46 protein-coding genes (1 of these 46 running past the window's edge) are annotated in these 57671 nt (G+C 66.6%); 26 read left to right on the top strand and 20 right to left on the bottom strand.

The window, feature by feature from the left end; genetic code table 11:
* A protein-coding gene (locus tag ABGX75_RS09310) for a glutamine synthetase family protein (protein ID WP_052046584.1) crosses the window boundary here: on the bottom strand, positions 1–352 show its 5' end (the start). It extends 1004 nt beyond the left edge of the window; the window shows 352 of its 1356 coding nt (coding positions 1–352); it begins with the start codon at positions 350–352; its stop codon lies off the left edge, out of view.
* A gap of 237 nt (positions 353–589) precedes the next feature.
* Here ABGX75_RS09310 and ABGX75_RS09305 point away from each other — a divergent pair, with 237 nt between their 5' ends.
* A complete protein-coding gene (locus ABGX75_RS09305) occupies positions 590–1393 on the top strand; it encodes a helix-turn-helix transcriptional regulator (protein WP_011506482.1) in 804 nt (267 codons plus the stop codon).
* Between the two features lie 99 nt (positions 1394–1492).
* On the opposite strand, the gene ABGX75_RS09300 is transcribed toward ABGX75_RS09305, so the two are convergent.
* The gene (locus ABGX75_RS09300; protein WP_218781711.1) at positions 1493–2245 is read right to left on the bottom strand and encodes a CDP-alcohol phosphatidyltransferase family protein; all 753 of its coding nucleotides are present in this window, start codon (positions 2243–2245) and stop codon (positions 1493–1495) included.
* 186 nt (positions 2246–2431) lie between these two features.
* Here ABGX75_RS09300 and ABGX75_RS09295 point away from each other — a divergent pair, with 186 nt between their 5' ends.
* From ABGX75_RS09295 to ABGX75_RS09275, 5 genes are all read left to right on the top strand, one after another.
* Positions 2432–3409, top strand: coding sequence for a zinc-binding alcohol dehydrogenase (locus tag ABGX75_RS09295; protein WP_347410584.1), 978 nt, complete (start codon positions 2432–2434; stop codon positions 3407–3409).
* A 94-nt stretch (positions 3410–3503) separates the two neighbouring features.
* Positions 3504–3902 carry a 6-carboxytetrahydropterin synthase gene (locus ABGX75_RS09290; RefSeq protein ID WP_035410660.1) on the top strand — a complete coding sequence of 133 codons (399 nt, stop codon included), beginning with the start codon at positions 3504–3506 and terminating at the stop codon, positions 3900–3902.
* Positions 3899–4948, top strand: a complete 1050-nt coding sequence (locus ABGX75_RS09285; RefSeq protein WP_347410583.1) for a glycosyltransferase family 4 protein — start codon at positions 3899–3901, stop codon at positions 4946–4948. The genes ABGX75_RS09290 and ABGX75_RS09285 overlap by 4 nt, the downstream gene beginning before the upstream one ends.
* A complete protein-coding gene (locus ABGX75_RS09280; RefSeq protein ID WP_347410582.1) occupies positions 4945–5811 on the top strand; it encodes a class I SAM-dependent methyltransferase in 867 nt (288 codons plus the stop codon). Before ABGX75_RS09285 ends, ABGX75_RS09280 begins: the two co-directional genes overlap by 4 nt.
* Positions 5798–6763: a lysylphosphatidylglycerol synthase transmembrane domain-containing protein gene (locus ABGX75_RS09275; protein WP_347410581.1), complete on the top strand. Its 966-nt coding sequence runs from the start codon at positions 5798–5800 to the stop codon at positions 6761–6763. The genes ABGX75_RS09280 and ABGX75_RS09275 overlap by 14 nt, the downstream gene beginning before the upstream one ends.
* A gap of 25 nt (positions 6764–6788) precedes the next feature.
* Here the strand turns inward: ABGX75_RS09275 and ABGX75_RS09270 are convergent, their stop codons facing one another.
* Positions 6789–7640 carry a RibD family protein gene (locus ABGX75_RS09270; protein WP_347410580.1) on the bottom strand — a complete coding sequence of 284 codons (852 nt, stop codon included), beginning with the start codon at positions 7638–7640 and terminating at the stop codon, positions 6789–6791.
* A gap of 131 nt (positions 7641–7771) precedes the next feature.
* On the opposite strand from ABGX75_RS09270, the gene ABGX75_RS09265 reads away from it, so the two are divergent.
* Positions 7772–8908: a GTP cyclohydrolase II gene (locus tag ABGX75_RS09265; protein WP_011506474.1), complete on the top strand. Its 1137-nt coding sequence runs from the start codon at positions 7772–7774 to the stop codon at positions 8906–8908.
* 15 nt (positions 8909–8923) lie between these two features.
* On the opposite strand, the gene ABGX75_RS09260 is transcribed toward ABGX75_RS09265, so the two are convergent.
* Genes ABGX75_RS09260 through recC form a run of 4 tightly spaced genes read right to left on the bottom strand, consistent with a single transcriptional unit; the run spans position 8924 to position 19198 of the window.
* Positions 8924–9757, bottom strand: coding sequence for a creatininase family protein (locus tag ABGX75_RS09260; RefSeq protein ID WP_179152257.1), 834 nt, complete (start codon positions 9755–9757; stop codon positions 8924–8926).
* Positions 9700–11763: an exodeoxyribonuclease V subunit alpha gene (gene recD / locus ABGX75_RS09255; RefSeq protein WP_347410579.1), complete on the bottom strand. Its 2064-nt coding sequence runs from the start codon at positions 11761–11763 to the stop codon at positions 9700–9702. The genes ABGX75_RS09260 and recD overlap by 58 nt, the downstream gene beginning before the upstream one ends.
* On the bottom strand, positions 11760–15569 hold the full coding sequence (gene recB, locus ABGX75_RS09250; protein ID WP_347410578.1) for an exodeoxyribonuclease V subunit beta: 3810 nt from the start codon (positions 15567–15569) through the stop codon (positions 11760–11762). Before recB ends, recD begins: the two co-directional genes overlap by 4 nt.
* Positions 15566–19198, bottom strand: a complete 3633-nt coding sequence (recC, locus tag ABGX75_RS09245) for an exodeoxyribonuclease V subunit gamma (protein WP_179152259.1) — start codon at positions 19196–19198, stop codon at positions 15566–15568. Before recC ends, recB begins: the two co-directional genes overlap by 4 nt.
* A gap of 294 nt (positions 19199–19492) precedes the next feature.
* Between recC and bioB the strand changes: the two genes are divergently transcribed.
* From bioB to ABGX75_RS09205, 8 genes are all read left to right on the top strand, one after another.
* Complete coding sequence (gene bioB / locus ABGX75_RS09240) at positions 19493–20545, top strand: biotin synthase BioB (RefSeq protein WP_179152343.1); 1053 nt, start codon at positions 19493–19495, stop codon at positions 20543–20545.
* Positions 20546–20548: 3 nt separating this feature from the next.
* Complete coding sequence (bioF, locus tag ABGX75_RS09235; RefSeq protein ID WP_179152260.1) at positions 20549–21709, top strand: 8-amino-7-oxononanoate synthase; 1161 nt, start codon at positions 20549–20551, stop codon at positions 21707–21709.
* Positions 21706–22461, top strand: coding sequence for an alpha/beta fold hydrolase (locus ABGX75_RS09230; RefSeq protein ID WP_347410577.1), 756 nt, complete (start codon positions 21706–21708; stop codon positions 22459–22461). The genes bioF and ABGX75_RS09230 overlap by 4 nt, the downstream gene beginning before the upstream one ends.
* Entirely contained in the window at positions 22458–23261 is an 804-nt protein-coding gene (locus tag ABGX75_RS09225; protein WP_035410677.1) for a methyltransferase domain-containing protein, read from the top strand. Before ABGX75_RS09230 ends, ABGX75_RS09225 begins: the two co-directional genes overlap by 4 nt.
* A 1-nt stretch (position 23262) precedes the next feature.
* Entirely contained in the window at positions 23263–23976 is a 714-nt protein-coding gene (bioD, locus tag ABGX75_RS09220; RefSeq protein WP_287124141.1) for a dethiobiotin synthase, read from the top strand.
* Between the two features lie 48 nt (positions 23977–24024).
* Entirely contained in the window at positions 24025–25305 is a 1281-nt protein-coding gene (gene bioA / locus ABGX75_RS09215; RefSeq protein ID WP_347410576.1) for an adenosylmethionine--8-amino-7-oxononanoate transaminase, read from the top strand.
* A gap of 178 nt (positions 25306–25483) precedes the next feature.
* Positions 25484–26488 (top strand): amidoligase family protein, encoded by a 1005-nt coding sequence (locus ABGX75_RS09210; protein ID WP_043558042.1) that lies wholly within the window; start codon positions 25484–25486, stop codon positions 26486–26488.
* Positions 26485–27153: a gamma-glutamyl-gamma-aminobutyrate hydrolase gene (locus ABGX75_RS09205; protein ID WP_011506462.1), complete on the top strand. Its 669-nt coding sequence runs from the start codon at positions 26485–26487 to the stop codon at positions 27151–27153. Before ABGX75_RS09210 ends, ABGX75_RS09205 begins: the two co-directional genes overlap by 4 nt.
* Before the next feature lie 70 nt (positions 27154–27223).
* Here ABGX75_RS09205 and ABGX75_RS09200 read toward each other — a convergent pair whose 3' ends face one another.
* The 3 genes from ABGX75_RS09200 to ABGX75_RS09190 form a co-directional block, all read right to left on the bottom strand.
* Positions 27224–28531, bottom strand: a complete 1308-nt coding sequence (locus ABGX75_RS09200; protein ID WP_110062180.1) for an MFS transporter — start codon at positions 28529–28531, stop codon at positions 27224–27226.
* A gap of 228 nt (positions 28532–28759) precedes the next feature.
* A complete protein-coding gene (locus tag ABGX75_RS09195; protein ID WP_110062181.1) occupies positions 28760–29191 on the bottom strand; it encodes an OsmC family protein in 432 nt (143 codons plus the stop codon).
* 76 nt (positions 29192–29267) lie between these two features.
* Positions 29268–29837 (bottom strand): DUF1415 domain-containing protein, encoded by a 570-nt coding sequence (locus ABGX75_RS09190; protein ID WP_035410697.1) that lies wholly within the window; start codon positions 29835–29837, stop codon positions 29268–29270.
* A gap of 122 nt (positions 29838–29959) precedes the next feature.
* Here ABGX75_RS09190 and ABGX75_RS09185 point away from each other — a divergent pair, with 122 nt between their 5' ends.
* Positions 29960–30850, top strand: coding sequence for an aldo/keto reductase (locus ABGX75_RS09185; protein WP_256985149.1), 891 nt, complete (start codon positions 29960–29962; stop codon positions 30848–30850).
* Between the two features lie 27 nt (positions 30851–30877).
* Here ABGX75_RS09185 and ABGX75_RS09180 read toward each other — a convergent pair whose 3' ends face one another.
* The 3 genes from ABGX75_RS09180 to ABGX75_RS09170 are packed head-to-tail and all read right to left on the bottom strand — an operon-like array spanning position 30878 to position 32758.
* Positions 30878–31534, bottom strand: a complete 657-nt coding sequence (locus ABGX75_RS09180) for an FMN-binding negative transcriptional regulator (protein ID WP_179152264.1) — start codon at positions 31532–31534, stop codon at positions 30878–30880.
* Between the two features lie 10 nt (positions 31535–31544).
* The gene (locus tag ABGX75_RS09175) at positions 31545–32300 is read right to left on the bottom strand and encodes a GNAT family protein (protein ID WP_347410575.1); all 756 of its coding nucleotides are present in this window, start codon (positions 32298–32300) and stop codon (positions 31545–31547) included.
* Positions 32301–32311: 11 nt separating this feature from the next.
* Entirely contained in the window at positions 32312–32758 is a 447-nt protein-coding gene (locus ABGX75_RS09170) for a GNAT family N-acetyltransferase (protein ID WP_179152266.1), read from the bottom strand.
* A 92-nt stretch (positions 32759–32850) separates the two neighbouring features.
* On the opposite strand from ABGX75_RS09170, the gene ABGX75_RS09165 reads away from it, so the two are divergent.
* A complete protein-coding gene (locus ABGX75_RS09165; RefSeq protein ID WP_179152267.1) occupies positions 32851–34329 on the top strand; it encodes a PLP-dependent aminotransferase family protein in 1479 nt (492 codons plus the stop codon).
* On the opposite strand, the gene nfi is transcribed toward ABGX75_RS09165, so the two are convergent.
* A complete protein-coding gene (gene nfi / locus ABGX75_RS09160; RefSeq protein ID WP_035410714.1) occupies positions 34326–35039 on the bottom strand; it encodes a deoxyribonuclease V in 714 nt (237 codons plus the stop codon). The genes ABGX75_RS09165 and nfi overlap by 4 nt on opposite strands.
* 106 nt (positions 35040–35145) lie before the next feature.
* Between nfi and ABGX75_RS09155 the strand changes: the two genes are divergently transcribed.
* Both ABGX75_RS09155 and ABGX75_RS09150 read left to right on the top strand, forming a co-directional pair.
* The gene (locus tag ABGX75_RS09155; RefSeq protein ID WP_347410574.1) at positions 35146–36402 is read left to right on the top strand and encodes an exonuclease SbcCD subunit D C-terminal domain-containing protein; all 1257 of its coding nucleotides are present in this window, start codon (positions 35146–35148) and stop codon (positions 36400–36402) included.
* Positions 36399–39704 (top strand): AAA family ATPase, encoded by a 3306-nt coding sequence (locus tag ABGX75_RS09150; RefSeq protein ID WP_347410573.1) that lies wholly within the window; start codon positions 36399–36401, stop codon positions 39702–39704. Before ABGX75_RS09155 ends, ABGX75_RS09150 begins: the two co-directional genes overlap by 4 nt.
* Positions 39705–39760: 56 nt before the next feature.
* Here ABGX75_RS09150 and ABGX75_RS09145 read toward each other — a convergent pair whose 3' ends face one another.
* Together ABGX75_RS09145 and wrbA are read right to left on the bottom strand one after the other, a co-directional pair.
* Positions 39761–40249, bottom strand: coding sequence for a hypothetical protein (locus ABGX75_RS09145; RefSeq protein WP_347410572.1), 489 nt, complete (start codon positions 40247–40249; stop codon positions 39761–39763).
* 143 nt (positions 40250–40392) lie between these two features.
* Complete coding sequence (gene wrbA, locus ABGX75_RS09140) at positions 40393–40998, bottom strand: NAD(P)H:quinone oxidoreductase (RefSeq protein WP_035410723.1); 606 nt, start codon at positions 40996–40998, stop codon at positions 40393–40395.
* Positions 40999–41111: 113 nt separating this feature from the next.
* On the opposite strand from wrbA, the gene argE reads away from it, so the two are divergent.
* Together argE and ABGX75_RS09130 are read left to right on the top strand one after the other, a co-directional pair.
* Positions 41112–42272, top strand: a complete 1161-nt coding sequence (gene argE / locus ABGX75_RS09135; RefSeq protein WP_347410571.1) for an acetylornithine deacetylase — start codon at positions 41112–41114, stop codon at positions 42270–42272.
* A gap of 98 nt (positions 42273–42370) precedes the next feature.
* A complete protein-coding gene (locus ABGX75_RS09130; protein ID WP_035410729.1) occupies positions 42371–43138 on the top strand; it encodes an FCD domain-containing protein in 768 nt (255 codons plus the stop codon).
* A gap of 86 nt (positions 43139–43224) precedes the next feature.
* On the opposite strand, the gene ABGX75_RS09125 is transcribed toward ABGX75_RS09130, so the two are convergent.
* Complete coding sequence (locus ABGX75_RS09125; protein WP_011506447.1) at positions 43225–45027, bottom strand: IlvD/Edd family dehydratase; 1803 nt, start codon at positions 45025–45027, stop codon at positions 43225–43227.
* Positions 45028–45548: 521 nt separating this feature from the next.
* Here ABGX75_RS09125 and ABGX75_RS09120 point away from each other — a divergent pair.
* Positions 45549–46955, top strand: coding sequence for an MFS transporter (locus tag ABGX75_RS09120; protein WP_347410570.1), 1407 nt, complete (start codon positions 45549–45551; stop codon positions 46953–46955).
* A gap of 34 nt (positions 46956–46989) precedes the next feature.
* Complete coding sequence (locus ABGX75_RS09115; protein WP_347410569.1) at positions 46990–48561, top strand: glycoside hydrolase family 43 protein; 1572 nt, start codon at positions 46990–46992, stop codon at positions 48559–48561.
* Positions 48562–48673: 112 nt separating this feature from the next.
* Here the strand turns inward: ABGX75_RS09115 and ABGX75_RS09110 are convergent, their stop codons facing one another.
* A complete protein-coding gene (locus ABGX75_RS09110) occupies positions 48674–50419 on the bottom strand; it encodes an IlvD/Edd family dehydratase (protein WP_128690299.1) in 1746 nt (581 codons plus the stop codon).
* A gap of 366 nt (positions 50420–50785) precedes the next feature.
* Between ABGX75_RS09110 and ABGX75_RS09105 the strand changes: the two genes are divergently transcribed.
* Positions 50786–51952: a fumarylacetoacetate hydrolase family protein gene (locus ABGX75_RS09105; RefSeq protein ID WP_035410736.1), complete on the top strand. Its 1167-nt coding sequence runs from the start codon at positions 50786–50788 to the stop codon at positions 51950–51952.
* Between the two features lie 195 nt (positions 51953–52147).
* Complete coding sequence (locus ABGX75_RS09100; protein WP_035410740.1) at positions 52148–53725, top strand: aldehyde dehydrogenase (NADP(+)); 1578 nt, start codon at positions 52148–52150, stop codon at positions 53723–53725.
* A gap of 131 nt (positions 53726–53856) precedes the next feature.
* Here the strand turns inward: ABGX75_RS09100 and ABGX75_RS09095 are convergent, their stop codons facing one another.
* Positions 53857–55563, bottom strand: a complete 1707-nt coding sequence (locus ABGX75_RS09095) for a DEAD/DEAH box helicase (protein ID WP_011506441.1) — start codon at positions 55561–55563, stop codon at positions 53857–53859.
* Positions 55564–55958: 395 nt separating this feature from the next.
* Between ABGX75_RS09095 and ABGX75_RS09090 the strand changes: the two genes are divergently transcribed.
* On the top strand, positions 55959–56420 hold the full coding sequence (locus ABGX75_RS09090) for a YaiI/YqxD family protein (protein ID WP_011506440.1): 462 nt from the start codon (positions 55959–55961) through the stop codon (positions 56418–56420).
* Positions 56421–56447: 27 nt separating this feature from the next.
* On the opposite strand, the gene ABGX75_RS09085 is transcribed toward ABGX75_RS09090, so the two are convergent.
* A complete protein-coding gene (locus tag ABGX75_RS09085; protein WP_347410568.1) occupies positions 56448–57449 on the bottom strand; it encodes a glutathione S-transferase family protein in 1002 nt (333 codons plus the stop codon).
* Positions 57450–57671: the final 222 nt, after the last annotated feature.

Below are 57671 nucleotides of genomic sequence, written 5' to 3'. Positions count from 1 at the left end.
GGTTGAGCACCTGACGAGGATCGGCCCCGAAGGGCGTACCGTCGGGATTGAACATCATCGCCAGCATCTGGTCACGCGGCGCTTCCGACCAGGGCACCGGAATCGGCTCTTGGCTGACAGGCATGCAGACGCCGTCACTGTCACCGGTCTCGAATACCAGGCCATTGTCCAGAACATCCGCCCCCCAGAAATCGAAGCCCACTACCGAGAGCGGTAGTTTGAGCCCTTCCTTGCGGAGTTTCTTCAAGCCGCTGGCGGGCAGACGCTTGCCGCGCAAGTTGCCGTTCAAATCCGTGATAAAGAGATCCAGCTCGCGGGACTTGCCCTGTTTTTTATCCGTCGTCATACGCATGACTCTTGAGAGCTTTTTTCGAAAACCAGAGCCTTAAGGTATCCCATCCAGATAATGCTGTATCTATCACCCTGGGGGTATTCGGCCGCCGGAAGACGACCTGCCTCGGGACTGGCGAACTGCCTGCGGCATGCTCGCCACGCGAGCCGGGCTGGTACCGGCTGATCATCTGGCTTAGCCTTGGAGGCTATCCCTGATAGCGCCCTTTCGGCCGCATACAAGAAGCAAGGACAAGCGATGAGAGATCGCGTCAATCAGATACAGACCAATGAGAGCTGGCAGAAAAACCTGGGTGTCCTCATCGAGCATCAGCGATTGCGCAGCTTTCCGGTGATGCTGGAAGCCTTCCTGTCGACCCTGTGCTGCTTCGACACGATTCTGTTGCTGACCTACAAGAAATCGCTGCGGCCGATTCTCGTCCATCCTTCCGATCCGGCGGAGCAGAGCGATACCCTGCGGCAGTACATCAACCACGCCTATGTCCTCGACCCGCTTTTTCATGCCATCAAGAACACCGCCTCACCCGGCATCGTGCGCCTTGCCGATATCATGCCGGATTCCTTCAAGAGTACCGAGTACTACCAGACCTGCTACCAGAATTTCGGACTGGTGGATGAGATCAATCTCTTGATCCATCTCGATGACGAGGTGACCTGCGCCATCACGCTCGGGCGGAAGGCCTCGCTGGAAAGCATTTCGCGCATCGAGCTGAACGCCTTGCAGGACTTTCACCCGATCATCAGCGCGCTCATGCGTCAGTTCTGGCAGACGCAGTCCGACGAGTTCCTGCAGTATGGCCGCTCCGACGGCCCCATGAAGCGCGCCTTGCGCACTTTCGCCAGCGGCGTGCTAACGCAGCGAGAGCGCGAGATCACCGACCTCATACTCCGCGGCTTTTCCTCCCAGGCGATTGCCGACCACCTGAAAATCAGCGTCGGTACGGTCAAGGTGCACCGCAAGAACATCCATGCACGACTGAACACCTCCACCCAGGCGGAGATCTTCACACAATTCATCAACCACCTGAGTCACCTGGAATAGCGTCACCGGAAGCGTCCCACGACGGAACGGGCCGCCCCGACGCACAGCCCGGATCGTGTCGCTCAGCGGCCACTCAAGGATACCGCGAGCCCCCAGGCCTCACCCCCCCATGCGGCGATGGCGATACAACCAGACGACATCGCGCGCGAAGGAATAGATCAGCAGCGCCAGCGCCACGCCGACACAGAGCGCCGCCCAGAAAGATGACACCCAGGGCAGCAGCGCCACCAGCAGACTGGCGACCTGCCATACGCAGACCGCCTTGCGGCGCAGACTCGGGAATAACGGTCGCCGCAGCCATGTCCATGCATGCCCCGCCGCCACGAAGGTGTAACGCATGGCGCCCACCACCAGCACCCACCCGCCGAGCTTGTCGAGCACGATGAGCGCGCAGCACAGCACCATGATGAAAAATGCGTCCAGTTCCATGTCGAAACGCGCGCCGAAATCGCTGGCGGAGTGCGTATGACGCGCCACCCAGCCATCGATGCCGTCCAGGCACAGTGCAAGCAGCGCCACCCATGTCATCTCGAGGACGTGTCGTTCCATGAACGCCGGAAACGCCATGCTGCCGGCGAGCAAGGCGATCAACACGGCGCGCAGCAACGTGACCCGGTTGGCCCATCCCAGCCAGCGCCGCGCCGCGGGCCATGCCCAGAGGATGATCAGCGCCATGCCCAGGTAGACGCCCCCTACCGACCAGCCGAGCCCGCGCGGAGCCGCCAGCCGCCATTGCACGGCCTCCACCAGCAGCCCCACCAGGCCCAGCCCGGCCAGCAATTCCATGCCGGCGGGCAGGCCGTGAGCCCACGCCGGTCGACGAGCCTGGGGAGGACGCGAAGAATCACGCATGCGATACCCCTTGGTGCAGCATGTTTTTCATTCACTATGGCAGATAAACCCGCCAGCGAGCGTCACTTTCACTACGCTGACGTTATATGACACAAATAAAAAATGGTACATAAAAAACGATATGTACAATAGCTGTACATGCAAGGGTCTCATGGACGATACTCGAGATAACGAAGGAGGTTGCCTATGCACGCAGCGAACGCCGACGCCTTTTGGACGCTGTCACCGGGGCACGGTGAAATAAGATCCCAGCCCCTCCCGCCACGGGACGAAGATGCCCTGCTCATCCGCAGCCATTTCAGTGCCGTCAGCCGTGGCACGGAAAGTCTGGTGTTCCAGGGCAAGGTCCCGGAGAGCGAATACACTCGCATGCGCGCTCCCTTCCAGGAAGGCGACTTTCCCGGCCCGGTCAAGTACGGCTATGCCAATGTCGGTGTCGTCGAGGCGGGGCCTGCGGCCTGGCGGGGACGCGACGTGTTCTGTCTCTATCCTCATCAGACACGTTATGTGGTGCCCATCGAGGCCGTGGTGCCGCTGCCGGACGACCTGCCGGCAGCCAGGGCGATCCTCGGCGCCAACATGGAAACCGCCATCAACGCGCTGTGGGATGCCGCGCCGCGCATCGGCGACCGTATCACCGTGATCGGCGCCGGCGTGGTGGGTGGCCTGGTTGCCTGGCTGTGCCGACAGATCGCCGGCGTGCGCGTCCAACTGCTGGATATCGATGCCGACAAGGCAGAACTGGCCGCCGCGCTGGGGGTGGCGTTCCGCTACCCCCAGGACGCCGAGGGCGCCCAGGACGTGATCATCCACGCCAGTGGCAGCCCGGCAGGCCTGCGCAGCGCGCTCCCGCTGGCGGGGTACGAGGCGGAGATCATCGAGCTGAGCTGGTTCGGGCAAGACGACGTCACGCTACCCCTCGGCGAGGCCTTCCACTCGCAGCGCTTGACGCTGCGTGCCAGCCAGGTCGGCGGCGTATCGCCAGCGCGGCGTGCCCGGCGCAGCCACTCGCAGCGCCTGCAACTGGCCTTGTCGTTGCTGCGTGACGCACGCCTCGATGCCCTCATCGACGGGGAAAGCGACTTCGCGGACCTGCCGACGACACTGGCACGACTCAGCACCGCGCACCGTCCGGGGCTCTGTCATCGTATACGTTATCCCTGAAGCGCTTGCGCGGCTTCGGCCGGCCTGACGAGCGCCCCGACACGTTGCCGACGCACCCCACTTCACGAACGCAAAGGCACAAGGAGATACACGGATGTTCAGCTTGACCGTCAGAGATCACTTCATGATCGCGCACAGTTTCAACGGCGATATCTTCGGCCCGGCACAGCGCCTCCATGGCGCCACCTATGTGGTGGATGTCGCCTTCAAGCGTCCGGAGCTCGACCGTGACGACTTGATCGTCGACATCGGCCTGGCCAGCCAGACGCTGTCGCGTGTCCTCGGCGAACTCAACTTCAACAACCTCGACGAGATCCCCGAATTTCAAGGCCGCAACACGACCACCGAATTCATGGCCAAGGTGATCTTCGAGCGTCTCGCCCATGCGATTCGCGACGGCGAACTGGGCGAGACGGGCCATGGTCTGACGGGGCTTGGCGTCACGCTGCATGAATCGCACATCGCCTGGGCCAGTTACGAGGGCGCCCTATGAGCGAAGTGCTGACACTGATCGTGGCCGGCGATCCCGATCAGTTGACCGGAGGCTACGTCTACGATGCCCGCATCGTCGAGGCGCTGCGCCAGCGTGATTGGCAGGTGCGGGTCATCGGCCTCGAGGGTCGCTTCCCCGAGCCCGACGGCACCGCACGCCAGGCCCTGGACGACGCGCTGGCGGCCCTGCCCGATGGCGCCCGAGTCGTCATCGACGGCCTGGCAATGGGCGGCTTGCCGGAGGTCGTCGACTCGCACGCCGGCCGCCTGGCGATCACCGCTCTGGTGCATCACCCGCTCGCCGACGAGACGGGGCTTGGCGACGCCGAACGCGAGCGCTTCACGATCAGCGAAACCCGGGCGCTGTCGGCCGTGCGCGATGTCATCGTCACCAGTGCGTTCACCGCTCGCCGCCTCGCCGATTTCGGCGTCACCGCCGAACGCCTGCATGTGGTCGAACCCGGCGTGGAACGCGCCCCGGCAGCGCGCGGCAACGGCGATGTGCCCCGCCTGTTGTGCGTGGCCACGGTCACTCCCCGCAAGGGGCATGATGTGCTCGTCGAGGCCCTGGCCACCCTCACCGACCTGCCCTGGACATGCGACTGCATCGGCGGCCTGGACCGGGCGCCGGCGCATGTCGAGCATGTCCGGGCGCGCATCGCCGAGCATGGCCTTGAGACACGCTTCCATCTTCTCGGCGAACGTCCCGCCGAGGCGCTCGGCGCGGCCTACCAGGGCAGCGACATCTTCGTGCTGCCCTCGCATTACGAAGGGTACGGCATGGTCGTCAGCGAGGCGCTGGCGCATGCACTGCCCGTGATCACCACCACCGGCGGGGCATTGGCGCATACCCTCCCCGACGATGCCGGCATCAAGGTACCGCCCGGCGACAGCGAGGCCCTGGCTCGCGCCCTGCGCGACATGCTCGCCGACCCGGCACATCGCCGATACTGGCGGGAAGGTGCCGAGCGCCAGCGCGCCGCGCTGCGCGACTGGTCGCAGGTGGGTGATGCCTTTGCCGCCGCCCTCGAACGAGGCACGACATGAACACGGCCGCCATCTTCAGCGAAAGCTGGCTCACGCGTCGCGAGCACGCCGACCACAGCGCGCGTGCCGCTCTGCCGACGCAAGCCGCCGGCGCCTGGCTCGCCGCACGCTGCCAGGCACGCGAGGCACGACTCGTCGACCTGGGCAGCGGCAGCGGGGCCAACGTGCGCTATCTCGCACCGCGTCTTCCCGGGCCCCAGACATGGCGGCTCGTCGATCATGACGCCGACCTGCTGGGGCATGCCGTGGGACGCTGCCAGCCGCTTCGCGACATGGACGGCACGCCGATTCGCCTGACCACCCAGCAACACGATCTGAACGCCTTGGCGGCAAATTGGCTGACAGGCGTCGATCTGGTCACCGCCTCGGCGCTGTGCGATCTGGTCAGCGACACCTGGGTCGCATCCCTGGCGACGGCTTGCGCACGACACCGCTGCGCCGCCCTGATCGCCCTGAGCGTGGATGGTGATACCCGTTTTTGCGTCGACGACACCGATGTCACCGACCGCGACGATGCCTGGTTGTTCACCACCCTGGCCGCGCATCAGCGCCGCGACAAGGGCTTCGGCCCTGCCTTGGGCATGGCCGCCCCCCAGGCGCTCGCCACCGCCTTCGCCGACCGGGGCTTCCGGCTCGTCGACGCCCCGAGTCCTTGGCGACTGGGTCCCGCCCAACGCCCTCTGGCCCTGAGCCTGCTCGACGGCTGGGCCGGCGCCGCCCGCGAACAGGCGCCGGAAGAACGTGCACGTATCGATCGCTGGTGGCGGCGTCGCCGCGAAGCGCTGGATCAGGGCCGGGTCGATCTCTACGTCGGTCATCGCGACGTGTTCGCCGCACCGGAGCCGGACCATGGCCCGCGCTAACGCCATGCTGCTGCGCCTGGGTGTCAGCGGCGCCTTGATCGGCCTGCTCGCCTGGCGACTGGACGCCCAGGCGCTACGCGACGCCTTCGCCGCTCCCGCCCCGGGCTGGCTGTGGCTGGCGCTGCTGATCAGCGTTCCCCAGGTCATGCTGTCCGCCTGGCGCTGGCGCCTGACGGCCAGACGCATGGGGCTGACGCTCTCGCTGCGTCGCGCGGTCGCCGAATACTATGCGGCCACCTTCCTCAATCAGGTCCTGCCCGGCGGCGTCGTGGGCGATGCCACGCGTGCCTGGCGACATGCCCAGTCGAGCCTCGACCGCGCACGTGCCTGGCGTGCCGTCGTCATCGAACGCCTGTCCGGACAAGTCATGCTGCTGCTCATCGCACTGGTGGGCCTGGCCGCCGCGCCGGCGCTGCGCGACAGCCTGGCCGCACTCTTCTTCCGACTGGGCAATGCCTCGTGGACCGGGCTCGTGGCAGGGATCGCCGGGCTCGCCGCGCTGGCACTCTGGGCCTGCCGGCGCCCGCCCGCCTGGCTGCGTCATACGCTGCACGATCTCGAGGTCGCCCTGGTGGCATCGAGCGTGTGGTTGTGGCAGTCCCTGGGGTCACTCGGCGTGGTGGCCAGCTATATCGCGATCTACGCCATCGCCGCCCGGGCCATCGGCGCGGATATCGCCCTGAGCACCCTGCTGCCCTTGATCCCGCCGGTTCTCATGGTCATGGCGATTCCGCTTTCCGTCGCCGGATGGGGGCTCCGCGAGGGGGCCGCGGCGCTGGTATGGATGGGTGCGGGCCTGGACCCCGCGCAAGGCGTGGCGATCTCGCTGGTGTATGGCGTGATCGTGCTGGTCTCGAGCCTGCCGGGGGCATGGCTGCTGTGCCGTCGGCGTCCGCCACGCCAGGGCCGCGACACCCCGCCGCCGGGCGCCCCGCTGACGAGCGAACGCTGAGGAGACCGCCATGCACGATGACGTATCACGCCGCGTCGACGGCACGCAGCGCCAGATCGAACAAGGTATCGTCTCCCATCGCGAACGTGCGGCACGGTGGTCGCAGGGCGGTATCGAGCGTCTCGATCTCGGCGAGACTCACCGCCGGACGCCCCGAGCCGATCAACAGCGGCGCCACCACGACATGCAGGCGATCGAGCTCGCCGTCGGCCAAGAAGCGCGACACGGTCTGCCCGCCGCCTTCGACCAGCACGCGCCGCAAGCCGCGTGCTGCCAGGGTCCTGCACAAGGCAGCCGGCGTCAGGTCGGCGGCATCTTCGACCACACAGGTATCGACATGCGCCCCCAGCGCTCCCCGAGGCAACGGATGCCGCGTGATGTGCAAGGTCGGCGCCTCGTCGTTCTGGAACACGCCCTGGGTGGCGGGCACGCGCCCATTGGGATCGAGAATCACGCGAACCGGGTTATGTCCCGACACGTGCCGCACGCTGAGCCGTGGGTCGTCGGCGCATGCCGTCCCCGCGCCGATCAGGACGGCATCGACCAGCGCGCGCAGCCGGTGCAGATGCACGCGACTCGCCTCGCCGGTGACGTAATACGACGCACCGCTGACCGTGGCGATGCGCCCATCGAGGCTCTGCCCGAGCTGGCCGATGACGAAACGCCCCGGCGTGGCACAGCAGGGCAGCAAGGTATCGAGCAGCGCCGCGGCGTCCGCCGTCACCTCGCCCTCGGCCTGCCAATCACCGCCGCGTTGAACCCGCAAGGTACACGCTGGCGAGCGCAGCGTCAGCGTGGCCTGGGCATGCCAGTCCTGTTCGCGAATCTGGCCGATCCATTGCCAGGCCAACGCTGCATCGAGTATCGAAGCGCTCATACGGTCTCCCATGCCGTGTGCCGGCGAAAACGCCATACCGCCTGCCGTCTGGCCACGTCGCGAGACGAGGCGCCGCAGGCGGACCAGACGTCATCGAAGCATTACGACGCGAAAAAACCAAGGAGAGGCTCATGAGACAGGTAGAACGTGCGATCTTCGACGTGCGCCGCGGCTTGCCGATCGTGCTGCGCACCCCGCAAGACGACGTCGTGATTCAGCCACTGGAAGGCATCGACGACGAGACCCTGACGTCACTCGCCGCCCTGACCGGCCATGCGCCGGGCCTGGTGATCACCGAGCATCGACTCGCCTGCCTGGGCGCGCCGATGCACGAAGTCTCTCACGCCGTACACCTGCCGCTCAGCGCGGACCAGCGTGCCGGCGATGTCGTGGCCTGGGCCATGGCAGCCGAGGCCGAAACGCCCGAGGCATCGCAGCCCGCCACACCGGCGGAGACGGCGGCACTGGGCCTGATGCGACGCGGACTGCTGGTGCCCGCCGCCTTGAGCGCCACGGTGGCCCCATCACGCCGCGAGGCGGTGAACGCCCTCATCGCCGACGGCACCTTGCTGGTCGTGTCCCTCGAGGATGTGCAGCGTTACGACGAAGGCGACATGACCTCCCTCAAGCGCATCAGCGAGGCGGAGATACCGCTGGCCGAGGCTGATCGCACGCGATTCGTGCTGTTCCGCGAAAGCGACGGCCTGCGCGAGCACCTGGCGGTACTGGTGGGCGATCCTGCCCAATGGGCCGACGCCGTTCCGACGCGCCTGCACTCGGCGTGTCTCACCGGCGACCTGTTCGGCAGCCTGCGCTGCGATTGCGGCGAGCAATTGCGCGGCAGCGTGGCCGCCATCGCCGAACGCGGTGGCGGCATTCTGCTGTACCTCGCCCAGGAAGGGCGCGGTATCGGTCTGGCCAACAAGCTGCGGGCCTACCACCTGCAGGACGACGGCCTGGATACCGTCGACGCCGACCAGGTGCTGGGCTTCGGCGACGACGAACGCCGCTATCATGTCGCGCTGCAGATGCTCGAGGCCCTTGCCGTCACGCGCATCGAGCTGCTGACCAACAATCCCGGCAAGATCGACGCCATGAGCCGAGGCGGTGTCGAGGTGGTCGGCCGCCAGGCCTGCTATGGCAAGCTCAACGAACACAACCGGCGCTACCTGAGCGCCAAGGCCGAACGCGCCGGGCACTGGCTGAACGACGTGCTGGAACGTGACGGTACGCACGCCACGCGACGCGATATCAGCTCGCTCAAGTGACCCGGAGCGCGTCCCTCACTCGCGGGACCGCGCGCCGAGCTGGGTCAGGTCGAAACATGCCGCCGCCTCGACGACGGCGGCCAGACGCGCGGCGAAATGGGCCACCAGACGCTCTCCGAGCGCCGGGGTTGCCAGTCGCGCATCCCCCACCACGCCGTCGGGATGCAGGTCCTGGGCCAGCCATGCGAAACCGGCATCGCCCTCGGGCAACAGCCCGTGGCCGGCCTGCTCCTGCCGCGCGCCCAGCGATACCGCCTCGCCGAGATGGGCGTGGCGCACCTTGTGCGGCGCCAGATGCATCATCATGGCGGTTTCCAGTGCCCCGCCATGCAACCCGTGGCGCAATTCCTCGGCAGGCAGCGCGTCATCGGGCGGAGCGAAGCGAAAGTAATTCGCCTTGACCACCAGCAAGCCATGGCGCTCGCGCAACGTGAGCGCCGCGAGGTCGACCACCGCCTTGTTGCCGCCATGACTGTTGAACAGCACCAGGCGACGAATCCCGGCGCGCGCCACGCTGGCGCCGACCTCCACCAGATGCGCGATGGCGGTCTCCGGCGCCAGGCTCAGGGTGCCCGCGAAATCGCCATGCTCCATGCTCGCTCCCACCGCCACCGTCGGCAGCACCAGCAACTCGATGTCGCGTGCCACGCAGGCGCGAGCCGCCGCCACCAGGCCGTCGGCGATATCCACATCGGTCGACAGCGGCAGATGCGCACCGTGCTGCTCGACGGCCCCCAGCGGCAACAGCGCGACGCTTTCCGGCGTCACCCGTGCGGCCAGTTCGGGGCTGCTCAGTGACGCCCAGTCGGTGCCGCCGGGCGCGCTGTCTCCAGGCGTTGATGCCTCCATGTCCTTGTCCTCTCGGTCGAAACGGTCGAACCGCGGCCCTCAATCCCTCGGCAGTCCAGGGCCGCCACCCACTCGGCGAACCCGCTGTCGCGCACCACGCGTCGCGTCAGAGCACTCTCGACGACGCTCGCACCGCCCCCGGCCAGCGTCAAGCGCTGCCTGGCCCGAGTGATGCCGGTATACACCAGCTCGCGGGTCAGGATCGGATTGGCGCGTTCGGGCAGCACGAACATCACGTGCGTGAACTCGGAGCCTTGCGACTTGTGCACCGTCATCGCAAATACCGTCTCGCAGGCGTCGAGCCGCGATGGCAGCACGGCCCGGACGCCACCGGCAGTCGCGAAGAACACACGCAGGCGCCGCCCCGCCTCGGCATCCGGCAGGGCGATGCCGATATCGCCATTGTAGAGCCCCAGCTGCGGGTCGTTGCGCGTCACCATCACCGGGCGCCCGGCATACCAGCCTTGCGGGTCCTCGATCCAGCCTTCACGCCACAGGCCGGCGGCGATACGGGCATTGAGCCCCTCGACACCCCAGGGCCCGCGCTTGAGGGCGCACAGCACCTGAAAGTCGTTCAACCGCGCCAGCACGTCGGCCGGGGACGCCCCGTCGCGCACGCGGCGATAAAAATCGCGATACCCCGCCAAGGCGGCACGCTCGACCTCGCGCTGGGCGTTCGAGGATGCCAGCCACTGGATGTCCGTGTACTGCGCTTGCCAGGCCTGGCGGAAGGCCGCGACATCGCCGTCGTTGGTGGCCGCCGCCAGGGCACCTATACCGCTGTGCGCGTCGAAGCGGAAACTCTTGCGCAGCATGACGACGTGGTCTGCCAGCGGCGAACATGCCGGGTCGGGCGTCATGTCGGTATCCGCCAGTTGCGACAGCACTTCGCAGGCGGCCGGCGAATAGCCCTGGTCCAGCGCATTGGCGCAGAGATCGCCCAGCACCGAGCCGGCCTCCACCGAGGCAAGCTGGTCCTTGTCGCCGAGCAGGATCAGGCGCGCCTCGTCGGGCAGGGCCTCGAGCAGCGCCGCCATCAGTTCCAGGTCGACCATCGAGGCCTCGTCCACCACCAGCAGGTCGAGGCTCAGCGGATGCCCCGCGTGATGGCGAAACTGTCGCGTATCGGGACGAGCGCCCAGCAGCCGATGCAGCGTCAGCGCCTCGCGCGGTAGCGTCGCCGCCACGTCGGCTTCGACATCCAGACCGCTCATGGCGCCGGCGATGGACTCGGACAAGCGCGCCGCCGCCTTGCCGGTGGGCGCCGCCAGCTGAATGCGCAGCGCACGCTCGCCTCGGGAGGCCGCCAGCGCCTGCGTCTGGAGCAATGCCAGCAAGCGCGTCACCGTCGTCGTCTTGCCGGTTCCGGGACCACCGGAGATGATCGTCAACCGGTTGCGCAACGCCAGCGTACAGGCCACCTTCTGCCAGTCCGGCGCGTCCTCCGAGGCGCCATTGGCCGAGAACAGCCGCGCCAATGGTGCGGCCAGCGAGGCCTCCACCGGCAACGGGCGCCCCAGACGCGCGCCGAGGTGCGTGGCCACGGCCTGCTCGGCGCGCCAGTAGCGCCGCAGGTACAGACGTTCGCCGACCAGCACCAGGGGCGTGGTGCCCGGCCCGGGCGACGCCACCAGCGGCGACTCGGCCAGCCGCGCGGCCCAGGTCGCGCTCTCCAGACCGCGCAGGAAGTCGTCCGGCAACGGGACCGACTCGTGCGGAGCGTCCTCTTCCAGAGGCGGCAACGACAGCACGTCGCGCGGAGCAGCGAGTGCCCGCGGCAGGGTCAGGCAGACATGTCCGCGCCCCAGTTGGTGGCTGGCCAGGGCCGCCGCCAGCAATACCTCGACCGGCGCCCGGGCATCGTGTTCCGCCAGAAAGCGCGCGAAATGCGCATCCAGGGGACGCAGCCAGCCCAGCGCTTCCCACCAGGCCAGACTCTCGAAGAGCGACTCCCGGCTCATGCCCGGCGAGGCATCCAGTGCCAGCGTGTATTGGTCTGGGCTCATGGGCTGCTCCGGGTTGCTGACGATGCCTGTGTCATGGCTGCCTCGATGTCATGCCGCTGCGCACGTGGCGCCGCACTCTCTTCCAGTGTCGCACGCAACGCCTCGACGGGGCCCGTGTCGCCCTCCAGCCAGGCATCCAGCGCTTCGATCAGGCGGCGCTCGGGGCGGCGCTGAAACACCCCCTGCCCCGGCGTGCCGTCCACGCCGCGTAGGAACAGGTAACAGGCGCCCCCCATGTGGGTGTCGTAATCGTAATCGTCGAGGCGTGCCGTCAGCAGACGGTGCAATGCCAGCACGTACAGCACGTACTGCAGGTCGTAACGATGCTCGACCATCGTCTCGGCCAAGGCCTCGGGACGATAATCCGCCGGCGCATCGCCCAGATGATTGGATTTCCAGTCGAGGACGTACCAGCGGCCGTCCTCGGCTTCGAACACCAGGTCGATGAACCCCTTGAGCATGCCGTTGAGCTTGCGGGGCGCCAGCCGGGGACGCGGCTCGGGCAAGGGCTCGAAGGCCGAGACCAGGGCGTCGAGCGGCGCGCTCCACGCCTGGTGGGCGGGCAGCCAGAACTCCAGCTCGGGCCGCCAGGCCGCCAGGCCGTCGAGACGAATCTCGGTCCCCGCGTGCCCCGGGAAAGGCGTCGGCAATGCCGTGCACAGCCAGTCGAGCAGCAGCGGCGCCCATTCGGGCTCGAAGCCCCCCAGGTGCAAGCGCGTGCTGACCAGGCGTTGCAACTCGTCGCGATAGGCCGGCTCGCGCAGGCGATCGAGGTCCACCGCCTCCAGCAAGCCGTGCAAGAAGGTACCGGGACGCGGACCGCGAGGAAAGTCGCGCAGGGTACGCACCGCGGGACGCGGCACCGGGTCCTGCTCGCGACTGACCTCGACATCCAGGGTCGCCGGGGCATCCCACGTCATCGAGGCCTCCTCGCCCGCCGGTGCAAGGCGGGCGTCGACGATCAACGCCGAGTACGAGGCGATCCACCAGTCGTCGTCGATGCCGCCGTTGAAACGTCGCGCCGACGCCACGGCGGGCAGGGCGTGACGAACGCGCAAGCGATGCGCGGGCGGCGCGGGGCAGGCCTCGACACTCAGCGCCGCCGCGAGACGTTCGCGCACGTCATGCGCCTGGTCGTCGGCCTCGCAGCCGAGCAACCGACCCAGTGCCGTCTCGTGCAGGCAACCACTGGTGCCACGACCTCGCCCCAGATGCGCCACGCCCAGGCGACAGGCGTGCGCGGCCCGCGTCAACGCCACATAGAGAAGCCGCACGTCTTCATCCAGCCGGGCACGTTCGGCGGCGGCCAGTTGCTCGTCATCGGCGCCATGTACCAGCGCGCGGCCATGCCGGGGGTCGCGCCATTCGAGCAGTCCGGTCCCGCGCTCCGGCTCCGCCGGGCGGTAATCGCACACGAACGGCAACAGCACGATGGGGTACTCGAGTCCCTTGGCCTTGTGGATGGTGACCACCTTGACCAGGTCCTCGTCGCTTTCCAGGCGCTGACTGACGGCCTCGGCATCGAGTTGTCGGGTGCCCTCGACGAGCGCGCGATGCCACCAGCGCAGCAACGCATGCTCGCCGTCGAGACGCGCCGACACCGTCTGCGCCAGTTCCCCGAGATGCAGCAGGTCGGTAAGCGCCCGCTCGCCGTCGTCGCGCGCGCCCATGCGCTCGGCCACGCGGAAATCGCGCATCACCGCGCGCAGCATGGGCAGCACGCCACGCCGCTGCCACTGGCGGTGATAGTCGGCAAAGCGCTCGACCTCGCGCTCCCAGGCCAGCTCGTCGGCGAGCAAGGTCTCCAGTGCCGCCGGGCTGTCGTTGAGCAACCGCGTCGCCAGGGCGGCCTTGAGGCGTGCGTCCTGGCGCGGCTGCGCCACCGCCTCGAAGAGCTGCAGCAGTTCGAAGGCCAGTGCGGTATCGAAGACACTGGCGCGTTCGCTGAGATACACGCTGCGAATACCGCCCTCGGCCAGCGCGCGGCGTACCGCCAGCGCCTCGCTCCCCTTGCGTACCAGGATCGCGATATCCGCCGGGCGTACATCGCGTTGCCCGCCCTTCTCGTCGACGAAATGCCAGCCGCCCTCGAGCGCCCGCTGCACCTCGGCCCGCGCGGCGCTGGCCATGCTCGCCTGATAGTCGGCCTTCGCATGGCGTTCGTCACCCGGCCACCAGGCACCCAACGCCGCCACCTCCTGCCCATCGGCGTTGCAAAGACGCGCCTTCTGCCCCTTGGCCGCGACTTCGACGAAGGGAATCTCGTCGCTGCCGAACGGCGTGGGATGTCGTGCGAACAGGCGGTTGACCGCCTCGACCATGGACACGCTGGAGCGAAAGTTGCGCGTCAGGGTGAAACGGCTGGGGGTCTCGCGACGCGCCGCCAGATAGGTCTCGATGTCGGCGCCGCGAAAGGCGTAGATCGCCTGCTTGGGATCGCCGATCATCAACAACGTGGTGGTGTCGGCATCGGCCTCAGGAGCACGATAAATACGCGAGAAGATGCGGTACTGCAGCGGGTCGGTGTCCTGAAACTCGTCGATCAGCGCCACCGGCAGGGCCTGGCGAATGCGTCCCGCCAGCCGCCAGGCCGCCTCCGGCGCGGCTTCGGGGTCGAGTGCGGCGTCCAGGTCCTGCAGCAGATCGCCGAATTCCCACAACCCCTGGCGGCGCTTCTCGGCGGCGAACATCGCCGCCACGGTGTCACGCGCGTGGGCCAGCAATCGCGGGGCCAGGACATCGAAGGGCGTGGCGGTCTCCGCCAGCTCGTCCAGCCGGGCGAAGAACGGATGCGTGGGCACGTCGTGGCCTTTCTTGGTGGCCTTCTCGAGCTTGGCCTGACTCAGCCAGAAACGGCCCTGGCTGTCGGTCGTGCCGTCATCGGCCTCGAAGGTCGCCAACCATTGCTCGAACGCCGCCAGCCGCGTATCGAGTTCGTCCGGCTTGTAGCTGTTCCTGTTGAGCGCGCCGCGCGAGAAGGCCTCGTTCAGGCAACCGGCGATGGCCTCGCGATCCCAGGCCTGGCGCAGCGAATCCTCCAGCGCCTGGCGTGCCGCCAGCGCGCGCTCGGCGTCGCCCAGCAATGTCGTCAGCGATGCGGGGGCCTCGACACGTTCGCCGTCCCACCACAGGGGTTGCGGCCGTGCGTCCTTGAGCAGTGGCTGCAATGCCTGGCTGAGCGCTTCCGGGCCTTCCCAGCGGCGGCGAATCTCGCGCTGCCAATGCGCGGCGAGCGGATAGAAATGACAACGCCAGTAATCCTCCACCACCCGGGTCAGCAAGGTCGAGCCATCTTGCAGCAGCTCGGCACCGAAGCGCGCGCCGGCATCGAAGGCATGACGGGTCAGCATGCGCTGGCAGAAACCGTGAATGGTGAAGATGGCGGCTTCGTCCATCAGTCGCGCGGCTTGATCGAGCCGCTTGGCGGCGCTTGCCACGGCGGTCTGCCCGGCCTCCACCAGGGGCGTGAGCAAGGCGCCGAGCACATCGTCGTGGCGGGCCTCGGGCGGGGCCAGCAACCAGTCGCGGGCCTCCTTGAGGCGCGCGCGGATGCGCCCGCGCAGCTCGGCGGTGGCGGCTTCGGTGAACGTCACCACGAGGATTTCCGGCGGCAGCAGCGGACGTGGATAGTCACACGCCTCACGCCCCGGCAACGGACCGAGCACCAGACGCACGTAGAGCGCCGCCAGGGTAAAGGTCTTGCCGGTCCCCGCGCTGGCCTCGATCAGGTGATGGCCGGCCAGCGGCAGATGCTCGAGCACCAGCGGCTGGGGCTGCGCCACCGGGTCGTCATCGAACGTCGTCATGCGCGTCCTCCATGTACTCGCTGGGTCACCTGCGCCAGCATGTCGAGCAAGGGCGCGTAGAGCGTCAGCGAGGCCGCGACGCCCCCTGCCGCCTCGAAGGCGGCGAAATCGGGCCACAGCTGTCCCAGGGCGCCGTCGCGTGCCCTCAGGGCCGCCGGACCGGCATAGGCATCGGTTTCGTAACGTGCGATCAGCGCCTCGCGCAGGCCGCTCTCCAGCGGCTCCCCGGCCTGCAGGGCCTCGCAGGTCTCGCGCGGCACGCGCTTCCAGATCTCTTGTGCCACCTCGCCGATCGCCGGCCAGGGCATGCGGTAGGCACGCGCCCAGGCGTCCAGCCAGGTCGCGAGCTGCTGTCGCGCCGTGGCGGCGGCCATTCCCGGCAAGCTCAGGCAACGGTCCTCGAAGACCGCCGTCCAGCTGCAGGGCGCCTCCAGCGTGGCATTGGCGAGCAGCCAGCGCAGATACCCGCCGTAGAGTCGATGCACCTTGCCGACGTGTCGGTGCGGCCCCGTGCCTTCGACCTTCAAGTGGCCGTAATGCCCGGGCTCCAGCGTCATCAGGCACCAGGGTGCGGCGCCATCCTCCGGCGCGGCGAACACGTCGTCGAGGCGTGCCTCCAGCGTCAGCGCCGACGCGCCCCCCTGGAAGCGAGCGAGAAACGGCGAGGCGGCAGTGCAGGCGGCCACATCGCGACGCCAGCTTTCCACCTGGCGCGACAAACGGGCCAGACGCGGCTCGATCAAGGCCTCGCCGAAGCCTGCCGTCGGCAGGCGGCCGGCCAGGCGCAGCCGCTCGGCGACGCTGGCGAGTGCCACGCCCCCACGCGCGCCGTCGAGCAACTCGCGCTTGAGCCCATGGTCCTCGAGGCCGTCCAGCGCGAAGGGCTCGTTGTCCTCGTCGGGGACGTGGGGATCGACGTAATGAACCCCCAGGCGCCCGAGGTAGACCGTCCACGGGCGGCGCAGCACGCGTTGCAGGTCGCCCAGCGACAAGGGCTCGTCAGGCAGCGATGCCATCGAGGCATCCGGCGAGGGGACGCCGTCCGCCGTCGCCGCGGCGGTGTCTTCAGGCGTCGCGTACAAGGCTTCCCAGCTCGCCTCGTAGGTGAAACGTGGATCGTCGCGTTCGAAGTAGCGGCGCGAGAAGGGCTGCAACGGGTGCGTCTCGATCAGCCGGCGTGCCAGCCGCGCGTCACGCGAACCGGCGCCGTCCTCGGGGACGTCCCACCCCTGCTCGAGGGTATCGAGCAACTCGCCGATCAGCACCGAGGGCGGACGCGGCGTGTTGTCGCGCACATCGTGCCCCACCCAGGAAAGCGTCAGCTTGGCGCGCGCCGACAGCATGGCCTCGAGCATCAGGTAGCGGTCGTCGTCGCGCCGCGACCTGTCACCGGGACGCGGCCGCGTGGCCATCAGGTCGAAGTCCTGGGGTTGGCGCACACGCGGATAATCGCCGTCGTTCATGCCCAGCAGATACACCTCGCGGAACGGAATGGCCCGCATTGGCATCAAGGTGGCGAAATTGACCTTGCCCGCCAGAAAGCGTTGCGCCAGGCCGCCCTCGTCCAGTTCGGCACGCAAGGCATCGCGCACCACACCGAGCCCCACCGGCTCCTCGAAATCGGCATGCCGGCATTGCTGGGCCCAACGCGCCAGGGCCGCGTCGAGACGCGCCATGACATCGTGTTCATCCGCCGTGCCAGGCTGCAGGCAGGCCGCGAACAACGCCTGCAAACGGCCCAGCCACGCCATCGGCGTCAAGCGCTCGCCCAGCGCTGCGCACTGCTGCTCCAGGGTACTCAGCAACGTTGCCACACGCCCCGCCAGATCGGCCTCCAGGCCGCCGACTTCGGCATAGGGCACGATGCCCTGGAAATCCCCCGAGGGGGCATGCCCCAGTGAGTCTTCACTACCGTCTCGCGCCCCGCCGGCCGAGGGCTCCCCCACGGCATAGCCCAGCAGCATGCGCGACAGTCCGAACCGCCAGCTGTTCTCGCCCAGCGCCGGGAACCCCAGCGAGTCGCGATGTTCTGCGCTGAGCCCCCAGCGCACGCCACTGCCCGCCAGCCATTGGCGGAGCCGCTCGAGCTCGGCTTCGTCGATGGCGAAGGCGGTGCGGAAGGCAGGGACTTCCAGGGCGTCGAGCACCTCGCTCACCGTCAGGCGGCGTTCGGGCAGCTCGAGCAGCAGCAGCGCCAGGGCCATGAGCGGGTGTGCCTCGCTGGCCACCTGGTCGGCGATGGTGAAGGGAATGTGTCGGGGATGCGATGGCGGCAACTGGCCGAAGACCGCCTCGATACAGGGGGCATAGCGGTCGATGTCCGGCACCATGACGATGATGTCGCGGGGACGCAGCGGCTGGCCCGCCGCCTCGGCGCGCTCGAAGGCCGCCAGCAGACGGTCGTGCAGGATCTCCACCTCGCGCAGCGGTGAGTGAGCGCTGACCAGGGACAGCGACTCGTCATCCTCGGCGATCCTTCGCGGGCCGCCCTCACGCCGGGCACGCTCGCCGGGATGCACCAGCTCGAGCACGTCCTGCTGCAACTGCTGCAGCAATGTCGGCGACTGCTCGGGCGCCATGTCGCGGAAGACGTCGGTTTCGAGATCGAACCCGCGGTCGCTTTCGAACTCGTACAGGCCCACGATGAAGTCGCGCCCCTGCGTGCCCCACCCCGCCAGCAACGGGTTGGCATGCAGATGCAGGGCTTCCTCGTCGAGCTCGGCCAGCCACGGCGCCTCGGGGTGGCGCGCCTCCTGCTCACGCCGGGCCTGCGACGACAGTCGTCCGGCCCGCTTGATGGCATCACGGTCGGAGACGATGTCCCCCCAGTAATGACGGCAGGGGTTGGCGATCATCAAGAACACATCGACCACACCGGAGAGCGCGTGCAAGGCCTCCAGCGTCTGTGCGGGCAGCGCCGAGATCCCGAACACGAAGACACGGGGCGGCACGTCGCGGGGCCGCTTGCGCAGCCCCCGGGCGGCGTCGAGAAAGCGCCGATGCAGGCGTGCGCGGTGGTGCTCGCGCGCAGCGGCCGGGGCGTCCTCGATCAGCGCGCGCCACAGCGCCGGCTGCCAGCGCTGGTCGTCGGGCAGGTCCGCGGGCGCGTGTTCGCCTCGCTCCCAGGCCTCGATCCATTCGGGGCGGTAGATCAGGTATTGGTCGAAGAGGTCGGCGAGACGCACCGCCAGGTGCCAGCGACGCCGTTCGCGTGCCTCCTCCGCGGCGCCCGGCAAGGGACTCGCCTCCAGTGCCTCGCCCTGGAGATAGTCGCGCAGCGGCGCGTAGCACGTCGGATCGTCGGGAGACGTCTCGGGATCGAGGCAACGTTCCAGCAACGCCATCAACCGCCAGGCCAGGGGAGTCTTGTCGAACGGGGACTGCTCGGGAATGTCGTCTCCCAGCACCGCGCGATAGGCGCGCCACACGAAACTGGAAGGCAGCGGAAAGTCCACCGAGGCGGCGATGCCGTCGGCCTCGGCCAGGGTCAAGCGCAGCCACTGCGCCATGCCGTTGGATTGCACGAGGAAGGTTTCCGGCACCAGCGGCGGTTGACGATGGCGCCGAATGACATCGAGCGCGAGCGTCCCCAGGTCCTCGAGGTGGTTGGCGTGTATGACGCTGAACATGCTGGCTCCCGGCGGTCGAGGTGGCGTCCAGCGGCATCTTACACTATCGCGAGGGCAGCCCCGAGCCCGGGGAGGACGGAAGACAACCGACGCGCCTGGCGGCCGGTACGCCGAGCGCTGTCGCCCGCCGTCTTGTCAACCTTAAGCAGTTAGACAGGTTGACATATCGGCGCAGCCTCGTACCCTCTTGGTCAACCTTTTAAAAATCATAAGTTGACCATAAGCGAGAATCTCATGACCGCCCAGTCCCGCGACCCTGCCTGGACCGATGCGTCGCCGACCTTCCAGCCGACGATGCGCCACGACTGGTCCCTGGAGGAGATCGAAGCGCTGTTCGCGCTGCCCTTCAACGACCTGCTGTTCCGTGCCCAGCAGGTCCACCGCGCGCACTTCGATCCCAACGCCGTGCAGGTCTCGACCCTGCTGTCGATCAAGACCGGCGCCTGCCCCGAGGACTGCAAGTACTGCCCGCAATCCGGGCACTACAACACCGGCCTCGGCAAGGAGAAGCTGCTCGAGATCGAGAAGGTGGAGCAGCAGGCCCGTGCCGCCAAGGCGGCCGGTGCCAGCCGCTTCTGCATGGGCGCCGCCTGGCGCAGCCCGCGGGAGAAGGATCTGCGGGTGGTGACGGAGATGGTCGGCCGGGTCAAGGCGCTGGGGCTGGAGACCTGCATGACCCTGGGCATGGTCGACGTCGATCAGGCCAGGCGCCTCGCCGAGGCCGGGCTCGACTACTACAACCACAACCTGGATACCTCGCCGGACTACTACGGCGAGATCATCACCACCCGCACCTATGCCGACCGCCTGGAGACGCTCGCCAACGTGCGCGAAGCGGGCATGAAGGTCTGCTCCGGCGGCATCCTGGGCATGGGCGAGGCGCCCCGCGATCGCGCCGCCCTGCTCCAGCAGCTGGTACGCCTGGATCCGCATCCCGAGTCGGTGCCGATCAACATGCTGGTCAAGGTGCCGGGCACCCCGATGGAAAACGTCGAGGACATGGACCCGCTGACGTTCATTCGCGCCATCGCCGTGGCCCGCATCCTGATGCCCAAGAGCCACGTGCGCCTGTCCGCCGGACGCGAGCAGATGGACGAGTCGACCCAGGCCCTGGCCTTCCTGGCCGGCGCCAACTCGATCTTCTACGGCGACACCCTGCTGACCACCGGCAACCCCCAGGTGGAGCGCGACCGGGCACTGTTCGACAAGCTCGGCCTGCATCCCGAACCCAGCGACCCGCATGCGGACGACGCCCACCGTGACGACGAACAGGCCGAGATCGCGCTGGCCCATGCCATTCAGCGCCAGCGCGACGACGCCCTTTTCTACGACGCCACCCGGGGCTGAGTCATGGGCTCGCGTACGGATCCCTGGTCGGCGCGGCTGGCGAAGGCCGCGGAACAGCGCCATGCCGACGGCGGCTGGCGGCAGCGTCCCACGCTGAGCGATGTCGCGCCCTTCATCGACTTCGCCGGCAACGATTATCTGGGCCTGGCCGACGATCCGCGTCTGGCCGAGGCTCAGGCCGAGGCCGCGAGACGCCTGGGAGCCGGCGCCAAGGCATCGCACCTGGTGTCCGGCCACCTCGAGATCCATGAACGTCTCGAGCGACGCCTGGCCCAACTGACCGGACGTCCCCGTGCCCTGCTTTTCTCCACCGGCTACATGGCCAATCTCGGCGTCCTGCAGGCGCTGTGCGACCACCATACGCGCGTGTTCCAGGATCGTCTGAACCACGCCTCGCTGATCGATGGCGCAAGGCTCGCCGGCGCGACCTCGCGGCGTTTTCACCATCGCGACCTCGAGGATCTGGAGCGGCTGCTCGCCCGCGCCCCGGACGATGCGCCGACGCTGGTGGTCAGCGACGGCGTGTTCAGCATGGACGGCGACGTGGCCGAGGTGGGAGCGCTCGCCGCGACCGCCCGTCGCCACGGGGCCTGGCTGATGATCGACGACGCCCATGGTCTCGGTGTGCTCGGCGAGGTCGGCGACGGTTGCGTGGGTCGCGCCCATGATCGTCGTGAGGTGCCGGTGCTGGTCGGCACGCTCGGCAAGGCACTGGGCAGTGCCGGGGCCTTCGTGGCCGGCGACGAGGCGCTGATCGACCACCTGATCCAGTTTGCCCGTCCCTACGTCTACACTACCGCCCAGCCCCCCGGCGTGGCGGCGGCCACCCTGACCGCCCTGGATGTGCTCGAGCGCGAACCCGAGCGCCGCGCCCGACTGCATGAACGCATCGCCGACTTTCGACGCGAGGCTGGGACGCTCGGCTTGCCGCTGACCGACTCTCGGACGCCCATTCAACCCATCGTGCTGGGTGACAACGCCCGCGTCATGCGCTGGGCCGAGCGCTTGGCCCGGGCGGGATTGCGTGTCGGCGCCATCCGCGCGCCCACGGTCCCCAAGGGCGAGGCGCGGCTGCGCATCACCCTCTCCGCCGCCCACGACGACGACGCCCTGGGCGCTCTGCTCGAGGGGCTCGCGACCTGCCAGCGGGAGGAGGCCGCATGAGCGATTCGGCGACGAACACGCTGGTGCTGCTCTCCGGCTGGGGCTGCGATGCCCGCCTGTGGCAGGCGCTGGACGATCACTGGCCGGCCGGGCTCGAGGTCATGACGCCGGACTGGCCGGGCTATGGTCAGCGCGCCGCACTCACCGACCCCGCGTCGCTGGAGGCGCTGGTCGATGCCATGGTCGACGATCTCCCGCCTGACGCCATCTGGGTCGGCTGGTCGCTGGGCGGCCTGCTGGCGGCGGCCCTGCTCGACCGGCTGCCCGCGCCCCGCGCCCTGGTGCTGCTCGGCATGGGAGAACGCTTCCCGCATCCCGAGGGCGTCAGCCCAACCGCCCTGGCCCGCTTTCGCCAGGCCTTCCGGCGCGATCCGGTGGCGACCCACGCCCACTTCATGCGCTGGCAGCTCGGCGGCGAGCCGTCGCCCCGGGCCGCCCATCGAAGGCTGCGCACCCTGCTCGGCGACGAGATCAACGCCGATGCCGCCACCCTGGCCGCGGGGCTCGCGCATCTCGCGGAGATCGACAATACCCGGCGCCTGGCCACGCCGCCCTGTCCGGTGCATCGGCTGGCCGGCGAGGACGACCCGCTGCTGGCCCCGACGGTTCGCGAACGGGCCGACTACCGCCTGCCCGGGGCCGGCCACTGCCCGCCGATCAGCCAACCGATGCGACTCACCCGTGCACTGGCCGCCATCGCCGTGGCGCCGACACGGTCACTCGCCGAGGCCTCCCTGGAGACGATGCCATGACCGCGCTGCCATGCCACGGCCTCGATGCAGGTACCGATGCCCGGGCACACGACTGGCGCGCCCGGGTCGCGCGTGCCTTTTCGCGTGCCGCGCCGCATTACGCCCGTCGCGCCACCGCCCAGCACGCCATGGGCAAGCGACTGCTCGAGCGATTGCCCGATCACGCTGGCGATGTGCTGGATCTGGGCTGCGGCCCCGGCGACCTGACCGCTGCGCTGGCAACGCATTACGGTGCCGCCTGCACGGTCAGCGGCCTGGACCTGGCGCCAGGCATGCTCGCCGAAGCGCATCGACGGCATCCCGGCGCGATCCGCTGGATATGCGGCGACGCCGCCGATCTGCCGCTACCCAATGCAAGCCTCGATCTCGTGGTCTCCAACCTGGCCATCCAGTGGTGCCCGGACCTGGACGCGGTGCTCGCCGAGATCCGCCGTGTGTCGAGACCGGGCGGCCGCGTGCTGATCAACACCCTGGCGCCGGGCACGCTGGACGAGGTCGGCCGGGCCTGGGAACGCCCGGCCGCGCTGCTCGAATTTCGCGACGCGGCCCGCCACCGCCGTGCCGCCCACGCAGCCGGCTTCCGCCGGGTCGAGATCACGGCGCGTCTCGAGCGCTTCCATTATCCCGACCTCGCCGCGGTGATGGCCTCCATCAAGGGGGTGGGCGCCCAGGTGGCCCGCGGCGGAGCGCGGCTCTCGCGCGCCGACGTGGCCCGCGCCGCCCGGCGCTTCGAGACGCTGCGCACCGACGCCGGCCTGCCCGTCTCCTACCACCTTCTGACGCTCGATCTGGAACGCTGACATGACCGCCTATTTCGTGACCGGCACCGACACCGACGCCGGCAAGACTCTCGTGGCCAGCGGCCTGCTGGCGCTGGCCCGCCGTCGCGGCCTGACCACCCTGGGGCTCAAGCCCGTGGCCTCCGGCTGCGAGTCCACCACCGAAGGGCTGCGCAACATCGACGCTCTGACTCTCCAGGCCCAGAGCATGCCGACCCCGCCCTACGCCACCCTCAATCCCTATGCCTATGCGCCGGCCATCGCGCCGCATCTGGCCGCCCGTCGGGCCGGCAGGATACCCACCCTCGACGCCCTGGTCGCGCACGTCGCCGAACCGTTGGCCGAGAAGCGCGACCTGACGCTGATCGAGGGTGCCGGCGGCTGGCGGGTACCGCTCAACGACGACGAGGACCTCGCCGGCCTGGCGGTGCGCCTCGAACTGCCGGTGATCCTGGTCGTCGGGCTCCAGCTCGGCTGCCTGAACCACGCCCGGCTCAGCGCCGAGGCGATCCGCGCCGACGGCCTGCCGCTGGCCGGCTGGGTGGGCAACCTGATCGACCCGGGCCTGTCCTTCGACGAGGTCGCCGACGAAGCCTGCTATCGCGACAACCTGGCGACCCTCGAGCGCACGCTGGAGGCGCCCTGCCTGGGCATCGTGCCGCGCCTGGCCGCCGACACGCCGGACGCGCGCGCCCGTGCCGCCGCCGACTATCTGACGCTGCCCGGCGATGCGTGACGTCCAGCCCCCGCGCCCTGATACGCAACCCCCATGCGAGGCCCCCCGATGACATCTCCCGTCTGGCATCCTTACGCGCACCTCAAGACCCAAGCTCCCGCCCCCAAGGTGGTCGGCGGCGACGGCCCGCGCTTCACCCTGGACACCGGCGAGTCGCTGCTCGACGCCACCTGCTCCTGGTGGTGCATGATCCACGGCTATCGTCACCCCCGCCTGGTGCGCGCCATCCAGCAACAGGCCGATGAACTCTGCCACGTGATGCTCGGTGGCCTGACCCACGCGCCGGCCGACCGCCTGGCCCGGGAACTGGTGCGCGTCACGCCCGCCGGCCTGAACCATGTGTTCTTCTCCGACAGCGGCTCGGTGGGCATGGAAGTGGCCATGAAGATGGCCGTGCAGTACCACCATCTGCGCGGCAAGCCGGCCAAGCGCCGCATGCTGACCCTGATGAAGGCCTATCACGGCGACACCGCCGGGTGCATGGCGGTGTGCGATCCCGAGGAAGGCATGCATTCGCTGTTCGCGGGCTTCCTGCCGCAGCATCACTTCGCGCCGGCGCCCACCGCCGGCTTCGAGGCCAGCCGTGAAGAAGTGCAGGCCGACCTCGATGCCCTGCGCGCCGTGCTGGAGGCCCATCATGAGGAAATAGGCGCTCTGCTGATGGAGCCGTTGCTGCAGGCGGCCGGCGGGCTCAACATGACCTCGCCCCACTACCTGCGCGGCGCCCGGGAGCTGTGCGACGAGTTCGACGTGCTGCTGGTGTTCGACGAGGTGGCCACCGGCTTCGGGCGTACCGGACGGATGTTCGCCGCCGACCACGCCGACGTGACCCCGGACATCATGGTGCTATCCAAGGGGCTCACCGGCGGCTACCTGGGCCATGCCGCGACGCTGGCCACCGACCGGGTGTATTCGGCGTTCATCGGGGATAGTCCCGAACATGCCTTCATGCACGGCCCCACCTTCATGGGCAATCCGCTGGCCTGCCGGGTGGCACTGGAAAGCCTGGCGGTGTTCGAGGAGGACAATTATCTGGGCCGCATACAGACGCTCAACGGCGTGCTGCGCGAGGAATTGCGCGACGACGCGGCGTTGCGCGCCCACCCGGCCGTGGCCGACGTGCGCGTGCTGGGCGCCACCGCGGTGATCGAGGTCCACGACGCCGCCGCCCTCGCGGGCGTGGCCGACTTCGCCCGGGAACGAGGCGTGTGGCTGCGCCCCTTCGGCCGCTGGCTGTACACCATGCCGGCCTATGTCACCTCGACTCACGACTTGCGCCGTATCACCGAGGTCATGAAGCATTGGTTCATCGACCGTCGCGCACCATGACGTGTCTGGCGAGGCGTGCGTGATGAGCGCTCATGCGGTGGAACGCCCGCGGCCCGCGCCGGCAATCGTGCTTCCTGCCCCGGCGCTGGATTACGTCTTCGGCCCCCGGCGATGTTAACCTGTAGGGCTCATGTGCCATCTCATTCACCGGCACCGCGAATTCCGCGAGGAGTCATCCGTGCAGCCATTGCCGCCTCCCCACCCGACCAATGCCCAGGGACGCCAACGGCGGGTCGGGGTGGAAATCGAATTCGCCGGCATCATGCCCGACACCGCCGCTCGGCTGGTCGCCGAGTGCTTCGGTGGCGATATCGTGCGCCAGAGCCCCCACCGCATGAGTGTCGAAGGCACGCCCTGGGGCAAGTTCACCATCGAGCTGGACAGCAAGTACGTGCATCCCGACGCGACGGTCATGCAGGCCAACGGGATGACGCCGGGCAAGGCACCTTCGGCGGGACGCGAGTGGCGCGTGGAATTCCATCAACGCTCCCGCGAGTGGCTCGGCGAGATGGTCGCTGGGCTCGTGCCCACCGAAATCGTCTCGCCGCCGATCCCCTGGTCGGAGCTCGGCGAGTTCGACCGCCTCTTCGACGCCCTGCGTCGCTATGGCGCGGAAGGCACCGACGCCAGCGTCTTTTACGGCTTCGGCCTGCATCTCAATCCCGAGGTGCCGGATACCGGCACCGCCAGTGTGCTGGCCCACCTGCAGGCCTACACCATCCTGGCCGCCTGGCTGCGCGATCAGATTCGGGTCGACCTTACGCGCGAGATCCTGCCGCATACCAATCCGTTTCCCAAGGCCTATGCCCTGAGGATCCTCGCGCCCGACTACGCGCCGACACGGGCCCAACTGATCAGCGACTATCTGCGCGACAACCCGACGCGCAACCGCGAGCTGGACATGTGCCCGCTGTTTGCCCATCTGGCGCCAGAGTCGGCGCACCCGTTGCTGCATGAGTCACTGGTCAAGCCGCGCCCCACGTTCCATTACCGTTTGCCCAACGCTCAGCTCAACGCGCCCGGCTGGGGCAGCGTCACGGAATGGAACCGCTGGGTGACGGTCGAACGCCTGGCCGCCGATGCGCACAGCCTGCACACGCAGCGGCAGGCCTACTGCGCCCACCATACGCAATCCACGGTGAGCCACTGGCTGGACAAGCTGAAACGCTGGGTGGAAGGATGAGGGCAAGGCCGCTGATCGGGATCACCACGTCCGACCACAAGAGTCTGATGGCCTGGGCCTGCGACTGGCTCGCCGTATGGCGTGCCGGAGGCCGCCCGGTGCGACTGTCGCCATCGCGCGAGATCCCCGAGGGGCTCGCGGGCTTGATGGTCGGCGGTGGCGACGATATCGGCGCCCAGTTGTATGGGGGAGAGATGCGGCTGGACGTGCGCGTCGACCCGGCACGGGACCGTCTCGAGCTCTCGCTGCTCGAACGCTTTCTTCCCCAGCGACTCCCCGTACTGGGCATCTGCCGGGGCGCACAGATCATCAACGTCCACTGCGGCGGCACGCTGATCGGCGATATCTACACCGCCTACGATCACGTGCGCCGTCAACGCACCGTACTGCCCCGCAAGCATGTCCACATCACCGCCGACAGCCGCCTGCACGGCCTGCTTGGCGTTTCGCGATGCCGCGTCAACAGCCTTCATCATCAGGCGGTGGACCGGCTCGGCGACGCCCTGGAAGTGGTGGCGCGCGATCGCGACGGCCTGATCCAGGCCATCGAGGCGCCAACCCACCCATACCTCATCGGCGTCCAGTGGCATCCCGAATTCCTGGTTTTCAACCGTCCCCAGCAGCGCCTGATCCGAGGCCTCGTCGACGCCGCGCGACGCTCCTAGAAGAGCCCGAAAGACGACGCCCCGCACATCGGCGGGGCGTCGTGGCATGGCGAGGTCGCGCGTCAATGCGTCACGATGGCATGACCGCCAGTCGGCGCCCGCTGGACGTTTGCATCAAGTACACGCCGATGATCACGCCCAGCCCGCCCAGCGCGGCGACGTAGACCGCAGGGAACAGCGGATGCACGGTCATCAATACCGACACCACGATGGGCGTGAAGCCACCGAAGATGGCGTAGGCGACGTTATAGGAAAACGACAGTCCCGTGAAACGCACCACCGCCGGAAACGACTTGACGGCGATGGTGGGTACCACACCGACGATCCCCACCGCGAAGCCGCACAGGATATAGAGCGGCGTCAGCCATTCGGGGTGCGTGCTCACGGTGGTCATCATCACCCAGTAGCTGATGGCCAGCAGCACGCCCCAAAAGGCGATGGTCGGGCCGCTGCCGAGGCGATCCGCGCACCAGCCGGAAGCCAGACTCCCCACCACGACACCGAGAATGGCATACACATTGGCCAGCGAGGCATCCAGGCCATACCGCGTCTCGAGCAGACTCGGCGTCATCAGGATCACCACCACGATGGCGGCGGTGAGAATCCAGGTCACGCCCATCGACAGCACCACGCTCGGCAAGTGGTTGCGCAAGACGCTCTTGACCGGCAGTTCCTCGGCCAGCGCCTTTTTCTGCTGCATTTCGGCGAAGACCGGCGTCTCGTGCAGCCAGCGCCGCAGATACACGGCCAGCAATCCGAACACCCCGCCGATCAAGAACGGAATCCGCCAGGCATACGCGGCCAGCTCCGCATCACTGTAGGTGGTCTTGATGAACGCCGACATCAGCGAGCCGATGAGAATGCCCGATACCAGGCCGGCGGACAGCGTGCCGCAGGCGAAGCCCACATGGTGGCGCTTGACGTGCTCGGTGACGAACACCCAGGCGCCGGGAACTTCACCGCCCACGGCGGCCCCTTGCAGGATGCGCAGCGCCACCAGCAGCAAGGGCGCCGCATACCCCAGGGTGTCGTAGGTGGGCATCACGCCGATCAGCAGCGTCGGCACCGACATCAGGAAGATCGACAGGGTGAACATCTTCTTGCGCCCCAGCAGATCGCCGAAATGCGCCATGATGATGCCGCCCAGCGGGCGTGCCAGGTAGCCGGCGGCGAAGATCCCGAAGGTCTGGATCTGACGCAGCCATTCGGGCATTTCAGGGGGAAAGAACAGTTGCCCCACCACCGTCGCGAAGTACACGAAAATGATGAAGTCGTAGAATTCCAGGGCGCCGCCGAGCGCGGACAGCGACAGCACCTTGACGTCGCGACGATTCAGCGGGCGCGACGCACTCGCGTCGGTCTCTTGCGAAGTAGCCATGATGGATGTGGTCTTCCGTTCGAATGATCGGTGATCGTGTTATGTCAGCGTCCAGCGTCGCGGCACCCAAACAAGGCGGGAGGTACCGGCCGACGACCGCGCAGGAGGCTAACAGATTCACGGGAAGACTTCAGCGCCGTTGTCAAGGTTTGTACGGCACCGTGGGAAGAACAATCTCACAGGGAGCATCAACGGGCCGGCCGAGGCCGGCCCGAATGGAACGCGTCGTTACCCTTCGAGTCGGGCGTCGAGCGTGATCTCGGCGTTCAGAAGGCGCGAGATCGGGCAACCTTCCTTGGCTTTCTGGGCGGCGTCATCGAAGCCCGCCTGATCGATACCCGGTACCTTGGCACGGGTGACGAGATCCACCTTGGTGACCTTGAAGCCGCTGTCGTCCTTGTCCAGCGTCACGGTCGCCTCGGTGCGCACGTCATCGGGGTCGTGGCCCGCTTCGCCCAGAATCATCGACAGCGCCATCGAATAGCAGCTGGCGTGGGAGGCCGCGATCAATTCCTCGGGATTGGTGCCCGGCTCGCCTTCGAAACGCGTGTTGAAACCGTATGGATTGTCCTTGAGCGCGCCGCTCTGGGTAGAGACCGTCCCCTTGCCACGCTTGAGACTGCCTTGCCAATGGGCGGAACCGGTTTTCTCGATACTCATTCGTGCCTCCTTTCGTGAGTGGACATGATGCCCCTACACCATAGTCCATATGGGTGATGTCGTGGACTTCAAGGGCTCACTCGTCGGCACGCACGGCGCGACATGCCGCCCACTCTTCCGCCAGGACCGCATGGCCCGCCTCGCGCAGGGCATCGACATTGCGCTCGGGGATCGATTCGGGATCGGGGTACGCCGCCACGGCCGCCTCGACGCTGGTCTCGCGCAGGAGATGCCACATCGGCCACGGCGACCGGTTGGTGTAATTGGCGGGGTCCTCCGCCGGCGCCCCGGCGAAGACATACTCGGGATGGAAGCTCGCCAGCTGGTAGATACCGGCATACCCTTCCGCCTCGAGCAACGCCTCGGCGACGTTCAAGAGATCCAGATAATCCTCGAAATCGGACATGCCGTCCGGCAGGATCATCAGCGTCGTATCGATGGCCGGCTCGGCATCCAGGCGACGACATTCATCGACCAGCGCGTGCAGCATGACCTGCGGATCATCGCCGCGCACCAGAGCATGACGAATGGTGTCGCGTCGAACCTCGCGACCGGCAAACGGGCAGATATTGCGTGCCACGACGAAGCGCGCCACCCAGGCGCGGGTCATGGCGATGACATCGGCATCCTGAGGACGCTCGGGCATGGGATCGATCCTGAAACGAAAGTGACGTTGCCAGTATACCGGACTTGCCGCATCCCGCCGTGTCGGCGCACCCTGAAGGCAAGCCCACATCCATGCCAGACTTGCCAGGGAGGCTCTCCACCATGACCACGTCCCCCGCCAACGACATTCCCCGCGTCACGCTGGCCGCCACCGAGCGTGAGCCCGCCGTCGCCCTGCCCGCCATCGGCCAGGGGACTTGGCACATGGGCGAGAACCGCGCCCCGCGACGCGACGAAGTCCATGCCCTGCAATACGGCCTCGACCTGGGGATGACACTGATCGATACCGCCGAGATGTACGCCGACGGCGGTGCCGAGGAAATCGTCGGCGAGGCCCTGCGCGGTCGTCGCGACGAGGCCTTCGTGGTCTCCAAGGTCTACCCGTGGAATGCCGGCCGCGAGGACGCCATCGCCGCCTGCGAGCGCAGCCTGCAACGCCTGGATACCGACTGTCTCGACCTCTATCTGCTGCATTGGCCCGGCAACGTTCCGCTGGAGGAAACGCTGGAAGCCTTCGAGCACCTGCAAGCCCAGGGCAAGATACGTCGCTACGGCGTCTCCAACTTCGACGTCGACGAAATGCGCGCCCTGCAGGCCGTTCCCGGCGGCGACCGCTGCGCCGTCAACCAGGTGCTCTACCATCTCGGCTCGCGCGGCATCGAGCACAGCCTGCTGCCCTGGCAGCGTGAACGCGGCCTGCCGACCATGGCCTACTGCCCCCTGGCCCAGGGCGGGCAAGCGCTCGACCACCCCGAGGTTCGCGCCATCGCCGACGCGTTCGGTGTCAGCCCCGCCCAGGTGCTGCTGGCCTGGGCGACCCGCCCCGCGCCCGACGGTCAACGCGATGTCATCGCCATCCCCAAGGCGGTACAGCCCGCACACGTCGAGGCCAATGCCGCCGCCATGCGGCTCGCGCTGGACGACGCCAGTCTCGCACGGCTGGACGCCGCCTTCCCCGCGCCGTCGCGCAAGCCGCCCCTGGATATCGTCTAGGCGTTGAAGACGCCGCCATACCGACGCTCAATCCTCGGGTGTGACACCGCCAAGGCAGGCGGCCTCTTGCTCCCCGTAGCCATATTCATCTTGCAACCCCTGATGAATGGCTCGGCGTTCATCGAGCGGCTTGTGCTGGCTCGCCTTGAGCTTGCCCTCGAGGCGGTCGACGGTGATCTCGATCCCGACGATGGCGCGGCACATCGCGGCGATGTAATCGTCGGGGGCATCCTCGACCCGCCAGGGCCTCTGCCGCTCGCCTTCGAAGCGCTCGGTGAGCGCGGTCACCATCTCGCGCAGCCAGCGTGGATCGTCGATCAGGCGCAGCCGGCCATGCGCGTGCACCACCTGATAGTTCCAGGTCGGCACCACCTTGCCGTGCTCACGCTTGGCCGGATACCAGCTCGGCGTGATATAGGCCTGAGGCCCATGAAAGATCGCCAGGGCCTCGATGCCCTCCAGGGAGCTTTCGCCCCTCCCGGCAAGCGGATTGGCACGGGCGATATGGCCACGCAAGGTATCCGATGGCCACTCGCCTCCCGCCGGTGTCAGCAACAGCGGCAAGTGATCGGCACACAGCTCGCCGGAGGCATCACGGGTCACCAGCGTGGCGAAAGGCGCCTCCTCGATGGCCCGATGACATTCGGCGCGACTGTCGATGTGGAACTGGGGCGGCTGATACATGGTTCGACTCTCAGGAGGGAAAAGGATCGTGACGCAGGGCGGCCGTCATCGACGTGAGAGAACGATGCTGGCGGCCCGTGGCATCGAAGTTCTCGGGGGCCAGCCAGCGGCGGTGGCACTCGCGAACCGCCGGCCACTCGCCATCCAGCAGCGAGAACCAGGCCGTATCCCGGTTTCGCCCGGCCACGACCCGGTGCTGGCGAAAGATACCCTCGAAGCGGAAACCGAGCCGCTCGGCGGCACGGCGGGATGGCGCATTCAGGGCATCGCACTTCCACTCGAGACGCCGATATCCCCGGTCGAAGGCATGGGCCATCATCAGCATCAGCGCTTCACTGGATATCGGGGTCCGTGCCATGCGGGGCGAGAAGCTCAGATGGCCGATCTCGATGCGGCCATCGGCCGGCACGATATTGAGATACGCGGCCATGCCCACCGCCCGCGCCTCGATGGCATCGACGACGGCGTAACAGCACATCTCCCGGGCTGCACTCATGCGGGCCAGCCAGCCTCGACAGCCGGCCGCGTCGTCGAAGGGACGGCCCCCCAGATAGGTCCAGCGGGCGCGCGCCTCGGTGTCGTTGTCGATCTCCGGGGCCGGCACCTGCCACGCCTGCCACAGGGCCTCGGCATGGCGGGCGACATCCAGCGGTTCCAGCCGGCAGAAACGCCCTGCCAGGCATTCGGCATCAGGTTCTGACGGCGGTTGCCAATGCGGGATGTCGGAACCGACCGGCTGGCCGTAGTCGTTGGTTCGATGGGTCATGGCATCAGGTTTCAAATCGTCAGCAGGTAGGTATCGAAGGCCTGGTCGCGCTGCCAGCCAAGCGCATGGTAACGGGCCTTGGCCGTCTCGTTGTCGACCTGGGTGCGCAGCATCAACTGTGGCACATCATGAGCGAGAGCCAGCTCGCGAGCCGCTTCCAGCAAGGCACTCCCGGCACCCTGGCGGCGAGCATCGGGCATGACGAACAGATCGTTGAGAATCCAGCGCGATGACAGGCTGGTCGTGGAAGGCACCGGGAAGAGCTGTGCAAAGCCGATCGCATGGTCGTCGTCATCGAGGGCCAGCAGCACATGAGCATCGCCCCTGGAAAAGCGTTCTTGCATGAAACGACGGGCACCGTCGACATCGCTGGACTGGCGGTAGAAGCGGCGATAGCCATCGACCAGGGGCACCAGGTCGTCGAGGTGGGCGGAGGTGGCAGAGCGAATCGTGATCATGGCAAGGCTCGCGTTCGGACATGACGAAACCTCAGTCTGGCGACATAATGGTTCCCCAAGAAGAACCAGTTTGTCCTATTTATGGGGAACCAGTGGCTGATCCGAATGCTCACCGTCTCTGGATTCAGGAGGCACTGAATCTTCAACTGGCCGAGCCGGATGCCCGTACGCTCGGCCAGCGCCTTTACGACGCCCTGCGCGGCGGCATCCAGCAGGGCCGGCTCCCTCCGGGGAGTGCACTGCCCTCGTCCCGTCAATTGGCGACCGAGCTCGGCATCGGGCGCAACACGGTGCTGAGTGCGGTCGACCGCCTCGTCGCCGAAGGCTTTTTGGTGTCGCGTCCCGGCGCCGGGGTCTTCATTGCCGACTGGCAGCGGGGTCCCCAGACGCCCCTCGATGTCCCATCCTCGACGCCCGTGACGCTCTCGCGTCGTGGCGAACGCCTGCTCGATTTCACGGCGCCCCCGAGCGCACGTCATGCGGCCTTCGCGCCGGGCGTGCCGGCGCTGGATCGTTTTCCTCGCGAGCGCTGGCAACGCTTGCTGCGCCGTCATCAGCAACGCGCCCCCATCGACTGGTTCGATTACCGGAATGAAGGCGGCGTGAAGGCACTGCGCGAGGCACTGTGCGACTACTTGCGCTTATCGCGCTCGGTGCGCTGCCGGCCGGAACAGGTCCTGATCACTCAGGGTGCGCAACAGGGCTTCGAGCTGATCGCGCGCCTGCTCGCCGATGTCGGGGATGACGTCTGGCTGGAGGAGCCGGGCTACGGCGGTGCGCAGGCCTGCTTCGCCGCCGCAGGCCTGAGCCTGCAACCGGTGCCGGTCGACGACGAGGGCCTGAACGTCGCGTCGCTGCCCCCCGAGACGCCCTCCCCCAAACTGATCTACGTGACACCGTCGCACCAGTACCCCAGCGGCGCGACCCTGTCGCTGGCGCGCCGCACGGCACTGCTGGGACTTGCCCAGCAGCATGGCGCCTGGATCATCGAGGACGACTACGACAGCGAGTTCCGCTATACCAGCGCGCCCATCGCTTCGCTCCAGGGGCTGATGGACAACGCCCCGGTGATCTATGTCGGCACCTTCAGCAAGGTCCTTTATCCAGGGCTGCGGCTGGGGTATCTGGTGCTGCCGCCCTCGCTGGTGACGAGCTTTCAGCGCATCAACGCCCGCCTGCACCGGGAAGGGCAGTACGTGACCCAGGCGGCGCTTGCCGACTTCATCGGCGAAGGCCATTTCGCGCGCCACGTCGCCCGCATGCGCCAGTGCTACCGGGCGCGGCAGGCCACGCTGCGACGCGCCCTGGCGCCGGCAGTGGCACGCGGGCTCGAACTCTCGTCCGGCCATGCGGGAATGCACCTGGTCGCCTACCTGGCAAGCCACGACCTGGAACGCGAGCTGATCCGTCGTGGAGAGCAGGCAGGCCTGCGGCTGTCGCCGCTTTCCGACCATTATCTGCAGGCCCCCGGCCGGCCAGGCCTCGTTCTCGGCTACGCCGGTGCCCCGGAAGCCGAGATCGAGCGCGCCGGACGCTGGCTCGGCGAGCACTGGCTGGCACTGACGACCTAACCTCTTCGCGAGGCCAGGCGATCCGCCAGCCGGGTCGGTTCGGGCAGCTTGGTCCTGCCCAGGCAGGCAATCGCCCATTCCAGTGCCGTGGCCTGATCCAGCCGATGCCCGGGAGAGACGATCACCGGCTTGACGTTCTCGCGGGAACGCAGCATCGCGCCGATGACCACGCGTCCTTCGGCGTCGACCTCGACGTCGGCGGGGTCCTCGGCACGCCGGCGGTCGGTGAGCGGCGTCCATGCACCGCGCGTGGTCGGCACTTCGCCATGACGACCGCAAAGCACCTTCTTGGCCACGCCGAGGGTCGGCACGTCCAGCCACAAGCCCAGGTGCGACGCCACGCCGAGCCGCCTGGGATGCGCGATGCCCTGACCGTCGACCATGACCAGATCGGGATGCGCTGCCAGTCGTTCGAAGGCGCCCAGCGCGGCGGGAATCTCGCGGAACGACAGCAAGCCGGGAATGTAGGGCATCCGCGTGGGTTCGCGGTGAACCACCGACTCGCGCACCGCAAGCGACGGCCAGTCGAGCACCACCACCGCCGCGCGCGTGGTCTCGCCATCGTCCTCGAAGCCGATATCCACGCCCGCGATGCAGCTCACCGCTTCCGGTCTGCCGTGCCTGACCACGCGCGGCGCCAGGCGACGCTGCAACGCCACGGCCTCCTCGGCGGAAAGACTCCACTCATGCAATGCGGCCTGCCTGGCCATAACGCTTCCTCCTTGTCTTGAACGCCTCCCGGCCCGGCCCCTTGGCACGGCCATTGGGCCGTCCCGCGTCAACCGGTAGACTGAAGGGCCGGTATAGGAGATTTGCGTGAAACTCATCCACACTGCGGACTGGCATCTGGGCCAGACGTTCCACGGTCAGGAGCGCCATGTCGAGCAACGCGCCTTTCTCGACTGGCTGCTGACGACGCTCGACACGCGCCGCCCCGACGCCCTGCTGGTCGCGGGGGACGTCTTCGACGTGGTCAATCCCTCGCTGCGCGCCCAGGAACTGCTCTATGACTTCATCGTCGAGGCGCATCAGCGGCTGCCGCAACTGACCATCGTCATGATCGCCGGCAATCACGACAGCGGCAACCGCATCGAGCTGCCCGCGCCGTTGATGCAGCGCCTCAACACCCATGCTCTGGGCCGCGTGCGCTGGCTCGACGACGGCCGGCTCGACGCCGAGCACCTGCTGATCCCGCTCACCGATGCCAGTGGCGAGACACGTGCCTGGTGCCTGGCCTTGCCCTTCCTGCGCCCGGCGGAGGTCACCGGCGCTTTCACGGCCAGCGACGACACCCAATGCGAGGCGCGCCACGATTACGTCGCCGGCATCACCCAAGTGCACCGGCAACTGATCGCCGCCGCCCGCGAGCGCCGCGCTCCCGACCAGGCGCTCGTCGCCATGAGTCACGCCCACCTGCACGGCGCCACCGTCTCCGAGGCCAGCGAGCGCCCCATCGTCATCGGCGGCGAGGAATCGATCCCGGCCTCGCTGTTCCCCGCTGACATCGCCTACGTGGCACTGGGCCATTTGCACCGCGCTCAGCAGGTCGGCGAGTCGCGCATCCGCTACAGCGGCAGCCCCTTGCCGCTGGATTTCAGCGAAGTGGCCTACCCTCATCAGGTCGTCGAGATCACGCTGGAGAACGAACGTCTCGCCGGCGTGGAAACGCTGGCCATACCGCGCCCGGTGGCCATGCACCGTCTTGGCCCGGCACCACTGGATGACGTGCTCGTCGAGCTGGACGCCCTGGAGGATACGCCCGACCTGCCGCGCGAGCGCTGGCCCTGGCTGGAGGTGCGCGTCGAGCTCGAGGCACCCATGCCGGACCTGCGTGCTCGCGTGGAGGCCGCGCTGGCCGGCAGGAGCTTGCGCCTGTTGCGTCTGGAACGACGTCTGCCCCGGGTCGCGACCGACGATGCCCCGGCCCGGGTGGAGCTGGCCTCGCTCGGTCCGCGCAAGCTGTTCGAACGCACCTGGCAAGCCCGTTGGGGCGAAGCGCCGGACACGGCGACTCTGGCCGACTTCGACCGATTGCGTCAGGCCATCATGGACGACGACGAGACACCCACATGAAGATCCTCGCCCTGCGCCTGGCCAATCTGGCCTCGATTCCCGGTCCGCTGGAGCTCGACTTCACCGCCGCACCGCTGCGCGATGCCGGGCTGTTCGCCATCACCGGCCCCACCGGCGCCGGCAAGAGTACCCTGCTCGACGCCCTGTGCCTGGCGCTCTACGGCGGCACGCCTCGGCTGCGTCAGGCCCCCGGCCGCGAGGCGCCATTGCCTGACGTGGAAGGAGAAACCCTCAACACCGCCGACCCGCGTACCCTGCTGCGGCGCGGTACCGCCAGCGGCCATGCCGAGGTCGATTTCCTGGGCCGCGACGGCCGCCGCTACCGCGCCCGCTGGGCCGTGCGTCGCGCCCGCGAGAAGGCCGACGGCAAGCTGCAGAAGATCGAGCAGTCGCTCACCGACCTGGACAGCGACCGCCTGTTGACCACCCAGAAGCGCGAGTTCGACCGCCTGCTGCCCGAGCGGCTGGGGCTGAGCTTCGAGCAATTCACCCGGGCCGTCCTGCTGGCCCAGAGCGAGTTCGCCGACTTTCTCAAGGCCGATGACAACGAACGCAGCGACCTGCTCGAGCGCCTGACCGGCACCGCCGAGTACTCGGCGATTTCGATCGCTGCCTATCGGCGTGCCAGCGACGCGAAACGCGCCGTCGACGCCCTGGAGACCAGGCTCGCCGACGATCTGCCCGCCGACAGCGAGGCCCGTGCCGAGCTGGAACGTCACGCCCAGCAGACCCAGGCCGAGCTCGATGCCGTGCAACGCCAGGCCCGGCATCTCGAGGCACAGGCCCAGTGGCATGCCACGGATACCAAGCTGCGCGACGCCCGGGATCACGGTCAACGCGAATACCGCGATGCCGAGGCGCACTGGCAGACGCTGGCCCCTCAGCGGGCCGATCGCGAATGGCGACGCCTGATCGCCCCTCAGCGTCATCGTCTGGCCCGCCAGGCCGAGCTGCCCCACGAAATCGCCCGGCTCGAGAAAACACATGCCGCCACGCGCGAAGACCTGGCACGCGCCGAGACCGCGCAGCACGGCGCCACCCGGGCACGCGACGATGCCGAGCAAGCGCTCGCCCAGACCGAAGCGGCCCGTCAGCATGCCGAACCGACGCTACGCCAGGCGCGCGAGCAGACCCAGCAACTTGCCACCCAGGAGCAGCAGCTCGCGGAACTGGAACAACGCCACGCCGAGCGCCACCGTCAGTCGGAAGCACTGGCCGCGCGGCACCGTCAGGCCCGCGAGACGCAGCAACGACAGCGCCAGCAGCGCGACGACTGGCAAGCCACCCTGCGCCAATCGATGGGTGACCACGCCCGCGTGGCGGATGCCCGCCAGGCCGCTCAGCAGGCACATGACCAGGCCGCCCAGCGTCACCTGGCGTTGGGCGAGCTGCACAGCCGTTGGCAGGATGTCCAGCGCGCCGATGACGCCCATCGCACGCTCACCGAACGCCTCGACGCGGATACCCAACGCCGTGAGACCCTGCTGACCCAGGGGCAGGCCGCACGTCAGCGTCGTGACGACTGCGATCGCCATTACCGCACGGTGCGCGAGATGGTCGAACGCAACCGCGCGGTGCGCAGCGAAAGCGTGACCCGGCTCCGCGAGCACCTGCAGGACGGTCAGCCTTGCCCGGTCTGTGGCGGACTCGACCACCCCTGGCGCCACGCGCCGCCGGCCAGCCCGGAATCCGCCCAGCTCGAGGCCCAGCAAGCGGAAGAAGAACGCCAGCTCACCCAGGCCCAGCAGGCACTGGACGATGCCCAGCAGCAACGCGACGAACTGCTCGGCCACTATCGCGCGCTGGAAACCTCGCTGACGCAACAACGTCAGGATCTCGCCGACGCCGATAAGCGACGGCAGGCGGCACACCGGGCCCTCGACGCGCACGCCCTCGGCGCCGAACTGGCCGCCATCGAGCCGCCGGCACGCGATGACTGGCTGGTCCGTCAACGCCAGGATGCCGACGCCACGCGCCAGCAACACGCGCACCTCCTGCACACCCTGAGCCAGGCCGAACGCGAACTCGAACCCCTCGAGGAAGCATTGCGCCAGAGCGAGTTGACGCTCGCCCAGCTCGATACCCAGCGCACCGGGCTGGATCAGGAACTGGCCCAACTGGCGGAACGTCTGCCGCCCTTGCGCGAAGCACGTGATGCCTGCGCCGCGCAACTCGCGGGGCTGCTCGGCGAACACGCCTCGCCGGATGCCTGGCAGCAGTCTCTCGACGCCGCTCGAGACAGCGCCCGCCAGGCCCGCGACGCCGCGCTGACACGCCTGCATGACGCCCAGCAGCATCGTCAGACGCTTGCTCAGCAGGCCCAGCACGAGAGCGAGCGCCTGGACGCGTTGCGCGACGAAAAACGCATCCTCGATCGCGACCTGGCCGAGTGGCGCGCCATGCATCCGGATCTGAGCGACGCCCTCCTGGAACGCCTACTGGCGCAGACCGAGGACGAGATCCAGCGTCAGGAACGTCAACTCGAAGAAACCGAGCGAACCCGACAACGCACCGAAGCCACTCTCGCCGAGCGCCGCCAGGCCTTGATCGCCCATCGCCGCGACCAGGAACTCGTCGCCAAGGACGCTGACGAGACGGCGCTGCTTGGCGATGCCGCCGAGGAGGAGATCGCCCGTCGCCGGCTTGCTCTCGACCACGCTCGGGAGGAGCTGGCGCCCCGGCACGACGCCGCACAAGCGGCCCGCGATCACGCTGCCCACGCCCTGCACGACGATGATCGTCGCCGCGAGCGACAGCAGGCCGGCCAGGCCGAGCTCGAGGCAGCACGCCACGAATATCGACGCTGGGGCCGCATCAGCGAGCTGATCGGCTCCGCCGACGGCAAGGTCTTCCGACGCATCGCCCAGGCCTACAACCTGGAGCAGTTGCTGGAGCATGCCAACGCTCACTTGCACGGACTCAGTCGCCGCTACCGCCTGATGCGCGGCGGCAGCGAGCTGGGCCTGCTGGTGATCGATCATGACATGGGCGACGAGCGTCGCTCGGTGCACTCGCTCTCCGGCGGCGAGACCTTCCTCGTCTCGCTGGCCCTGGCGCTGGGACTGGCCTCCATGGCCTCCGGCGAACTAACCATCGAATCGCTGTTCATCGATGAAGGGTTCGGCAGCCTCGACCCGCAATCCCTGGCCCTGGCCATGGAGGCGCTCGACGGCCTGCAAGCCCTGGGCCGCCGCGTCGGCGTGATCTCCCACGTCCAAGAAATGCACGAACGCATCCCGGTGCAGATTCAGGTCGAACCGCTGGGCAACGGCACCAGTCGTGCGAGGTTGGTGAGCACCTAAGCAGCACGAGTATCCAAGAAATAGAGGCGGCTGCCTCCGCCCTCATCAGCCCAGCGTCATAACGCCCGAAGCCGCGACCAAAGACGGCCGATACCGAGGGAACTGACGCACAGCATGATCCCGACACCCATGGAGATACCACCGCGCCAGAAACTTTCGGGACTGGAGGAGCCCAGCGTTTCCAATCTCGCATAGTGCGTTCCCAGCGTGACCAGACCCGCCGCAAGGTAACCGATGCCAATCAAGGCGGCGCCCACGGCTATCAGAGTCGCCGACGAGACTGAGGAGTCGGCCTCGTACGGTGCTAACCATCGACTGATCGGCTTGCGCGCCAGGATAAGCGCCGCTCCCAGCAGTAAACTGACGAGAAAGTGCACGCCTTGGATGACGAGCATATTCGGTGCCCCCGCCTCTTGCGCCATAGAAGAGCTGGACCAGGCAACATAAAGAGATGTGGCCTGGTTCGAGAGCGTCCTTACCAGAAGCCAAATCCCCGCAATACCCAACAGCGCTTCACACAACGCGCGAGTATGAAAACTGAGCATATGTCTCCTTGTCACGATCAAAGCAGCCACTAGGGGCCTAAGCCCTATTAAGTTCCCCTTACAAAAGCGACGGACGCCTCATCTACACCAGAACGCCGTGCCCAAGGCACGGCGTCTGGCATCGATGGCGACAGGCGGGAGGCTCAGCCGGCGAGTTTAGCGGCCATTTCGGCGATGTGCTGGCCCTGGAAACGGGCGATGGTCAGCTCGTTTTCGCTGGGTTGGCGGCTGCCGTCGCCACCGGCAATGGTCGTCGCGCCATAGGGCGTCCCGCCGGAGACCTCATCGAGCTCGGTCAGGGCCGGGCAGGAGTAAGGTACACCGACGACCGCCATGCCATGATGCAGCAGGGTGGTATGAATCGAGGTCAGCGTAGTTTCCTGTCCGCCATGCTGACTGGCGGTGGAGGTGAAGGCGCCACCCAGCTTGCCGATCAGCTTGCCTTGCGCCCAGAGGCCCCCCGTCTTGTCCCAGAAATTGCGCATCTGCGAAGCCATGTTGCCGAAGCGCGTGGGCGTACCGACGACAATCGCGTCGTACTCGGCCAGCACGCTGGGATCGTCCAGCACGGCGGCGGTGGTGTCTTCCTTGTAGCCCGACTTGGCGGCCACCTCGTCGGGCACGAGCTCGGCCACGCGATACAGATCCACCTGGGTGCCGGCGACGCCCCGGGCCCCTTCGGCGACGGCGTTGGCCAGTGTTTCGACATGCCCGTAACTGGAATAGTACAGAACCAGAACCTTGCTCACGTGAGTGCTCTCCCGCTGGGTGAATGAACCCTTTCAAGATGGGGCAAAGCGCTGGTGGCGTCAAAGCACGGGCATGCTAGGCTGGCGCAACACATCCCCGCCGGGAGGCCGCCGTGTCCGACACCACTGCCCTGCTCGAACGCCTGGTTGGCTTCGATACCGTCTCGCGTCACTCCAACCTGGAACTGATCGCCTTCATCGAACGTTATCTCGCCGAGCACGACGTGCCCTTTACCCGCATCGACAACGATGACGGCAGCAAGGCCAACCTGCTGGCCCGCATCGGCCCCGAGGTCGCGGGGGGCGTGGTGCTGTCCGGGCATACCGACGTGGTACCGGTGGATGGCCAGCCCTGGAGCAGCGATCCCTTCACCCTGACCGACAAAGGCGACGGCCGCCTCTACGGACGCGGCAGCTGCGACATGAAGGGCTTCATCGCCAGCGCACTGGCACAGGTACCCCAGTGGCAGGCCAGCGATCTGCAACGGCCCGTCTATCTGGCGTTTTCCTACGACGAGGAAGTAGGCTGCCTGGGCGCGCCCCGCCTGATCGAACGTCTGATGGCCGATGCGCCGACGCCGGCGGCGGTCATCGTCGGCGAGCCCACGCTGATGGCACCGGTGGTGGCCCAGAAAGGCATCACCAACCTGCGCACCACGGTCACAGGCCGCGAGGCGCATTCCAGCCAGGTGCGCCAGGGGGTGTCCGCCGTCCATGTGGCCGCCCGCCTGGTGACCCGCATCGAGGACATCATGGCGGAACTGGTCAGCGAGGGGCGTGTCGACCCGCTCTTCAACGTCCCCCATTCCAGCCTGCATGTGGGCAAGATCCAGGGCGGCACGGCGATCAACATCATGGCGCGCGAGTGTCATTTCGACTGGGAGATCCGTCACCTGCCGACGGACGGCTTCGAGGCCCTGTTCGAGCGCTTCCAGCACTACGCCGAGTCATTGATCCACGACCTGCGCCCGCGCGCGCCGCAGATCGCCATTCATACCGAGCACTTGACCGAGACCGTGCCCGCCCTGGCCGACCGCGACAACCGGGCGGCGGTGACGTTATGCCAGTCGCTGCTCGGCGCCACCGACAGCGAAGCCGTGGCCTATGCCACCGAAGCGGGGCAATTCCAACGCGCCGGCCTGCCCACGGTGATTTGCGGCCCCGGCAGCATCGCCCAGGCACACCAGCCCGACGAATACCTGGAGGTGGCGCAACTCGAGGCGGCGGATGCCTTCATGGCGGCGCTCGGCCAGCGCCTGGCAAGTAGCGACTGACGTCGCGGCACCGCCATCGCGAGAACCTCTACCATCGGCGCCTTGTCGAAATGTTCGACATATGCCAGCGTGGCCCAAACGGTTCGGAACGATGTCACGTGAAGAGTAAGCAGACCCCATCCCGAAAACGTCCCAGCGTCGCCGAGGCGCTGGCCCAGGAGATCTTCTCCGGCGAGTACCAACCGGGGGACTTCGTGCCGCGCGAAGTCGACCTGTGCGAGCGCTTCGCCCTCAATCGCTCGGCGGTGCGCAGCGACCTGCGCCAGCTGGTCGATGCCGGGATCATCGAACGCATTTCCGGTCATGGCTCGAAAGTCCGGGAATATTCGGACTGGAACATCCTCGATGCGCAGGTCACCGAGTGGATGACGCGCTACGCCGCGCCCAATCCTGGCGTGCAGCGCGAGATTCTGGCCTTCCGCCTGGATGTCGAGCCCTACGTGGCGATGACCGCCGCCAAGCGTGCCACGGCGCACGACCTGGTCGCCATCGAAGAGGCCTTCAACGGCATGGGCAGCGACCTGAACGACCCCACGTCGAACGACAGTGGGCGCCTGCACAGCGATTACGACATCGCCTTCCACGTGGCGATCTTCAAGGCCACGCACAATATCGTGTGGTCCCAGCTCTCGCATATCCTGCGGCCGTCGATCCTGCTGCTGATCGAAACCTCGAACGTCAGTGCCAGCGACCCCGCCCAGAGTCTGGAGCGCCACCGCCTGCTGATGGAAAGCATTCGCGCACGCCGCCCCCACGAGGCATTCCTGGCCGCCCAGGCCGTGCTCGCCGGCACCGCCAGCGCACTGGGACTGGAAATCCCCGAGACACCGCTCGGGCATAACGCCGAGCTGCTCTCGCCGACCTGACGCCGGCCGCGACAGCACGCGTTCGGGTACCAGATGCAAAACGGGCTTCGCCATGCGAAGCCCGTGTCGGTTTAGCGGCCTGCCGCTCAGTGATTGTCCCGGGGCGGACTCTGACGTGCGACATCCCGATACTTGGTCGCCGGGCCCAGGGTCATGCCGCGATCGAGCTGCTCGACCATGCCGCGCTGGATTTCCTGCCAGGGCGTTTGATCCACCGGATAAATGTACCCGCCGCGCGATGCCAGCGCCTGGCGACGACGGGACAATTCGGCGTCGTCGACGAGCAGATTGGCCTCCCCGCGCTTGAGATCGATACGCACCCGATCGCCCGTTTCCAGCAACGCCAGGCCACCGCCCACGGCAGCTTCCGGCGCGGCGTTGAGAATCGACGGCGAGCCCGAGGTACCCGACTGGCGCCCGTCGCCGAGACACGGCAGCGATTCGATCCCCTGCTTGATCAAGGCTTCCGGCGGCTGCATGTTGACGACCTCGGCGCTGCCGGGGTGCCCCACGGGGCCGGCCCCGCGCATCACCAGAATGGTGTTCTCGTCGACCTCGAGGGCCGGATCGTCGATCCGTGCGTGGTAGTCCTCGGAGCCGTCGAACACCACGACCCGCCCTTCGAAGGCATCGGGATCCTCGGCACGGCTCAGGAAACGCTGCCGGAAGTCGCTGGCGATCACGCTGGTCTTCATCAACGCCGAGTCGAACAGGTTGCCCTTGAGGTTGATGAAGCCGGCAGCCTCGACCAGGGGATTGTCGTAGCGGCGGATGATGTCGTCGTCCAGGGTTTCACGCCCGGCGACGTTCTCCGCCAGCGTCCTGCCGTTGACCGTCGGCACGTCGCCATGCACGCGCCCCGCCTTGAGCAGCTCGCTGAGTACCGCGGGAACGCCACCGGCACGGTGGAATTCCTCCGACAGATACGCACCCGCGGGCATGACATTGGCCAGCAGCGGCACGTCATGGCCCAGCCGTTGCCAGTCGTCGTTGGTCAACTCGACGCCGGCATGACGGGCGATGGCGTTGATGTGCACCGGCGCGTTGGAGGAACCGCCCAGCGCCGAACACACCACGATAGCGTTCTCGCACGCCTCACGCGTGAGGATGTCCAGCGGGCGCAGATCTTCCCACACCATGTCGACGATGCGCGTCCCGGTCTGATAGGCGACCATCGAGCGCTCCTTGTAAGGCGCCGGGATCATCGCCGAGCCGGGCAGGCTCATGCCCAGCGCCTCGGCCATGGAGTTCATCGTCGACGCGGTGCCCATGGTATTGCAGTGACCGATGGAAGGCGCCGAGTCGGTGGCCCGGGACAGGAATTCCTCGTAGTCGATATCGCCCGCCGCGAGACGCTTGCGCAGCTCCCAGATGATGGTGCCCGAGCCCACGCGTTCCTGACTGCCGCGCCAGCCGTTGAGCATCGGTCCACCGGAGAGCACGATCGCCGGGATGTTGACGGTCGCGGCGGCCATCAAGCACGCCGGCGTGGTCTTGTCGCAGCCGGTGGTCAATACCACGCCATCGAGCGGGTAGCCATGCAGCACTTCCACCAGCCCCAGGTACGCCAGGTTGCGATCCAGCGCCGCGGTGGGTCGACGCACGTTCTCGTGAATCGGGTGCAGCGGAAACTCGAACGGCACGCCCCCCGCCGCACGGATACCGTCCTTGACGCGCTTCACCAGCTCGATGTGATGACGGTTGCAAGGCGTCAAGTCGGAGCCCGACTGGGCAATGCCGATGATCGGCTTGCCGCTCTTGAGCTCTTCCAAGGTCAGGCCGTAGTTCATGTAGCGTTCGATGCACAGCGCGGTGGTTCCCGGATGCTCGGGGTTGTCGAACCACCAGCGCGAGCGCAACTGGTCGGGGGTGATCTTGTGATCGTTCATGATCTGACGCCTTTGCTCAATGACACTCGTTTTCGAAAAAAGGCCATGCCTTGCTGTCAGCGTAATTCATAGCAGACGGCCTGTATGTTGAACAAAAGGATGATATGTTCAACATACAGGCGCGTCACGACAAGCCTCACTGCCCCCGGTGGCCCTGGAACAGCCTGCCAGGTCCCGGGGCCAGGCTGATGCCTTCGTCCCCTACGGGTTCCACACCCGTCTCCATCACCTTGCTCGCCATCACTTGGTTCAAAGCGTTTCCGTATTCCCACGCATGACGGCGCTGGCTGGAACGTGTCAGACCACGATTACATTGGCTTTGTTTCAATTAGTTACGATTTTATGACCAACGTATAATGGCAACCGTCTTCTTAATCCACAAACATCAACTTAGTTAAAACTCAAAACTAAAGACCTTTCCCCCTCCTGAATGGATACGCAGGTAGTCGTTAGGCATGACGCCATGGCGTCTTAAGACAACTCGAGGTCCATGCGCCTCTTCCATGACAACGAGGTCCACCATGTCGGCAAGCTCACAGACTTCAACCGTTCCTGGCGAGCACGCAGCGTCTACCGCTTCTCCAGCGACATCAGCCGAAAAGATCGGCCTTCTCGAAAAGATCGGCTATGGCTGTGGCGATCTGGCAAGCAATTTCATCTGGCAGGCAATGAGCATCTTCATCGTGTATTACTACACGGATGTCATCGGTGTCGCCGCCGGCATCATCGGTTCGATCATGCTGTTTTCACGGGTGTTCGACGGCGTCTCGGACATCGCCATGGGATATGTCATCGACAAGACACGCTCTCGGCATGGCAAGGCGAGACCCTGGCTGTTGTGGCTGGCAGTTCCCTTCGCGCTGTCAGCGGTCATGCTCTTTGCCGTACCCGACGTTTCTCCCTTCTGGCAAATGGTCTACATTGCCGTGACCTACAACGTGGTATGTCTCGTATATACAGGGCTCAACGTTCCCTACGGGACGATGAACTCGCTGATCACCCAGGATCAATATCAACGTTCGTTGCTGAACGTCTACCGCATGAGTCTGGCCCTCGTGGGGGTCTTGCTGGTCAGCAATCTGACGCTACCTGTCGCGACATTGCTCGGCGGAGGACAATTCGGGTGGGTCGTGACCTTCATGATTTTTGGATCGATCGGTACTGCGCTTTTCATCTTTACCTTCAAGACGACACGCGAGCGCGTCAAACCTGCCAGTCAACGCCAACGGGATTCTACCGTCTCACTCAAGGAAAGCCTGCTGACACTATGCAAGAACCGGTATTGGGCGCTGGCGACCTCTTTCATCCTGATGACCTATATCTTCAACGCGCTCAACTCCGGTGCCGTGGTCTATTACGCGGAATACATTCTGGACGATACCTGGATGGTGGGAATCGTCACCACGGCCTATATCGCCTTCATCCTCGTGGGGATGGCCTGCGTGGCTCCGCTAACCAAGCGTTACGGTAAACGTAACGCCATCATCGTCGGCGAGTTGATCACCATTTTCGGATATCTCGTGATGTTGATCGATCTCAGCAATGTAACGCTAATCATCGCCGGCACCATTATTCGAGGCATCGGCAAGGCACCCATCAATGGCAGCATGTTTGCCATCCTCGGCGATACCATCGAGTACGGCGAATGGAAGACCGGCATCCGCAACGAGGGCATGGTGTATAGCGGCGGCAGCATGGGCATCAAGATCGGCAGCGGCCTGGGTACGGCCCTCATTGGCTGGGTACTGGCGTTCGGTGGTTATGTCGGCGGGGGTGGTGAACAGAGCGCGACGGCCTTGCTATCGATCCAGACGCTGTTCATTTATCTGCCGCTCGCGCTTTGCGTGCTTCTTATCGTACTCATGCTTTTTTACGATCTTGATAAACGCTATCCGAGCATCATCGAGGATCTCAAGGCAAGAGCTTGAGTTCACACCGCTTGGCAACAAGGAAGCCGATCATATGGCGATCATTACCAATCCCGTCTTGCCCGGGTATCACCCGGATCCCTCGATGCTACGCGTAGGCGACGACTATTATATCGCGGTGTCCACGTTCGAGTGGTTTCCCGGCGTGCAAATCCACCATTCCAGAGATCTGGTGCATTGGCGGTTGCTCACGTATCCGCTGACGCGAACTACTCAGCTCGACATGGTTGGCAACATCGACTCGGGCGGTGTCTGGGCACCCTGCTTGAGCCATGCCGATGGAGTCTTCTACCTGATCTATACCGATGTCAAAAGCCGAAAAGGCGCTTTCAAGGATACACATAACTATCTCGTCACCGCCGAGAATATCGAAGGGCCCTGGTCCGACCCCGTCTATCTGAACAGTAGTGGCTTCGACCCTTCCCTGTTTCATGATGATGATGGCTCGAGCTGGCTTCTGAACATGATCTGGGATTTCCGCCAGGGGGAAAACGCTTTCGCTGGCATCGCACTCCAGCGTTACGACAGGATCAGTCAATCTCTGACGGGGCCCGTGCACAACATCTTCAAAGGGACTCGACTCGGCGTCACGGAAGCGCCTCACCTCTACAAGCACAACGGATATTATTATCTGATCACGGCCGAAGGCGGCACCGGATACACTCACGCCGTCACAGTTGCGCGATCAGCTTCCCTGCTGGGGCCCTACGAAGTCGATCCCGACAACCCAGTCCTGACTTCCGATCCAGGTCAGGCAGGGCAATTGCAGAAGGCAGGGCATGCCAGCCTCGTCGAGACACAAAACGGAGAGTGGTATATGGCCCATCTATGCGCTCGCCCGGTCGTGGAGGACAAATGCATTCTCGGACGCGAAACGGCCATCCAAAAATGTCACTGGACCCAGGACGGATGGCTACGTGTCATGGATGGTCCTCACCCCAGCATCAACGTAGAGGCACCGAAGCTACCGCCCCACCCCATGCCGATGGAAAACGATCGGGATGAATTCTCTTCTCCCGAGCTGAAGGGCTACTGGAATTCACTACGGCGACCCTTCGGCGAGGACTGGATATCGCTCTCCGAACGTCCTGGTTTCTTGCGTCTCAAAGGGGGCGAATCGATGCAGTCGATGCATCGCCAAAGCCTGCTGGCAAGACGACTGACCGACTTCCATGTCGAGATCGAAACCCAACTCGAGTATTCGCCGGAAAATTTTCAACAGATGGCAGGGCTGATCATCTATTACGATACGACCGATTATGCCTACTTGTATGTCACGCATCATGAGGCACGGGGAAGATGTCTCGGCATCATCGAGTCCCGCCATGGCCAATACGATGAGCTGCTGACGGAGAGAGTCGCACTCCCGGAAGGCCCGATTCGCTTGATGGCAACGATCCACAACGAACGGCTGCAGTTCCACGTTGCGTCAGTCGATGAGGCGTGGCGCACCATTGGCGACGTGATCGATATCCGCCATCTTTCCGATGATGCTGCCGATTACATACGTTTCACCGGCACTTTCGTGGGACTCTGTGCACAGGATTTGGGTGGCCGGCGCCGAGCCGCGGACTTCTCCTACTTTGACTATCGCCCTCTGCCATAAGCGCGACGTCTTCCAACAGGCGTAGACGCCTCGTCACGCTCCGGTCTTCTTGCCTCATACGCAAAGAGGGCGACCGATCGGCCGCCCTCTTGCTCTGTCCGCGCCACTCGGCTCAGTGCGAGTGACGGGGGACTTCCGCACCGCGACATCCCACCAGGAAGTCGAAATCGCAGCCCTGGTCGGCCTGCAGCACGTGCTCGATGTAGAGCTGGCGATATCCGCCGGTGCTGGCGATGCGCGTCGACTCGGCGGTGGGGTCCGCCTCGGCCAGCCGTGAGGCGATCTCGGCGTCGTCGACCTCCAGGTGCAACTTGCCGGAATAGGCGTCGAGCGCGATCCAGTCGCCGTTGCGAACCGCGGCCAGCGGCCCGCCCGCCGCGGCTTCCGGCGCCACGTGCAGTACCACGGTGCCATACGCCGTGCCGCTCATGCGCGCATCGGAGATCCGCACCATGTCGGTGACGCCTTGCTCGAGCAGCTTGGCGGGCAGCCCCATGTTGCCGACTTCGGCCATGCCGTGGTAACCGCGCGGCCCGCAGTTCTTCATCACCAGAATGTCGTCGGCGGTGACGTCGAGATCCGGGTCGTTGATACGCGCCTTGTAATCGTCGAAGTTCTCGAAGACGACCGCACGCCCGCGGTGCTTCATCAGTGCCGGGGTCGCGGCAGAGGGCTTGAGCACCGCCCCGTTGGGCGCGAGATTGCCGCGCATCACGCACATCCCGCCATCCTCGCGAAGCGGCGCATCCAGCGGCAGAATCACGGCATCGTTGTAGAGCGGCGCGTCCTGGACGTTTTCCCACAGCGTCTTGCCGTTGACGGTCAACGCATCCTTGTGGGGCAGCCGGTCGGCCTCGCCGAGACGGCGCAGCACGGCGGGCAGGCCGCCGGCGTAATAGAACTCCTCCATCAGATAACGGCCGGAGGGCTGCAGATCGACGATGGTCGGGGTGCCGCGTCCCACCCGGGTCCAGTCGTCGAGCGTGAGATCGACCCCCATGCGCCCCGCGATGGCCTGGAGGTGAATCACCGCGTTGGTCGAACCGCCGATGGCGGCATTGGTGCGAATGGCATTCTCGAATGCGGACTTGGTGAGCACCTTGGACAGGGTGAGGTCCTCGTCGACCATCTCGACGATGCGATTGCCGGACAGGTGCGCCAGTACGTAACGGCGCGAGTCGACGGCAGGAATCGCGGCATTGTGCGGCAGCGAGGTGCCCAGCGACTCGGCCATGCAGGCCATGGTCGAGGCCGTCCCCATGGTGTTGCAGGTGCCGGCGGAGCGCGACATGCCGGCCTCGGCGGCCATGAAGTCATGCAGCGATATCTTGCCGGCCTTGACCTCCTCGGAGAGCTGCCAGACGACCGTGCCCGAGCCGATGTCACGCCCCTTGTGCTTGCCGTTGAGCATCGGACCGCCGGTGACCACGATGGTGGGGATATCGCAGCTTGCCGCGCCCATCAGCAGAGCCGGCGTGGTCTTGTCGCACCCCACCAGCAACACCACGGCGTCGAGCGGGTTTCCGCGGATGGCTTCCTCGACATCCATGCTCGCCAGATTGCGCGTGAACATCGCGGTGGGACGCAGATTGGACTCGCCATTGGAGAAGACCGGAAACTCCACCGGATAGCCGCCGGCTTCGAGCACCCCCTTCTTGACGTGCTCGGCCAGCTTGCGGAAATGGGCGTTGCACGGTGTCAGCTCGGAGAAGGTGTTGCAGATACCGATGATCGGCTTGCCGCGAAACTCATGATCGGGAATGCCCTGGTTCTTCATCCAGCTGCGGTACATGAAGCCGTTCTTGTCATCGTTGCCGAACCATTCGGCCGAGCGTAGCGGGCGCTTTTTATGGGTCATGCGTCTTCCTCCAGTCACGGTCGCATCAGCGTTGCCGTCACCATAAACGCCTCTTTCAATAACCTGATAATGTCAAAAAACACCGAAACCGATATACCAATGGTTATTCCCGATACACCCTGTGGCCATCCAGTCCTTCAGGCCCGACGATCCATTCCGATACGAAACGCTCACGAGCGGCGCCAGATCGCTGCTGACATGATTTTTTTCGAGCGCCGACGGCGACGGCCACCTTGCCCGAGAAGGCCGTGTCGGCACCGTTCGACAGCACGCCGCACGCCACCGGGTATACGAAAGTCTATGTTGAACATGTGCAGCCTATGTTCAACATTTACGGCCTGATGCGATAAAGCCAAAGGCGCCCTCATGAACGAATTCCACCCGTTTCTGCCCCAGGAAGCCGGCAACGATCGCCTGATCGGCCGTCTCTGGGATCCCGATGCCCAAGGACCGCGCCTGGTCACCGTACGCGACGGCGTGCTGCACGACATCAGTGCGTTGGCGCCCACCTTCAGTGCATTGCTGGAGTACGATGACGTCCTGGTGCGTGTCGCCCAGGCACCGGATGCCCCGATCATGCCGGTCAGTGACTGCCTGGAGGCGTCGCTCCAGGGAGAAGGCGATCCCGCCACCTGGCACCTTCTGGCGCCCTGCGACCTGCAGGCGATCAAGGCATGCGGCGTCACCTTCGCCGCGTCGATGCTGGAGCGAGTGATCGAGGAACAGGCCCGTGGCGACAGCCAGCAGGCCGCCACGCTGCGCGATACCGTGACCTCGCTGATTGGCGATGACCTGTCGCAGCTGACACCGGGCTCCGCCGAGGCCGACGCCCTGAAGGCGAAGCTGGTGGAACTCGGCATGTGGTCGCAATACCTGGAAGTCGGCATCGGTCCCGACGCCGAGGTCTTCACCAAGTCCCAGCCCATGTCGGCGGTCGGCCTGGGCCATCGCATCGGCATTCATCCGGCGTCGAAGTGGAACAACCCCGAACCCGAAGTAGTGCTCGCGGTGGATTCCCGGGGCCGGGTCCGCGGCGCGACGCTGGGCAACGACGTCAACCTGCGCGATGTCGAGGGCCGAAGCGCCCTGCTGCTGGGCAAGGCCAAGGACAACAACGCTTCCTGCGCCATCGGACCTTTCGTCCGCCTGTTCGACGACCACTTCGACATCGACAGTGTACGGACGCTGGAGGTCAGCCTCGATGTCCAGGGCGAGGACGGTTTCCAGCTGGAGGCGGTCAGCTCGATGAACCAGATCAGCCGCGATCCGCTGGATCTCGTCGCCCAGACGCTCGGCAGCCACCATCAGTATCCGGATGGTTTCATGCTGTTCCTGGGCACCCTCTTCGCCCCGACGCAGGATCGCGATACGCAGGGCAGCGGCTTCACTCACCATCTCGAGGATGTGGTGACCATCGCCACCCCCACGCTCGGCGCCCTGGTCAATCGCGTCGACACCAGCGACCGCATTCGGCCCTGGCAATTCGGCAGCGGTGCCCTGTTCGACTATCTCATGCGCCGTCGCGACGCTTGACCGGCGCCCGCGACACCCATGGGCGGGCATCGCGCCCGCCCGTGACACTCAAGCAAGCTTCATCTCCATGACACGGGAGGCGGACATCATGTCACCAGATGACGCCTCATCGGCGAGCGTATCGAAAGCCCCCCTTGACTCGGGCGTCACGCGTCGCCATGTCATAGCAATGCCCATCGATGCCAGGAGGCAACCATGATATTGGAAGGCAAGCAGATTATCGGTAACACCATCGAAGCCGGCCCCGGCGCCAGCTTCCAAGCCGTCGACCCTTCGAACGGAGAGACGCTGCCCCCCGAATTCCTCAGCGCCGATAGCAAGCAGGTCGAACGTGCCTGTCAGCTCGCCTGGGACGCCTTCGACGCGTATCGGGAAACCTCGCTGGAAACGCGGGCCAAGTTCCTGGAAACCATCGCCGAGGAAATCGAACACCTGGGTGGTGGCCTGATCGAACGTGCGATGAGCGAAAGCGGTCTGCCGGTCGCGCGCCTCGAAGGCGAACGCGGGCGTACCTGCAATCAGCTGCGCCTGTTCGCCAACGTGGTTCGTGCCGGTGAATGGCTCGACGTACGCGTCGATCCGGCCCTGCCCGAACGCACGCCGCTGCCGCGTCCCGATCTGCGTCAGCGTCATATCGCGCTGGGCCCGGTCGCGGTCTTCGGTGCCAGCAACTTCCCGCTGGCGTTCTCCGTGGCCGGCGGCGATACCGCTTCGGCACTCGCCGCGGGCTGCCCGGTGATCGTCAAGGCACACGCCGCCCACCCCGGTACGTCCGAACTGGTGGCGCGCGCCATCCAGAGCGCCGCCGAGAAGTGCGGCATGCCCGAAGGCGTGTTCTCCCTGCTCTTCGATGCCGGTTACGACGTCGGCACCGCGCTGGTCAAGCATCCCCGCATCAAGGCCGTCGGCTTCACCGGCTCTCGCAAGGGTGGCCTGGCGCTGCTGCAGGCGGCACAGTCTCGCCCCGAACCGATCCCGGTCTACGCCGAGATGAGCAGCATCAACCCGGTCTTCCTGATGCCCAAGGCACTGGAAGCGCGCGGCACCGATCTCGCGCAGTCGTTCGTGGGCTCCCTGTCCATGGGCGCGGGTCAGTTCTGCACCAACCCGGGGCTGGTGCTCGGCCTCAAGAGCGACGCGCTGGACAACTTCATCGAGGAAGCCGGCAAGGCCCTCAAGGAAGTGCCCGCCAACACCATGCTGACACCGGGCATCCATGCGGCCTATGAGCAGAGTGTCGCCAAGCTGGCCGGCAACCCCAAGGTCAACGAAGTGAGCCGCGGCCTGACCGGCGACGGCGAGAACCAGTGCCAGGCGGGGCTCTTCACCACGCAGGGCGCCGACGTGCTGGCCGACGAGTCGCTCCAGGAGGAAGTCTTCGGTGCCTCGTCTCTGGTCGTGGTCTGCAACGATCTCGATGAAATGAAGCGTGTGGCCGAGGCCCTCGAAGGCCAGTTGACCGCGACCCTGCAGATGGATGAAGGCGATACGCAGGACGCGGCGAAGCTGCTGCCGGTGCTTGAGCGCAAGGCCGGTCGCATCATGGCCAACGGTTGGCCCACCGGCGTCGAAGTCTGCCATGCCATGGTGCACGGCGGCCCCTTCCCGTCCACGTCCGACTCGCGCACCACCTCCGTGGGCAGCGCCGCCATCTATCGCTTCCTGCGCCCGGTGTGCTACCAGAACCTGTCGGATGCCTTGTTGCCCGAAGCGCTCAAGGAAGCCAACAGCCTGGGACTCAAGCGCCTGGTGGATGGCAAGCGCGAAAGCTGATAACGCAACATGCCGGGGCGTGGCATGACACGCCCCGTTCAAACGAAAACGCCCCATGGCATGGCCATGGGGCGTTTTTCTTGGTCGCTTGCCGAGAGACCGGCAAGCGACATCGGCCGCGAACGGCCCGGTTATGCCTGCGAGCGACGGCGCGGCGTGCTGTCGCCGTCTTCACGGCGCCGACGGGGCGCGCGCTCCGGCGCACCATGGTCCTCGGCGATCTCCAGCGGACGACCCGCCACGCGTGCCTGCGCGATGCGCGACAGGACGGCTGCCGGCAGCGTATTCGGCAGCTCGACCACGGAGAAGGCGTTGCGGATGTCGATCCGCCCGATCTTGCCGCCGTCGATGCCACCCTCGTTGGCCAGCGCCCCGACCAGTTGGCCGGGCTTGACGCCATCCTTGTGACCCACCGACACGCGATAACGCGTCATGCCGGCACTGGGCCCGCGATCGCGACGGTTGGGCTTGTCGTCGCGGCCGCTGCTCTGACGCGAGCGGCGTTCGCCGGGCTTGGGCAAGCGACCGATGGGCGCTTCGCCGGAACGCGCCATGCTGGCCATGGCGCAGGCCAGGTCGACCGGGTCGTAACCGTCATCCACCAGGCCGTCGATCAACTCGCGCTGATAGTCGCTGCCACGAGCGAGCGTATCCAGTACACGCTTGCGGAACAGCTCGTTACGATGGGCACGAATCGCGTCTTCGTCCGGCAGCTCGACTTCCTGCATCTGCTGACCGGTCACGCGCTCCATGTCACGTACGCGACGCTGCTCGCGACCGCCGGCGAAGGTGATCGCCACGCCCGTACGCCCGGCACGGCCGGTACGCCCGATGCGGTGCGTGTAGGCTTCGGCGTCCTGGGGCAGGTCATAGTTGAAGACGTGGGTGATACGCGGCACGTCGAGGCCGCGCGCGGCGACATCGGTGGCGATCAGGACGTCGACCTTGCCGCGCTTGAGGCGCTCGACGGTGCGTTCGCGCAGGCTCTGGTCCAGGTCCCCGGACAGTGCCGCCGCATTCACGCCGCGCAGCAACAGTTGCTCGACCAGGGTGGTGCACGCCGCCCGTGTACGCACGAAGACGATCGCGGCATCCACCGGCTCGACCTCGAGCAGACGCGACAACGCTTCCAGCTTGGCCCCGCCCTCGATGCGCACCAGGCGTTGCTCGATGCCTTCGGCGGTCTTGGTCTTGGTTTCGATGGCGATCCGCAGCGGGTCGACCAGGTAATGGTTGACGATGCGCGAGATTTCATCGGGCAGCGTGGCCGAGAAGAACACGCGCTGCGCATCCTTCGGCGTGTCGGAGACCACGCGCTTGACGTCATCGATGAAGCCCATGCGCAGCATTTCGTCGGCTTCGTCGAGCACCAGCGCATTGAGTCCGTCGAGCTTGAGGCTGCCACGGTCGAGGTGGTCGATCACGCGTCCGGGCGTGCCGACGATCACCTGAGCGCCACGGCGCAGCCCGCTGAGCTGTTCGCGATATTCCTGGCCGCCGCAAAGGCTGAGCACTTCGAGGCCCTTGACGCCGCGACCGTATTGGACGAAGGAAGCGGCCACCTGCTGGGCCAGCTCGCGCGTCGGCGCCAGTACCAGCACCTGCGGCTCGCGGCGCTGAAGGTCGAGACGCGACAGCAGCGGCAAGGCAAAGGCGGCGGTCTTGCCGGTACCGGTCTGGGCTTGTCCCAGCACATCGCGGCCTTCGAGCAATGCGGGGATGGTTTTGGCCTGAATCAGCGAAGGCGTCTCATAGCCTAGGGTTTCAAGCGTCGAAAGAATGGTAGACGGCAGCGAAAGCTCGGCGAAAGTCGGCGAGGCAACGGGAGTCGTGGTCATGTCACACCTTGGATAGCCGGCGCGAACCGGCGGAAAAATTCAAGGCGCCTTCATCGCCCATCGGCCGCTTGGCCTGGGGCATCGAAACAAAAGGCGCCGGTCGCAGCACCTGCGTCCTGCCGCATGAGCGGCAGCTGTGGCGACCTTACGCGTCTTGGCGCGCCATCGATGCGGCAAGCGCTCTCACGGCCGGCTCGAAGCGAGCGGGCAATGCGCCTTGCGCAGAAACGTCCTTTTGGTCCAATCCACACTCGGTGGAAGGCACATCGCACAGGGACGAATACAGGATGGAGGGGTCAACACATGCGAGGAGGTGGCATACTACCATTGACCAATGGCTTTGCCCAAATTAATTCGTTCATCGAACCCGACGACTCCCGAGGAAGCCTCTATCTATGCCGACGCTGTGGATCGACGCCGACGCCTGTCCGCGCCATGCCCGCGAAGTCATCGTGCGTGCCGCCGAACGCACCCGGACCCCGACGCATTTCGTGGCCAACCATCGCCTGCCCCTGCCACCCTCGGCCTGGGTCAGCGCGCTGGCCGTACCCGGGGGCTTCGACGCCGCCGACGATGCGATCGTCGATCGGGTGGCCGCGGGCGACCTGGTCGTTACTGCCGACCTGCCACTGGCGGAAGCCGCCCTGGGCCGTGGCGCAGACGTCATCACCAACCGCGGCGAAGCGCTGACCCGCGACGGGATCCGCGCCCAGGTCCAGATGCGCGACTTCATGGAGACACTGCGCGCCAGCGGCGAGCATACCGGCGGCCCCAAGCCCTACGGCGATGTCGAACGCCGCACCTTCGCCAATGCACTCGACCGCTGGCTGACACGCGCCCGGGCACGCGGCGACTGACAGCGCCCCGGGATGGACAGCCGCGCCTCAGGCGCCGCGAATGCCTCGACCGGGCAAGCGCTCGCGATCATGCGGTCGCATGAGATCGAGTACCGGCCCCTGGGGGACGATGCGCGTCGGATTGATGGTGTCGTGGCTGTAATAATAGTGGCGCTTGATGTGATCGAAGCTCACGGTCTCGGCGATGCCCGGCCACTGGTACAGCTCGCGCAGATAATTCGACAGATTGGGGTAGTCCTCGATACGCCGCAGATTGCACTTGAAGTGTCCGTGATAGACGGCATCGAAGCGCACCAGCGTGGTGAAGAGTCGAATGTCCGCCTCGGTGAGCCACTCCCCGGCGAGATAGCGGCCTGCCTCGAGACGCGTCTCGAGCCGGTCGAGAGCCGCGAACAGGGCCGCGACGTGCTTGTCGTAGACTTTCTGATCCGTTGCGAAGCCGGCCTTGTAGACGCCGTTGTTGACGTGATCGTAGACATCGGCATTGACGGCATCGATGGTCTCGCGCAGATCCTCGGGGTAGAAATCCAGGCGATTGCCGGTCAGGTCATCGAAGGCGCTGCCCAGCATGCGCACCAGCTCGGCGGACTCGTTGTTGACGATGCGTCCGGTCCGGCGATCCCACAGCGCCGGCACCGTGACCCGACCGGTATACTGCGGATCGGTCAGCGTATACAGCTGGTGGTGGTAATCGACGCCATTGAGCGGGTCGCCGCTGGAGCCTTCATCGGTGGCATACGTCCAGCCGTTGGCCAGCATCAACGGGCTGGTATGCGACACGCCGATCATGTCCTCCAGCCCCTTGAGCTTGCGCATGATCAAGGTGCGATGCGCCCAGGGGCAAGCCAGCGAGACGTAGAGATGAAAACGCCCCGGTTCGGCAACCAGCCCCGGCTGCCCTTCCGGCCCCGGCGACCCGTCCGCCGTGACCCAATCGCGCAGCTTGGCCGACTCGCGCACGAACTCGCCGCCGTGCTTCTTGGTGTCGTACCACTGATCGTGCCAGCGACCGTCGATCAACAGTCCCATGCCATGTGCTCCCTCTCGGTTCGGAACGCAATGAATGCGTCATCGGAAAACGAGTGGGCGACGCACGACCACTCTCGACAGCGCTCAGCATAAAACGGGTATACGGATTTAATGGTTGATGGGGCACCTTCACCCCATCAATCTGATACCACCCTCAGATGGTTGATAGATCGACTCCGTAGTTGAGTTCCTCTGCGAAGTCCGGCAGTCCGTAACCGATGG

Source organism: Chromohalobacter sp. (assembly GCF_039830575.1).
GTDB lineage: Bacteria > Pseudomonadota > Gammaproteobacteria > Pseudomonadales > Halomonadaceae > Chromohalobacter > Chromohalobacter israelensis.
The sequence above is the reverse complement of the archived record's forward strand: the minus strand, read 5'-3'. Positions and strand labels throughout refer to the sequence as shown.

Bases quoted from the DNA above. Each gene is read 5' to 3' on its own strand.
- ABGX75_RS09125 (WP_011506447.1), bottom strand. From the start codon at position 45,027: ATGAACGATCACAAGATCACCCCCGACCAGTTGCGCTCGCGCTGGTGG.
- ABGX75_RS09205 (WP_011506462.1), top strand. From the start codon at position 26,485: ATGAGGGCAAGGCCGCTGATCGGGATCACCACGTCCGACCACAAGAGT.
- ABGX75_RS09115 (WP_347410569.1), top strand. From the start codon at position 46,990: ATGGCGATCATTACCAATCCCGTCTTGCCCGGGTATCACCCGGATCCC.
- recC (WP_179152259.1), bottom strand. From the start codon at position 19,198: ATGTTCAGCGTCATACACGCCAACCACCTCGAGGACCTGGGGACGCTC.
- ABGX75_RS09100 (WP_035410740.1), top strand. From the start codon at position 52,148: ATGATATTGGAAGGCAAGCAGATTATCGGTAACACCATCGAAGCCGGC.
- ABGX75_RS09200 (WP_110062180.1), bottom strand. From the start codon at position 28,531: ATGGCTACTTCGCAAGAGACCGACGCGAGTGCGTCGCGCCCGCTGAAT.
- ABGX75_RS09180 (WP_179152264.1), bottom strand. From the start codon at position 31,534: ATGTATCAGCCGCCCCAGTTCCACATCGACAGTCGCGCCGAATGTCAT.
- ABGX75_RS09095 (WP_011506441.1), bottom strand. From the start codon at position 55,563: ATGACCACGACTCCCGTTGCCTCGCCGACTTTCGCCGAGCTTTCGCTG.
- bioD (WP_287124141.1), top strand. From the start codon at position 23,263: ATGACCGCCTATTTCGTGACCGGCACCGACACCGACGCCGGCAAGACT.
- ABGX75_RS09175 (WP_347410575.1), bottom strand. From the start codon at position 32,300: ATGACCCATCGAACCAACGACTACGGCCAGCCGGTCGGTTCCGACATC.
- ABGX75_RS09150 (WP_347410573.1), top strand. From the start codon at position 36,399: ATGAAGATCCTCGCCCTGCGCCTGGCCAATCTGGCCTCGATTCCCGGT.
- ABGX75_RS09145 (WP_347410572.1), bottom strand. From the start codon at position 40,249: ATGCTCAGTTTTCATACTCGCGCGTTGTGTGAAGCGCTGTTGGGTATT.
- bioA (WP_347410576.1), top strand. From the start codon at position 24,025: ATGACATCTCCCGTCTGGCATCCTTACGCGCACCTCAAGACCCAAGCT.
- ABGX75_RS09295 (WP_347410584.1), top strand. From the start codon at position 2,432: ATGCACGCAGCGAACGCCGACGCCTTTTGGACGCTGTCACCGGGGCAC.
- ABGX75_RS09105 (WP_035410736.1), top strand. From the start codon at position 50,786: ATGAACGAATTCCACCCGTTTCTGCCCCAGGAAGCCGGCAACGATCGC.
- ABGX75_RS09190 (WP_035410697.1), bottom strand. From the start codon at position 29,837: ATGCCCGAGCGTCCTCAGGATGCCGATGTCATCGCCATGACCCGCGCC.
- ABGX75_RS09195 (WP_110062181.1), bottom strand. From the start codon at position 29,191: ATGAGTATCGAGAAAACCGGTTCCGCCCATTGGCAAGGCAGTCTCAAG.
- ABGX75_RS09120 (WP_347410570.1), top strand. From the start codon at position 45,549: ATGTCGGCAAGCTCACAGACTTCAACCGTTCCTGGCGAGCACGCAGCG.
- ABGX75_RS09085 (WP_347410568.1), bottom strand. From the start codon at position 57,449: ATGGGACTGTTGATCGACGGTCGCTGGCACGATCAGTGGTACGACACC.
- ABGX75_RS09285 (WP_347410583.1), top strand. From the start codon at position 3,899: ATGAGCGAAGTGCTGACACTGATCGTGGCCGGCGATCCCGATCAGTTG.
- ABGX75_RS09275 (WP_347410581.1), top strand. From the start codon at position 5,798: ATGGCCCGCGCTAACGCCATGCTGCTGCGCCTGGGTGTCAGCGGCGCC.
- ABGX75_RS09305 (WP_011506482.1), top strand. From the start codon at position 590: ATGAGAGATCGCGTCAATCAGATACAGACCAATGAGAGCTGGCAGAAA.
- ABGX75_RS09225 (WP_035410677.1), top strand. From the start codon at position 22,458: ATGACCGCGCTGCCATGCCACGGCCTCGATGCAGGTACCGATGCCCGG.
- ABGX75_RS09270 (WP_347410580.1), bottom strand. From the start codon at position 7,640: ATGAGCGCTTCGATACTCGATGCAGCGTTGGCCTGGCAATGGATCGGC.
- ABGX75_RS09185 (WP_256985149.1), top strand. From the start codon at position 29,960: ATGACCACGTCCCCCGCCAACGACATTCCCCGCGTCACGCTGGCCGCC.
- recB (WP_347410578.1), bottom strand. From the start codon at position 15,569: ATGACGACGTTCGATGACGACCCGGTGGCGCAGCCCCAGCCGCTGGTG.
- bioB (WP_179152343.1), top strand. From the start codon at position 19,493: ATGCGCCACGACTGGTCCCTGGAGGAGATCGAAGCGCTGTTCGCGCTG.
- ABGX75_RS09110 (WP_128690299.1), bottom strand. From the start codon at position 50,419: ATGACCCATAAAAAGCGCCCGCTACGCTCGGCCGAATGGTTCGGCAAC.
- ABGX75_RS09090 (WP_011506440.1), top strand. From the start codon at position 55,959: ATGCCGACGCTGTGGATCGACGCCGACGCCTGTCCGCGCCATGCCCGC.
- ABGX75_RS09280 (WP_347410582.1), top strand. From the start codon at position 4,945: ATGAACACGGCCGCCATCTTCAGCGAAAGCTGGCTCACGCGTCGCGAG.
- ABGX75_RS09290 (WP_035410660.1), top strand. From the start codon at position 3,504: ATGTTCAGCTTGACCGTCAGAGATCACTTCATGATCGCGCACAGTTTC.
- ABGX75_RS09300 (WP_218781711.1), bottom strand. From the start codon at position 2,245: ATGCGTGATTCTTCGCGTCCTCCCCAGGCTCGTCGACCGGCGTGGGCT.
- ABGX75_RS09170 (WP_179152266.1), bottom strand. From the start codon at position 32,758: ATGATCACGATTCGCTCTGCCACCTCCGCCCACCTCGACGACCTGGTG.
- nfi (WP_035410714.1), bottom strand. From the start codon at position 35,039: ATGGCCAGGCAGGCCGCATTGCATGAGTGGAGTCTTTCCGCCGAGGAG.
- ABGX75_RS09265 (WP_011506474.1), top strand. From the start codon at position 7,772: ATGAGACAGGTAGAACGTGCGATCTTCGACGTGCGCCGCGGCTTGCCG.
- bioF (WP_179152260.1), top strand. From the start codon at position 20,549: ATGGGCTCGCGTACGGATCCCTGGTCGGCGCGGCTGGCGAAGGCCGCG.
- recD (WP_347410579.1), bottom strand. From the start codon at position 11,763: ATGAGCCCAGACCAATACACGCTGGCACTGGATGCCTCGCCGGGCATG.
- ABGX75_RS09230 (WP_347410577.1), top strand. From the start codon at position 21,706: ATGAGCGATTCGGCGACGAACACGCTGGTGCTGCTCTCCGGCTGGGGC.
- ABGX75_RS09260 (WP_179152257.1), bottom strand. From the start codon at position 9,757: ATGGAGGCATCAACGCCTGGAGACAGCGCGCCCGGCGGCACCGACTGG.